53 protein-coding genes and 3 rRNA genes (2 of these 56 only partly in view) are annotated in these 57,671 nt (G+C 67.2%); 5 read left to right on the top strand and 51 right to left on the bottom strand.

Annotated features, from left to right (window positions below; genetic code table 11):
- Positions 1–99, top strand: the end of a protein-coding gene (locus BLW00_RS18760; protein WP_245741681.1) for an ROK family protein. It extends 855 nt beyond the left edge of the window; only the last 99 of its 954 coding nucleotides appear in the window; its start codon lies off the left edge, out of view; the stop codon is at positions 97–99.
- Positions 100–181: 82 nt separating this feature from the next.
- Here the strand turns inward: BLW00_RS18760 and der are convergent, their stop codons facing one another.
- From der to BLW00_RS18665, 20 genes are all read right to left on the bottom strand, one after another.
- Positions 182–1,720, bottom strand: coding sequence for a ribosome biogenesis GTPase Der (der, locus tag BLW00_RS18755; protein ID WP_092557029.1), 1,539 nt, complete (start codon positions 1,718–1,720; stop codon positions 182–184).
- A complete protein-coding gene (gene cmk / locus BLW00_RS18750) occupies positions 1,710–2,399 on the bottom strand; it encodes a (d)CMP kinase (protein WP_092557027.1) in 690 nt (229 codons plus the stop codon). The genes der and cmk overlap by 11 nt, the downstream gene beginning before the upstream one ends.
- Positions 2,396–3,520 (bottom strand): prephenate dehydrogenase, encoded by a 1,125-nt coding sequence (locus tag BLW00_RS18745; RefSeq protein WP_092557025.1) that lies wholly within the window; start codon positions 3,518–3,520, stop codon positions 2,396–2,398. The genes cmk and BLW00_RS18745 overlap by 4 nt, the downstream gene beginning before the upstream one ends.
- A complete protein-coding gene (locus tag BLW00_RS18740) occupies positions 3,517–4,344 on the bottom strand; it encodes a pseudouridine synthase (protein WP_092557023.1) in 828 nt (275 codons plus the stop codon). Before BLW00_RS18740 ends, BLW00_RS18745 begins: the two co-directional genes overlap by 4 nt.
- A complete protein-coding gene (scpB, locus tag BLW00_RS18735) occupies positions 4,341–5,012 on the bottom strand; it encodes an SMC-Scp complex subunit ScpB (RefSeq protein WP_245741680.1) in 672 nt (223 codons plus the stop codon). Before scpB ends, BLW00_RS18740 begins: the two co-directional genes overlap by 4 nt.
- The gene (locus BLW00_RS18730; RefSeq protein WP_245741679.1) at positions 5,002–5,832 is read right to left on the bottom strand and encodes a segregation and condensation protein A; all 831 of its coding nucleotides are present in this window, start codon (positions 5,830–5,832) and stop codon (positions 5,002–5,004) included. Before BLW00_RS18730 ends, scpB begins: the two co-directional genes overlap by 11 nt.
- Positions 5,816–6,673, bottom strand: coding sequence for a ParA family protein (locus BLW00_RS18725; RefSeq protein WP_245741686.1), 858 nt, complete (start codon positions 6,671–6,673; stop codon positions 5,816–5,818). Before BLW00_RS18725 ends, BLW00_RS18730 begins: the two co-directional genes overlap by 17 nt.
- Before the next feature lie 325 nt (positions 6,674–6,998).
- Complete coding sequence (xerD, locus tag BLW00_RS18720) at positions 6,999–7,931, bottom strand: site-specific tyrosine recombinase XerD (protein WP_092557015.1); 933 nt, start codon at positions 7,929–7,931, stop codon at positions 6,999–7,001.
- A gap of 13 nt (positions 7,932–7,944) precedes the next feature.
- Entirely contained in the window at positions 7,945–8,619 is a 675-nt protein-coding gene (locus tag BLW00_RS18715; protein WP_092557205.1) for an NUDIX domain-containing protein, read from the bottom strand.
- Complete coding sequence (locus BLW00_RS18710; protein WP_092557013.1) at positions 8,612–10,336, bottom strand: CTP synthase; 1,725 nt, start codon at positions 10,334–10,336, stop codon at positions 8,612–8,614. Before BLW00_RS18710 ends, BLW00_RS18715 begins: the two co-directional genes overlap by 8 nt.
- 49 nt (positions 10,337–10,385) lie before the next feature.
- Positions 10,386–11,822: a hypothetical protein gene (locus tag BLW00_RS18705; protein ID WP_092557011.1), complete on the bottom strand. Its 1,437-nt coding sequence runs from the start codon at positions 11,820–11,822 to the stop codon at positions 10,386–10,388.
- A 40-nt stretch (positions 11,823–11,862) separates the two neighbouring features.
- Complete coding sequence (gene recN, locus BLW00_RS18700) at positions 11,863–13,581, bottom strand: DNA repair protein RecN (RefSeq protein ID WP_092557009.1); 1,719 nt, start codon at positions 13,579–13,581, stop codon at positions 11,863–11,865.
- Positions 13,574–14,488, bottom strand: coding sequence for an NAD kinase (locus tag BLW00_RS18695; RefSeq protein WP_322788348.1), 915 nt, complete (start codon positions 14,486–14,488; stop codon positions 13,574–13,576). The genes recN and BLW00_RS18695 overlap by 8 nt, the downstream gene beginning before the upstream one ends.
- 3 nt (positions 14,489–14,491) lie before the next feature.
- Entirely contained in the window at positions 14,492–15,295 is an 804-nt protein-coding gene (locus BLW00_RS18690) for a TlyA family RNA methyltransferase (protein WP_092557005.1), read from the bottom strand.
- On the bottom strand, positions 15,288–15,446 hold the full coding sequence (locus BLW00_RS23600) for a hypothetical protein (RefSeq protein WP_175494375.1): 159 nt from the start codon (positions 15,444–15,446) through the stop codon (positions 15,288–15,290). Before BLW00_RS23600 ends, BLW00_RS18690 begins: the two co-directional genes overlap by 8 nt.
- A gap of 54 nt (positions 15,447–15,500) precedes the next feature.
- Positions 15,501–16,520, bottom strand: a complete 1,020-nt coding sequence (locus BLW00_RS18685) for an HAD-IIA family hydrolase (protein ID WP_092557003.1) — start codon at positions 16,518–16,520, stop codon at positions 15,501–15,503.
- On the bottom strand, positions 16,492–17,202 hold the full coding sequence (locus BLW00_RS18680) for a hypothetical protein (RefSeq protein ID WP_245741678.1): 711 nt from the start codon (positions 17,200–17,202) through the stop codon (positions 16,492–16,494). The genes BLW00_RS18685 and BLW00_RS18680 overlap by 29 nt, the downstream gene beginning before the upstream one ends.
- 808 nt (positions 17,203–18,010) lie before the next feature.
- A 5S ribosomal RNA gene (rrf, locus tag BLW00_RS18675) occupies positions 18,011–18,127 on the bottom strand.
- A gap of 136 nt (positions 18,128–18,263) precedes the next feature.
- Positions 18,264–21,381, bottom strand: a 23S ribosomal RNA gene (locus tag BLW00_RS18670).
- A gap of 410 nt (positions 21,382–21,791) precedes the next feature.
- A 16S ribosomal RNA gene (locus BLW00_RS18665) occupies positions 21,792–23,315 on the bottom strand.
- The 16S, 23S and 5S rRNA genes sit together here, the layout of an rRNA operon.
- 782 nt (positions 23,316–24,097) lie before the next feature.
- On the opposite strand from BLW00_RS18665, the gene BLW00_RS18660 reads away from it, so the two are divergent.
- Complete coding sequence (locus BLW00_RS18660) at positions 24,098–24,727, top strand: hypothetical protein (protein ID WP_139256792.1); 630 nt, start codon at positions 24,098–24,100, stop codon at positions 24,725–24,727.
- Positions 24,728–24,745: 18 nt separating this feature from the next.
- On the opposite strand, the gene tyrS is transcribed toward BLW00_RS18660, so the two are convergent.
- The 19 genes from tyrS to infC all read right to left on the bottom strand — a co-directional run bounded on the left by tyrS (position 24,746) and on the right by infC (position 42,825).
- Entirely contained in the window at positions 24,746–26,053 is a 1,308-nt protein-coding gene (tyrS, locus tag BLW00_RS18655; protein WP_245741677.1) for a tyrosine--tRNA ligase, read from the bottom strand.
- A gap of 44 nt (positions 26,054–26,097) precedes the next feature.
- Positions 26,098–26,691, bottom strand: coding sequence for a DNA-3-methyladenine glycosylase (locus tag BLW00_RS18650; protein WP_092556997.1), 594 nt, complete (start codon positions 26,689–26,691; stop codon positions 26,098–26,100).
- 19 nt (positions 26,692–26,710) lie between these two features.
- Positions 26,711–26,872 (bottom strand): hypothetical protein, encoded by a 162-nt coding sequence (locus tag BLW00_RS23595; protein ID WP_175494374.1) that lies wholly within the window; start codon positions 26,870–26,872, stop codon positions 26,711–26,713.
- Entirely contained in the window at positions 26,872–28,320 is a 1,449-nt protein-coding gene (gene argH, locus BLW00_RS18645) for an argininosuccinate lyase (protein WP_092556995.1), read from the bottom strand. Before argH ends, BLW00_RS23595 begins: the two co-directional genes overlap by 1 nt.
- Positions 28,320–29,276 (bottom strand): ornithine carbamoyltransferase, encoded by a 957-nt coding sequence (gene argF, locus BLW00_RS18640; RefSeq protein WP_092556993.1) that lies wholly within the window; start codon positions 29,274–29,276, stop codon positions 28,320–28,322. The genes argH and argF overlap by 1 nt, the downstream gene beginning before the upstream one ends.
- Before the next feature lie 73 nt (positions 29,277–29,349).
- Complete coding sequence (locus BLW00_RS18635; RefSeq protein WP_281242427.1) at positions 29,350–30,552, bottom strand: acetylornithine transaminase; 1,203 nt, start codon at positions 30,550–30,552, stop codon at positions 29,350–29,352.
- Positions 30,553–30,566: 14 nt separating this feature from the next.
- Positions 30,567–31,484, bottom strand: coding sequence for an acetylglutamate kinase (argB, locus tag BLW00_RS18630; RefSeq protein ID WP_092556991.1), 918 nt, complete (start codon positions 31,482–31,484; stop codon positions 30,567–30,569).
- A complete protein-coding gene (gene argJ, locus BLW00_RS18625; RefSeq protein WP_092556989.1) occupies positions 31,484–32,647 on the bottom strand; it encodes a bifunctional glutamate N-acetyltransferase/amino-acid acetyltransferase ArgJ in 1,164 nt (387 codons plus the stop codon). Before argJ ends, argB begins: the two co-directional genes overlap by 1 nt.
- Positions 32,644–33,690 carry an N-acetyl-gamma-glutamyl-phosphate reductase gene (gene argC, locus BLW00_RS18620; RefSeq protein WP_092556987.1) on the bottom strand — a complete coding sequence of 349 codons (1,047 nt, stop codon included), beginning with the start codon at positions 33,688–33,690 and terminating at the stop codon, positions 32,644–32,646. The genes argJ and argC overlap by 4 nt, the downstream gene beginning before the upstream one ends.
- Before the next feature lie 30 nt (positions 33,691–33,720).
- Positions 33,721–36,252: a phenylalanine--tRNA ligase subunit beta gene (pheT, locus tag BLW00_RS18615; RefSeq protein ID WP_092556985.1), complete on the bottom strand. Its 2,532-nt coding sequence runs from the start codon at positions 36,250–36,252 to the stop codon at positions 33,721–33,723.
- A 2-nt stretch (positions 36,253–36,254) separates the two neighbouring features.
- Positions 36,255–37,295 carry a phenylalanine--tRNA ligase subunit alpha gene (pheS, locus tag BLW00_RS18610; RefSeq protein WP_092556983.1) on the bottom strand — a complete coding sequence of 347 codons (1,041 nt, stop codon included), beginning with the start codon at positions 37,293–37,295 and terminating at the stop codon, positions 36,255–36,257.
- Positions 37,296–37,317: 22 nt separating this feature from the next.
- Positions 37,318–38,235, bottom strand: a complete 918-nt coding sequence (locus tag BLW00_RS18605) for an amino acid ABC transporter permease (protein ID WP_092556981.1) — start codon at positions 38,233–38,235, stop codon at positions 37,318–37,320.
- A complete protein-coding gene (locus tag BLW00_RS18600; protein ID WP_092556979.1) occupies positions 38,232–38,879 on the bottom strand; it encodes an amino acid ABC transporter permease in 648 nt (215 codons plus the stop codon). The genes BLW00_RS18605 and BLW00_RS18600 overlap by 4 nt, the downstream gene beginning before the upstream one ends.
- Positions 38,880–38,945: 66 nt before the next feature.
- Positions 38,946–39,818: a glutamate ABC transporter substrate-binding protein gene (locus BLW00_RS18595; protein ID WP_092556977.1), complete on the bottom strand. Its 873-nt coding sequence runs from the start codon at positions 39,816–39,818 to the stop codon at positions 38,946–38,948.
- Between the two features lie 80 nt (positions 39,819–39,898).
- On the bottom strand, positions 39,899–40,678 hold the full coding sequence (locus BLW00_RS18590; protein WP_092556975.1) for an amino acid ABC transporter ATP-binding protein: 780 nt from the start codon (positions 40,676–40,678) through the stop codon (positions 39,899–39,901).
- Positions 40,679–40,772: 94 nt separating this feature from the next.
- The gene (locus BLW00_RS18585) at positions 40,773–41,573 is read right to left on the bottom strand and encodes a TrmH family RNA methyltransferase (protein WP_092556973.1); all 801 of its coding nucleotides are present in this window, start codon (positions 41,571–41,573) and stop codon (positions 40,773–40,775) included.
- A 36-nt stretch (positions 41,574–41,609) separates the two neighbouring features.
- Entirely contained in the window at positions 41,610–41,996 is a 387-nt protein-coding gene (rplT, locus tag BLW00_RS18580; protein WP_092556971.1) for a 50S ribosomal protein L20, read from the bottom strand.
- A 43-nt stretch (positions 41,997–42,039) separates the two neighbouring features.
- The gene (gene rpmI / locus BLW00_RS18575; protein WP_092556969.1) at positions 42,040–42,234 is read right to left on the bottom strand and encodes a 50S ribosomal protein L35; all 195 of its coding nucleotides are present in this window, start codon (positions 42,232–42,234) and stop codon (positions 42,040–42,042) included.
- Between the two features lie 27 nt (positions 42,235–42,261).
- Complete coding sequence (infC, locus tag BLW00_RS18570) at positions 42,262–42,825, bottom strand: translation initiation factor IF-3 (RefSeq protein WP_382307051.1); 564 nt, start codon at positions 42,823–42,825, stop codon at positions 42,262–42,264.
- A 331-nt stretch (positions 42,826–43,156) separates the two neighbouring features.
- Between infC and BLW00_RS18565 the strand changes: the two genes are divergently transcribed.
- Positions 43,157–43,495, top strand: a complete 339-nt coding sequence (locus tag BLW00_RS18565) for a DUF1844 domain-containing protein (protein WP_245741676.1) — start codon at positions 43,157–43,159, stop codon at positions 43,493–43,495.
- On the opposite strand, the gene BLW00_RS18560 is transcribed toward BLW00_RS18565, so the two are convergent.
- The 6 genes from BLW00_RS18560 to BLW00_RS18535 are packed head-to-tail and all read right to left on the bottom strand — an operon-like array spanning position 43,488 to position 47,869.
- The gene (locus BLW00_RS18560; RefSeq protein WP_092557201.1) at positions 43,488–44,282 is read right to left on the bottom strand and encodes an SseB family protein; all 795 of its coding nucleotides are present in this window, start codon (positions 44,280–44,282) and stop codon (positions 43,488–43,490) included. The two genes, BLW00_RS18565 and BLW00_RS18560, sit on opposite strands and share 8 nt — an antisense overlap.
- Positions 44,275–45,021, bottom strand: a complete 747-nt coding sequence (priA, locus tag BLW00_RS18555) for a bifunctional 1-(5-phosphoribosyl)-5-((5-phosphoribosylamino)methylideneamino)imidazole-4-carboxamide isomerase/phosphoribosylanthranilate isomerase PriA (RefSeq protein ID WP_092556965.1) — start codon at positions 45,019–45,021, stop codon at positions 44,275–44,277. Before priA ends, BLW00_RS18560 begins: the two co-directional genes overlap by 8 nt.
- A gap of 51 nt (positions 45,022–45,072) precedes the next feature.
- Positions 45,073–45,720, bottom strand: a complete 648-nt coding sequence (gene hisH / locus BLW00_RS18550; protein ID WP_092556963.1) for an imidazole glycerol phosphate synthase subunit HisH — start codon at positions 45,718–45,720, stop codon at positions 45,073–45,075.
- Positions 45,721–45,733: 13 nt separating this feature from the next.
- Positions 45,734–46,339, bottom strand: a complete 606-nt coding sequence (gene hisB / locus BLW00_RS18545) for an imidazoleglycerol-phosphate dehydratase HisB (protein WP_092556961.1) — start codon at positions 46,337–46,339, stop codon at positions 45,734–45,736.
- A complete protein-coding gene (locus tag BLW00_RS18540; protein WP_092556959.1) occupies positions 46,336–47,448 on the bottom strand; it encodes a histidinol-phosphate transaminase in 1,113 nt (370 codons plus the stop codon). The genes hisB and BLW00_RS18540 overlap by 4 nt, the downstream gene beginning before the upstream one ends.
- A gap of 52 nt (positions 47,449–47,500) precedes the next feature.
- A complete protein-coding gene (locus tag BLW00_RS18535; RefSeq protein ID WP_092556957.1) occupies positions 47,501–47,869 on the bottom strand; it encodes a LysM peptidoglycan-binding domain-containing protein in 369 nt (122 codons plus the stop codon).
- A gap of 245 nt (positions 47,870–48,114) precedes the next feature.
- Here BLW00_RS18535 and lexA point away from each other — a divergent pair, with 245 nt between their 5' ends.
- Entirely contained in the window at positions 48,115–48,789 is a 675-nt protein-coding gene (gene lexA, locus BLW00_RS18530) for a transcriptional repressor LexA (RefSeq protein WP_245741675.1), read from the top strand.
- Positions 48,790–48,876: 87 nt separating this feature from the next.
- Here the strand turns inward: lexA and metE are convergent, their stop codons facing one another.
- From metE to hflX, 3 genes are all read right to left on the bottom strand, one after another.
- Positions 48,877–51,213, bottom strand: coding sequence for a 5-methyltetrahydropteroyltriglutamate--homocysteine S-methyltransferase (gene metE, locus BLW00_RS18525; RefSeq protein WP_092556953.1), 2,337 nt, complete (start codon positions 51,211–51,213; stop codon positions 48,877–48,879).
- The gene (locus tag BLW00_RS18520; protein WP_092557199.1) at positions 51,210–52,202 is read right to left on the bottom strand and encodes a methylenetetrahydrofolate reductase; all 993 of its coding nucleotides are present in this window, start codon (positions 52,200–52,202) and stop codon (positions 51,210–51,212) included. The genes metE and BLW00_RS18520 overlap by 4 nt, the downstream gene beginning before the upstream one ends.
- A 287-nt stretch (positions 52,203–52,489) precedes the next feature.
- Positions 52,490–54,022, bottom strand: a complete 1,533-nt coding sequence (gene hflX, locus BLW00_RS18515; protein ID WP_092556951.1) for a GTPase HflX — start codon at positions 54,020–54,022, stop codon at positions 52,490–52,492.
- A 40-nt stretch (positions 54,023–54,062) separates the two neighbouring features.
- Between hflX and BLW00_RS18510 the strand changes: the two genes are divergently transcribed.
- Complete coding sequence (locus BLW00_RS18510; RefSeq protein ID WP_092556949.1) at positions 54,063–54,686, top strand: class I SAM-dependent methyltransferase; 624 nt, start codon at positions 54,063–54,065, stop codon at positions 54,684–54,686.
- Here the strand turns inward: BLW00_RS18510 and dapF are convergent.
- The 3 genes from dapF to miaB all read right to left on the bottom strand — a co-directional run.
- Positions 54,683–55,561, bottom strand: coding sequence for a diaminopimelate epimerase (dapF, locus tag BLW00_RS18505; protein ID WP_092556947.1), 879 nt, complete (start codon positions 55,559–55,561; stop codon positions 54,683–54,685). The two genes, BLW00_RS18510 and dapF, sit on opposite strands and share 4 nt — an antisense overlap.
- Positions 55,562–55,733: 172 nt before the next feature.
- A complete protein-coding gene (gene miaA / locus BLW00_RS18500) occupies positions 55,734–56,657 on the bottom strand; it encodes a tRNA (adenosine(37)-N6)-dimethylallyltransferase MiaA (RefSeq protein WP_407650979.1) in 924 nt (307 codons plus the stop codon).
- Between the two features lie 313 nt (positions 56,658–56,970).
- A protein-coding gene (gene miaB / locus BLW00_RS18495) for a tRNA (N6-isopentenyl adenosine(37)-C2)-methylthiotransferase MiaB (protein ID WP_092556943.1) crosses the window boundary here: on the bottom strand, positions 56,971–57,671 show its 3' portion. Its footprint extends 922 nt past the window's final position; 701 of the gene's 1,623 nt are visible here — the last part of the coding sequence; its start codon lies off the right edge, out of view; the stop codon is at positions 56,971–56,973.

Here is a 57,671-nt window from a genome sequence, read left to right as displayed (position 1 = left end):
ACGATCGCGGGCGTGCAGATCCTGCCCTCAGCCCTCTCCGACGAAGGTCCGCTGATCGGCGCGGCAGGTCTCATCCACCGCGCCGACCTTCTCCCCTGACCCAAACCTCCTCGCGAGTCGCCAAAATCCGCCCTCTTCCGGCGTGGGAAGGGCGGATTTTGGCGGGTCGCGAGGAGGAGGACTAGCGCTTGCGCTTCTCGCGCACCCGCATGTTGACCACGATCGGCGACCCCTCGAAGCCGTAGATCTCGCGCAGGCGGCGCTGAACGTAGCGACGGTAACCCGGATCGAGGAACCCGGTCGCGAACAACACGAAGGTCGGCGGGCGCGACGCGGCCTGCGTTCCGAACAGGATGCGCGGCTGCTTGCCCCCGCGCACCGGGTGCGGATGGGCCGCGGTGAGCTCCGCGAGGAACGCGTTGAACTTGCCGGTGGGGATGCGGGTGTCCCACGAGTCGAGCGCGAGCTCGAGCGCGGGCACCAGCTTCTCCAGGTGCCGCCCGGTGCGCGCCGAGATGTTCACGCGCGGTGCCCAGGTGACGTGCGCAAGATCCTGTTCGATCTCGCGTTCGAGGTAACGGCGCCGCTCGTCGTCGAGCAGGTCCCACTTGTTGAAGGCCAGCACGAGGGCGCGGCCCGATTCGAGCACGAGGTCGATGATGCGCAGATCCTGAACGGAGATGGGCTCGGTGACATCCAGCACCACCACGGCGACTTCGGCCTTCTCGAGCGCCGCGGATGTGCGCAGCGAGGCGTAGAAATCGGCCCCCTGCTGCAGATGCACGCGCTTGCGGATGCCCGCGGTGTCGACGAACGTCCACACCTTGCCACCCAGCTCGACCTGCTCGTCGACCGGGTCGCGCGTGGTTCCGGCAAGTTCGTTCACCACCACGCGTTCTTCGCCCGCCGCCTTGTTGAGCAGGGAGCTCTTGCCCACGTTCGGCCGGCCGAGGATGGCGACACGTCGAGGTCCGCCCACCTCCTGCTTGGCCACGTTGGAGACCTCGGGCATCTTCTCCATGATGATGTCGAGGAGGTCGGCCACGCCGCGACCGTGCAACGCCGAGACCGGATACGGCTCACCGAGACCCAGCGACCACAGCGCCGAGGCGCCCGGCTCCTGACGCACGTCATCGACCTTGTTGGCGGCGAGGAACACCGGCCGGTTGGCCCGGCGCAGCAACTTCACCACGTGCTCGTCGGTCGCGGTGGCGCCCACGTTCGAGTCGACCACGAACAGCACCACGTCGGCGAGGTCGATCGCGACCTCGGCCTGAGCGGCCACGGCCGCGTTGATGCCCGAGGCATCCGGCTCCCAGCCGCCGGTGTCGACGAGGGTGAACCGCCGCCCGTTCCACTCCGCCTTGTAGGCGACGCGGTCGCGGGTGACACCCGGCACGTCTTCGACCACCGCTTCACGGCGGCCCAGGATGCGGTTGACCAGCGCCGACTTGCCCACGTTCGGCCGGCCCACGATCGCGAGCACGGGAAGCGCGGGCAGGTAGAACACGCCGTCGGGGTAGTCGTCGCTCAGCTCGAGCAAGTCGAGGTCGCCCTCGTCGAGCTCGTAGTCGTTGAGCCCTGCGCGCAGGGTCGCCGCTCGCTGCTCGGCCAGGTCTTCGTCGACCTCGGCGAGCCGCGTGACGAGATCGTCGTCGGGCGCGTCGAATTCCTCCGCGTCGATGCCGGAGTCGGGGGTGGGGTTCTGGCTATCCGCCATGCGAGGTCCTCGCTGTCTGAACGACATCGACCACCGCGGAAACGGTCTGGTCGAAGTCGAGGTCGGTGGAATCGACGGTGGTGACGCCGTCGGCGGCGTTCATGAAGTCGACGACGCGAGAATCCGCTTTGTCTCGAGACCGGAGGGCCTCACCGACGGCGGCGGCCGATTCGCTGGTCAATTCCTTGGAGCGCCTCGCCATTCTAGCGTCTTCCGAGGCGGTGAGCAGGATGCGCACCGGCGCATCCGGGGCCACGACCGTCGTGATGTCGCGCCCTTCGGCCACGATCCCGTCGAATGGGGTGGCCGCCATGATGGCCCGGAAGCGTTCGTTGAGCCAGCGCCGCACCTCCGGGATGCGGGCGACGAGGCTCACCACGCCGGTGACGCGCGGCTCGCGGATGGCGTCGGTCACATCCGCCGAGCCCACGCGCACGTAGTAGTCGTCGGGGTCGGTGCCGATACGGAAGTCGAAGTCGGGCAGCTCGGCGATGACGTCGGCGGCGACGGATGCGTCGATCCCCCGCACCATCAGATGCCACGACAGCGCGCGGTACGACGCCCCGGTGTCGAGATACGCGAACCCCAGAGCGCGGGCGACGGCGCGGCTCACGCTCGACTTGCCGCTGCCGGCCGGGCCGTCGATCGCCACGATCACGGGTACTGAACCGGTGGTCATCCGGCGATCCTCCATCCACGGTCCGCGAGCGCGGCCGTCAATCTCTCCACGGCCTCGGGCAGCACCGCGATCTCGGCGAGGCCGATCTGGGCGCCGGGAGAGTGCTCCAGGCGCAGGTCTTCGAGGTTCACGCCGATCTCGCCCATCTCGGTCAGCAGGCGTGCCAGCTCGCCCGGGGTGTCGTCGACCATGACGACGATCGAGGCGTAGCGCCGGTCTTGACCGTGTTTGCCCGGGATGCGCGCCACGCCCGTGTTGCCGCCGGCCAGCATCTCCACCATCGTGCGGCGCCAGGTCGAGCTCGGCAGCGCTTCAGCCGACGGGGAAGTCGAGCCGAACGAGCTCGCGTCGAGCGCCTGGATCACCTCGTCGAGGTCGTCGCGCACTCCGCGCAGCACCTCGGCCGTCGGCGTGGCGTTGGCGCCGAGGATCTGCACCCACAGGGCGGGGTCGCTCGCCGCGATGCGGGTCACGTCGCGCAGCCCCTGCCCGGCGAGGTTCACCGCGGCATCCGGAGCACCCGCGAGGCGGCGTGCCATCAGCGTCGAGATCACCTGCGGCGCATGCGACACGAGAGCGACGCTCGAGTCGTGCTCCTCCGCCGTCATCTCCACGAGGGTCGCGCCCAGGTCGAGGATGAGGTCGTCGACTGCGGCGGCCGTCTGGTAGGAGATGCCGGCGTGCCCGGCCACCACCCAGGGCCGGCCGAGGAAGAGGTCGGCGCGGCCCGACATCGGCCCGCCCTTCTCCCGTCCGGCGAGCGGATGCGATCCCACGTAGCGAGTCACGTCGCCCCCCGCTGCGATCACCGCGTCGAGGATCGGCTTCTTGACGCTCGCCACATCGGTGACCACGGCGCGGGGATAGGCCGAGAGCTCACGCACGATGACCGACGCGGTCACGTCGGGCGGAACGCACACCACCACGAGCTGCGGCTCGTCGCCATCCGTCGCGCCCCGCCCGGCGCCGTAGTCGACGGCGATGCTGACATTGGTCGGCGACGCATCGGAGAGGATGACGTCGACCCCGCGTGCGCGGAGGCCCAGCGCGATGCTCGTCCCGAGCAGGCCCACTCCGACGACCCGCACCGGTCCCGTCAGACGGCTCTCGACCACGTTCACTCCTCGATGTCTTCCGTCTCGTCCGTTGCCTCCGGCTCGGCGGCCGGAACATCGGTGGCGTCGCGCGACAGGGTCAGCAGCTGGCCGACTTCCACCTTAGTCAGGTCGCGCATCCCACCGGCCTTCAGGGTGCCGAGGTTCAGCGGTCCGAAGGAGCGTCGCACGAGTTCGGTGACCGGATGCCCCACGGCGTCGAGCATGCGCCGCACGATGCGGTTGCGCCCGGAGTGCAGGGTCAGCTCCACCAGCGAGGTCTCGCTCTCCACATCGAGCAGGCGCGCCTTGTCGGCGGCGATCGGCCCGTCCTCCAGCTCGATCCCGTGGGTCAGCTTGGAGATGGTCTGCGGACTCACGCGCCCCTCCACCTTCGCGATGTAGGTCTTCAGCACACCGAACGACGGATGCGCGAGCACGTGCGCGAGGTCGCCGTCGTTGGTGAGGATGAGCAGTCCGGTGGTCTCGGCGTCGAGTCGCCCCACGTTGAACAGCCGCTCCTCGTACTGCTCCGTGTAGCGCCGCAGGTCGGGGCGGCCGTATTGGTCGGCCAGGGAGCTCACGATGCCAAGGGGCTTGTTGAGCATCACGTAGCGCTTCGCCGGGTCGAGCTGCACGGCCACGCCGTCGACGGAGACGAGGTCGTTCTCGGGGTCGATACGCCGGCCGAGCTCGGTCACGATCTGGCCGTTGACCTCCACCCGCCCGGCCTGGATCAGCTGCTCGGAGACGCGCCGCGACGCCACTCCGGCGGCGGCCATCACCTTCTGCAGCCGCACCCCCTGGGGCTCGGCGTTGTCATCCCACGCGGGGATCTCGAAGGGGGTCATCGTGCCATTCCGATCTCGTCGAATCCGTTACTGCCGTCCTCGAGCAGCGGCGAGATCTTCGGCAGCTCCTCGAGCGAGTTGATACCGAGCTGCGTGAGCAGCAGGTCGGTGGTGCCGTAGAGGATCGCGCCGGTCTCGGCCTGCGTCGAGACCTCGGTGATGAGACCGCGACTGAGCAGCGTGCGCACCACCGAGTCGACGTTGACGGCACGGATGCTCGCCACGGCCCCTCTCGAGATCGGCTGCTTGTAGGCGATCACCGAGAGCGTCTCGAGGGCGGCCTGCGAGAGCCGCGAGGGGTTCTGGGTGAGCACGAAGTCGGCCACCAGCCCGTCCCATTCGCCGCGCACGTAGATCCGCCACCCGCCGGCCACTTCGCGGAGCTCGAAGCCGCGGCGCACCGATCCGGGCGTCACGCCGTCGTAGTCGTCGACCAGCCGCTCGATGCCCTGGCGCACCACGGGAACCGGACGCGAGAGCGCGGTGGCGAGCGCCACCAGGCTCTGCGGCTCGTCGGCCACCATGAAGATGGCTTCGAGCGCCCGGTCGACGTCGGCCGGCGAGTCGAGCTGGTTCGAATCCGCAAACGTCGCCGCATCCGGGTCTGTCTGCGCCTCGGATGCCACGTCGTTTGCGTTTTCGAACGGCATGGTCGTCTCAGTTGTCATAGTCGGCTCCCAAGTTGGCCAGGTTGTCTTCGTTCCAGTTCTCCGCGGTCCAGCGCAGCGTCAATTCGCCGAGCGGTTCGAGCTGTTCGAACGAGATGGAGGCGTGCCGGTAGAGCTCGAGCACCGCCAGGAATCGCGCGATCACTACGCCCTTCTCGGAGATCCCCACGATCAGCTGCCGGAACGAGACCGGAGCGGCCGACGACCGCAGCACGGCCACGACGTGGGCCGCCTGCTCCCGGATGCTCACGAGCGGCGCATGCAGGTGCTCCAATCCCACGACGGGGATCTCCCGCGGCGCCAGCGCGAAGGCGGCGAGCGCCGCGAAGTCCTCGACCGACAGCGTCCACACCAGTTCGGGCGTCTGCTGCCGGTACTTCTCCTCGAGCCGCACCTGACGCGGCCGCCGGGTCGACTCCTCCTCGAAACGCAGGGCCAGCCACGCCGAGACCTCCTTGAAGGCGCGGTACTGCAGCAGTCGGGCGAACAGTAGATCGCGCGCTTCGAGCAACGCCACGTCTTCGGCGTCCACGAGCTCGCCTTGCGGCAGCAGTCCCACGATCTTCAGATCGAGCAGCGTCGCCGCCACCACCAGGAACTCGGATGCGCGGTCGAGCTCCTCCGCCGAGTCGAGGTTCTTGAGGTAGCCGATGAACTCATCCGTCACCCGGCTGAGCGAGATCTCGGTGATGTCGAGCTCGTGCTTCGAGATGAGCGACAGCAGCAGGTCGAACGGCCCCTCGAAGTTGTCGAGGCTCAGCGAGAAGCCGGGAGCGGTCGACCCTTCCGGCGCGAGGTCGGTGTCAGGCGATCGCGCCACGGGCGACCAGTTCTCTGGCCAGCTGCTTGTAGGCCTTGGCCGAGGAGTGCTCCGGCGCGAACTGCGTGATCGGCTTGCCCGACACCGTCGCATCCGGGAACTTCACGGTGCGGCCGATCACCGTCTCGAACACCTTGTCGCCGAAGGTCTCCACCACGCGCTCCAGCACCTCGCGCGAGTGCAGCGTGCGCGGGTCGTACATGGTGGCGAGGATGCCGTCGAGCACGATGGCGGGATTCAGCCGGTCACGGATCTTGTCGATGGTCTCCACCAGAAGCGCGACTCCGCGCAGGGCGAAGTACTCGCACTCGAGCGGGATGAGCACGCCGTGGCTCGCCGTCAAGGCGTTCACCGTGAGGAGGCCGAGCGAGGGCTGGCAGTCGATCAGGATCACGTCGTACTGGTCGCTCACCTTGCGCAGCACGCGGGCGAGGATCGACTCGCGCGCGACCTCGCTCACGAGGTGCACCTCGGCGGCAGAGAGGTCGATGTTCGCCGGGATAATGTCGAGGCCCTCGACGCTGGTGTGCTGGATGGCCTCATTCGGGTCTTTCAGCGTGCCGAGCAGCAGGTCGTAGATCGTGGGCGCATCGTGCGTGAGCACACCGAGACCGGCCGAGAGCGCGCCCTGCGGGTCGAAGTCGATGGCGAGCACCTTACGGCCGTATTCGGCGAGCGCCGCTCCCACGTTCACGCTGGTCGTCGTCTTGCCGACGCCGCCCTTCTGGTTGCAGAGCGAGATGATGCGCGCGGGCCCGTGTGATTTCAGCGGGGCGGGAACAGGGAATTCGCGGAGAGGTCTGCCCGTCGGACCGATCTTGGGGAGGTCGAGCCCCGCCAGCTCATCGGCCTGGGTCTTCTTCGCCGTTCGCGTATTCCTGGTCGGCACCGAGTTTCTCCTCGTTCTGCCCGCCATCCCGGCGGGCTTGTTCGATTCTATGCCGGAGTGCCCGCAGCCACGCGCCCAACACTCGGGGTAACCAGACCGCAGCCCGCGGGCCGCGCCCGACGACCCAGCGTGAGGCCGAGGCCGCGCCAGCGACCTCAGCCGAACATGTCGCCTCGCGCCGCAGAAGCGGCGGCGCGAGCAACGAGCGCCGAGCTACCCGCAGGGCAGCTCAGCGCGGGAAGTAGCGAGGCGGCACCCCACCCACCCACCCACCCACCTACCGCGCCCGCGGATGCGCCGTCTGATACATGTCGATCAGCGTGTCCGCCGTCACATGGGTGTAGAGCTGCGTGGTGGTCACCGAGGAGTGCCCGAGCAGGTCCTGCACCACGCGCACGTCGGCGCCGCCCTGCAGCAGGTGCGTGGCGAAGGAATGCCGGAAGGTGTGCGGCGAGATGTGCGTCTCGAGCTTCGCCCGCTCGGCGGCCGACTGGATCACGAGCCAGGCGCCCTGCCGGCTGAGCCGCTGGCCCCGGATGCCCAGGAAGAGCGCCGGTGTCGACGGCCCGCGCACCGAGAACACCGGCCGCACCCGCACGAGGTACGCATCGAGGGCGGCGCGCGCGAACCGCCCCACCGGCACGATCCGCTGCTTGCTGCCCTTGCCGGTCACCCGCACGATGTCGCCGTCCTGCACGTCGTCGACGTTGAGATCCACCACCTCCGAGATCCGCGCGCCGGTGGCGTACAGCAGTTCGAGCAGGGCCCGATCGCGAAGCGCGACGGGGTCGTCGCCGCCGGTAGCGGTGAGGAGCCGGTCCATCTGCTCGATCGAGATCGCCTTGGGCAGTCGCAGCGCGAGCTTCGGCGGCTTCACGTCGCGCGCGGCATCCGTGTCGACCAGGCCCTCCTCAGCGAGGTAACGGTGGAAGCTGCGCACCGACGACAGGATGCGCGCGATCGACGAAGCGCTCAGCTCACCTTCGCCGACCGTGCGCGCCGCCTGGGTGAAGGCGCTGATGTCGCTCTCCCCCACGGTCGCCATGTCGTGGATGCCGCGCGACCGCAGCCATTCCGAATAGCGCCCGAGGTCGCGACGATACGCGGCGATCGTGTTCGCCGAGAGGCCGCGTTCGATGGTGATGTGGCGCAGGAACCCGTCGATCGCCCGGTCGACTCCGGTCGGACCGGCCACCGCCTGCTGAGCCATCGTCGCGCCGCGACTATTCGGTGGCGAGCTCGGGCACGGCCCCGCGGAAGCGGGGGTGGGCGGGCCAGGCGTCGTCGGCGGGCCGCAGCGTCGACCAGCCCTTCGCCCGGGAAGCGTGGGCGGCGAGCGTCCCGATCGCGAGCGACGGGTTCTGCACCCGGCTGGCGAGCACAGCGTCGAACGCGTCGTCGAGGCTCACCCACCGCTTCTCCATGTCGGCTTCCTCGCCGGTGCGCTCGAAAGCGGGCACCTCGCGCAGGCCGCGGGCCACGAAGATCCGGATAGCCTCGTTGTTCCCACCGGGCGTCGTCACGTAGTCGATCAGCACATGCCAGTCGTCGGCCTCGAGATCGACCTCCTCCGCCAGCTCCCGTTTTGCGGCGTCGAGCGGCGACTCGGAGTCGACGTCGAGGAGCCCGGCCGGCGGTTCCCATTCACGACTGCGCACCGGATGCCGGTACTGCTTGATCAGCAGCACCCGGTCGGCGTCGTCGAGCGCGAAGATCGCGACCGCGCCCGGGTGGTCGACGAAGTCGCGCCGCAGCGTCGCTCCCCCGTAGCGGAAACCTTCGCGCCGCACGTCCCAGACATACCCGTCGAACACGACCTCGCTCGACGACACCGGCGCTTCCGCCGGCTCGTCGGCCAGCACGAAGCCCGCGGCGCCGACAGCGGCGTTCTCAGGCATCCGCATCCTGCGCCGGGAACAGCCGAGTGGCTTCTTGACGCTCGAGCGACGCCGCCACGAGCCCCTGGAACAGCGGATGCGGCCGGCTGGGCCGCGAACGAAGCTCCGGGTGCGCCTGGGTCGCCACGTAGTAGGGGTGCACGTCGCGCGGCAGCTCGACGTACTCCACCAGATGGCCGTCGGGCGAGACGCCCGAGAACCAGAGTCCGGCATCCGCGATCTGCTCGCGGTATCTGTTGTTGACCTCGTAGCGGTGGCGGTGACGCTCGGCAGCAGTCGGAGCCCCGTAGACCTCTTCGACGATGGAGCCGGATGCGAGCTCGGCTTCGTAGAGACCGAGTCGCATCGTGCCGCCCAGGTCGCCGCCTGCGATGATGTCGACCTGCTCGGCCATCGTCGCGATCACGGGGAACTCGGTGTCGGGGTCGAACTCGCTCGAGGAGGCGCCGGTCAGCCCGACGACGTTCCGCGCGTATTCGATCACCATGCACTGGAGGCCGAGACAGAGGCCGAGGGCCGGGATGCCGTTCTCGCGGGCGAAGCGCAGCGCACCGAGCTTGCCCTCGATGCCGCGCACGCCGAATCCGCCGGGCACGAGGATCCCGTCCACTCCGTCGACCCCGGAGAGCTCACGGGCGGCTCCCTCGGGCGTCTCGCAGTTGTCGGAGGGGATCCACTTGATCTTCACCTTCGTGCGGTGGGCGAAGCCTCCCGCACGCAGCGCCTCGGTCACCGAGAGGTAGGCATCGGGAAGGTCGATGTACTTGCCCACCAGGCCGATCGTCACCTCGTGCTTGGGCTCGTGCACGGCGTCGAGCAGCGGCTGCCAGCCCGACCAGTCCACGTCGCTCGCCTTGTCGCCCAGGTCGAGGTGGTCGACGATGTAGGCGTCCAGACCCTGCTCGTGCAGCATGGTGGGGATGTCGTAGATCGACGGCACGTCGATCGCGTTCACCACGGCCTGCTCGTCGACGTCGCACATCAGCGCGATCTTGCGCTTGTTGCTCTCGGAGACGGGCCGGTCGCTGCGCAGCACCAGCGCATCCGGCTGGATGCCGATCGAACGCAGGGCGGCCACCGAGTGCTGCGTAGGCTTCGTCTTCTGCTCACCGGAGGCGTTCATGAACGGCACCAGCGACACGTGCACGAAGAACACGTTCTTGCGGCCGAGCTCGTGGCGCACCTGGCGAGCCGACTCGATGAACGGCTGCGATTCGATGTCGCCCACCGTGCCGCCGATCTCGGTGATGATCACGTCGGGGCGTGAGGCGTCGTGGGCCTGCAGGCGCATCCGACGCTTGATCTCGTCGGTGATGTGCGGGATGACCTGCACCGTGTCGCCGAGGTACTCACCTCGGCGCTCTTTCGCGATCACGCTCGAGTAGATCTGCCCGGTCGTGACGTTCGCGGCCTGGTTCAGATTGATGTCGAGGAAGCGCTCGTAGTGCCCGATGTCGAGATCGGTCTCCGCGCCGTCGTCGGTCACGAAGACCTCGCCGTGCTGGAACGGGTTCATCGTTCCCGGGTCGACGTTGAGATAGGGATCGAGCTTCTGCATCACGACGCGCAAGCCGCGCGCGGTGAGCAAGTTGCCGAGGCTCGCGGCGGTGAGGCCTTTGCCCAGAGAAGAGACGACACCCCCGGTGACGAAGATGTGCTTCGTCAGTTTCGAGTCGTTCTGGTTCGTCGTACGGTCCGCGTCATGATCATCGTCCACGGAGTTCCATCCTAACAGTGGTCTGAGGGGGTCTCGTCGCTCGACGCGGTCAGGAGATCAGCACGTCGTCGTCAGCCTTCTCGGACGAGTCTTTCGATTCCCCCGGCTCGACCGGCTCTTCGTCGACGACCTCGACCACGACGACCTCCGGCTGCACCGGCCGCTGCAACAGCTCCACGAGCAGCAGGAGCACCACGGCGATCACTGCGGTCCAGATGATCTGCCCCGTCGAGAGCGGCCGCAGGAACAGGATGAAAGCGGCCGCTGCGACGCCGATCAGCACCTGGATGAGCACCCGCTGCCGGCCGAGCACCCGCCCGAACGCGCCGGTGGAGATGCCGCGGGCGTCGCCGATGGCGCGCAGCTTCGTCGCGGCATCGCCGAAGGCCCGGCGCAATGCGGGCGCGGGGCGGTACGGGCCGACGGCCCAGCTGATCACCATCACCGTGAACGCCAGCACCGCCACCGCCACCACCGTGCTGGCGACCCTCGACGTCACGGCGTCGTAGATCACCCCGGCCGCGTCGATCGGAACATACCGGGGCGCTATCGAGGCCACCGTGACGAGGTTGCCGATCCGGAGAGCGATCCCCAGCAGCACCATCACCACGCCGAGCGACAACCCGGTCCAGAACAGGGTCACCGTGCGGCGTTTGGCCACCACCACCCCGGCGGCCAGGAACGCGATCGCGATCCACGGAAGCCACATCCCGAGGCTGACGGCAAGTCCGTAAGCGAGGGTCAGCTGTCCGAAGCTGTCGGATTTCGCCACCACGATGTTGACGTCGACCGTGGGGATCGCATCGGCGAAACTCAACCCCTGGTCGATCATCGCCGCCTTCACGGCCTCGATGATCGGTCCGAGCTGCACGGAGAGCTCACCGGACGAGGAGATCGAGAGCGCCCCCGCCGGATCGTTCGTCATCGCGGCCACCAGCTGCTGGTGACTCACCCGGAGCGCCTGCTCCCAGATGTCGGCGAACGCCGGCGACTCCACGAAGTTCGTCACCACGGTGGTCGCGAGCGACTGCAGGCCGAGCGCCGCCGGCTTCTTCAGCGCGGTGAGGGCGGCGGATGCGGCGGGCGGCAGACCGAGTTGATCGACGGCATCGAACACATCGCTCGTGGTCTTCTCGAAGTCGACCTGCTGCTCCACCGCGGTCATCACCTCGTCGATCACGAACGCTTGCACGGCCTGGTCTTTCGCCAGCGGCGCGAACGTCGACACGAACGCCTCGGTGTCGGCCAGCTGACTCTGCGTCCAGTTGGCCGCGACGGCCACCGGCGCGAGGATCAGCCCGATCACCACGAGAACGACGGATGCGACGGTGCGGCCCCGGCGACGCCCCGATCGTCGGCGTCCGGCCGGCTCCGCGCCGTCCTCCATCGGGAGGGGAAGAGTGTCGGCCAGCCGCGCCTCTTCGCGCAGCCGCTCGTTCTCCGCCTGGAGCTGTTCGACGAGTGCCGCCAACTCGCTGTTCGTCATCCGTGCCATCGTCTCATCCCCTCAGAACCCCCGATGGCTATCAGTGTGGCACAGCGAGGCTCTGCGCCGTGGAGAGGAGTTCGGCCGCGTGCGCGAGACCCGATTCCGAGTCGGGCAGGCCCGACAGAAGCCGTGCCATCTCGGCCAGGCGCTCCTCCCCGGCGAGCTGCACGACGTTGCTCGCGGTCACCGGCCCGTCTTGGTCTTTCTCGACCCGGAGGTGATTGGTGGCGAACGCGGCGACCTGCGCCAAGTGGGTCACCACGATCACCTGGGAGCTGCGTGCCAGCACGGCGAGACGCCGGCCGATCTCGATCGCGGATGCACCACCCACCCCGGCGTCCACCTCGTCGAACACGAAGGTCGGCACCGGATCGGCGGCCGCCAACACCACTTCGATCGCGAGCATCACCCGGGAGAGCTCACCCCCGGAGGCGCCCTTGCTGAGCGGCCGCGGTTCGCTGCCCTCGTGCGGCCGCAGCAGGAACTGCACCAGGTCGCGACCGGTCGAACCCAGATCGTCCCGCTCCTGCACCTCCACCACGAAGCGTGCGTTCGGCATCGCGAGCGCACCCAGTTCCTCGGTGACCGCCGCCGAAAGGCTCTCGGCCGCGGCCCGGCGCAGCGCGCTGAGGTCGGCGGCGATGCGCGTCAGCTCAGCGAACTCGTCGTCGACGAGCGCCGAGAGCTGCTCGATGCGATCGGAGTCGGAGTCGAGTTCGAGCAGCCGCGGCTCCGCCTCCGCGGTGAAAGCGAGCACGTCGGAGAGCTCGGGCCCATACTTGCGGGTCAGCACGGTGAGTTGTGCGCGCCGCTCCTGCACGCGGTCGAGCTCGCCCACCTCGTCGGTCTCGAGACCGGACACGTAACTGGCCAGCTGAGTGGAGATGTCGGAGACGATGAAACTCGCATTGGCGAGCGCCTCGACGATGGGGGCGAGCGCCGCGTCGTGGTGCGCCACCCGTTCGAGGCTGCGGAGGGCGGTGTCGATGAGCCCGACGGTGTCGGGCCCGTCGCCGGATTCGCTCGAGATGCCCTCCCGGGCCTCGGCCGCCGCCAGCCTCAGGTCTTCGAGGTTCGTCAGACGCCCGGCGAGGTCGGCCAACTCGACGTCTTCGCCGTCGACCGGCGCGACCGCCGAGATCTCGTCGATGGCCGCTCGCAATTGCTCGGCTTCGCGCAGGCGCGACGAGCGCTCGGTCACCAGCGCCTCGATCTCGGAGCTGTGCGCCTGCCACGACTCGTAGAGACTGCGGTACTCGGTCAGGCGCTCGGCGAGCGCCGCTCCCGCGAAGCTGTCGAGTGCCCCACGCTGGGCGGATTGGCTCTTCAGCCGCAGCTGATCGGACTGACCGTGCACCACCACCAGTGCATTCCCGAGCTCGGAGAGCACGCTGATCGGCGCCGATCGGCCGCCGACCACCGCCCGGCTGCGCCCCTCGGCCGACACCGAGCGGGACAGGATGACCTCGACGTCGCCGTCGCCACCCGCGTCGTCGAGGTCTCCCCCGACCTCGCGTACGCGATCGGCCACCACGCCGTCGCGCCCCACCAGGATGCGCCCCTCGATCCACGCCTGCGCCGCACCCGAGCGGATGGACCCGGTGTCGGCCCGCTCGCCGAACAGCAGCCCGAGTGCAGACACCACCATGGTCTTGCCGGCACCGGTCTCACCGGTGACGGCTGTGAATCCCGGTCCGAGCGGTAGCACCGCTTCGCCGATCACCCCGAGGTCTCGGATCGACAGTTCCTCAATCACGATCCATCGGCCCCCGCCACCCGTTCACGGGCAGATTGAACTTGCGCACCAGCCGGTCGGTGAACGGCGCCATGTGCAGCCGCGCCAACCGCACCGGCGTGGGCGAACGACGAACCACCACGCGCGCGCCCTTCGGCAGATCCCACATCCGCCGCCCGTCGGCCCAGAGCACCGCCCCGCCCTGCGTGCGGTCGAGCACCTCGACCGCGAGGGCGGAATCCGGGCCCACCACGAGCGGGCGGGCGAACAGCGCGTGGGGGCTGAGCGGAACCATCAGCAGGGCATCGAGGCTCGGCCACACCACCGGTCCGCCGGCCGAGAAGGAGTAGGCGGTCGACCCGGTCGGCGTCGACATCACCACGCCGTCGCAGCCGAAGCTCGAGAGTGGCCGCCCGTCGACCTCCACCACGACCTCGAGCATCCGCTCCCGGCTCGCCTTCTCGACGGTGGCCTCGTTCAACGCCCAGGTCTCGTAGACGACTTCGGAGTCGACCTTCACCCGCACCGACAGCGTCATGCGCTCTTCGACCAGGTAGTCACGGCCGAGCGCACGGTTGACCGTCTCTGTGAGGTCTTCGCGGTCGCTCTCGGCGAGGAATCCGACGTGCCCGAGGTTCACCCCGAGCAAGGGCACCGTCGACCCGCGCACCAGTTCGGCCGCGCGCAGGATGGTGCCGTCGCCGCCGAGCACGATCACGAGTTCGAGGTCGAAGACCGTCACGCCCGAACCGAGCGTCTCGAACGCCCCCAGATGGGCGAGTGCATCGGCTCGATCGTTCTCGTCGAGCGGCGCGATCACCGGGATCACCCCGGCGGCGCGCAACTGCTGGCACACGCTCTGCGCGGCCACCACGGAATCGTGACGCCCGGTGTGCAGAACGACCAGCATGTATCGCTCAGCAGACACGCATCACGCTCCTGTCATCTCGGTGACTCGTTCCAACCATTCTGTCGGATGAGAACCCACCTCCCGATTGAACCAGACCAGGTACTCGAGATTCCCGGCACCGCCGGCAATTGGGGAAGGGATCAGGCCGGCTGTGGATAACCCGAGGTCGAAGGCGGCCCAGAGCACGTTCGACACCGCATCGGCGCGGAGCCCCGCGTTCCGCACGATGCCTTCCTTCACGCCGGTGCGCCCCACCTCGAACTGCGGCTTCACCAGCAGCACGAAATCGGCGTCGGGCCGGGCGACCGACTGCAACGGCTCCAGCACCAAGCCGAGCGAGATGAACGACAGGTCGGCCACCACGAGGTCGACCGGGCGATCGATCCCGGATGCCCCGGCGAGCGTGTCCGGAGCTGCGAAGCGCAGATTGAACCCCTCCACCGCGACGACCCGAGGATCCCGGGCGATGATCGGGTCGAGCTGGCCGTGCCCCACATCGGCGGCGATCACCGGTTCGGCACCGCGCTCCAGCAGCACCTGAGTGAAGCCGCCCGTGGAAGCGCCGGCATCCAGCGCCAGCGTTCCCTCGACGCGCACGCCGGAGAACGCGTCGAGTGCCGCGATCAGCTTGTTGGCACCTCGGCTCACGTAGCGGTCGACCGCGTCCACTGTCACGAGCTGCCCGTCCGCCACGGGGAACGATGCCTTCACTTGCGGCGTACCGTCGACGCGTACATAGCCGTTGGCGATCAGGCGCGCGGCATGGGTGCGCGACCGGGCGAGGCCGCGAGCGGCGACCACGGCATCCAGACGAGCACTACCCATCCGACGGCGACACGTCTCCGCCCTCGAGGCGGGCCTTCAATTCGTCGTGCACCTGGGCATAGGCGGTCGCGCGCTGGTCCAGGGGCTGTTCCTCGATCACGCGGAGCCGCGGAACCAGAGCGGCATCGTTGTCGACGTCGTCCGTGTTCACCTGCCCAGCGTACCCCGCGCATCCGACGGCGACACCGTGGCGGACGGCCGTTCCTCAGCTGTAGAGAGCGGGATCGACGTCGAGCGCGTGAATCGAGAGCCCGGAGTTCCAGATCGCCGCCGACCCGGCCCGCACGAGGTCGGTCGCCGAATCGCCGGGCTTCACCACCCGCACCACGTGCCCCTTCATTCGCACGACGGACGCGCCCACCGTGGTCTCCGAGCCGTCTTTCGACGTCGAGGTGGCGGGGTACGGATCGAACAGCTGCCGCAGATCCGCGAGGATGAAGTCGGGCCGCGACCCCTGGGGCGCAGCGAGCAACTGCTTGGCCCGGTCGATGCCGGTCAGCACGTGGATGGCCCGCAGGCCGGCGCGTTTCGCGCCCATGGTGTCGGTGTCGAGGCGATCGCCGATGAATGCCGCGTTCTCGGCGCCGAAGCGCGCGAGCGCCAGCTCGAAGATCGTCGCCTCGGGCTTCCCCGCCACCACGGGCAACCGGCCGACGGCCGTGTGCACCGCCGATACCAAGGTGCCGTTGCCGGGCGCGATGCCCCCGGCCACGGGAATGGTCCAGTCGGTGTTGGTGGCGACCCAGTGCACCGCAGGGTCGTGCAGTGCGAAGCTCGCCTCGGCGAGCTGCGTCCACCCCACCTCGGGCGCGAACCCCTGCACCACGGCGGCCGGGTGGTCGGATGCCGACCGGGTCACGACGAATCCGGCCTTCTCGACTTCGGAGACGAGACCGATGCCGCCCACCACGAGCACGGTCGACCCGGGATCGATCAGGGTGACGAGAACGCGCATGGCCGCCTGCGGCGAGGTCACTACGTCCGCCGGAGCAACGGTCAGCCCGAAGCTGCTGAGATGCTCGGCGACCTGGGCGTCGGTGCGCGAGGCGTTGTTGGTGATGTACCCGGTGCGGAGCCCCTCGGAGACGACGCGCGAAAGCGACTCGACCGCGTGCGGGATCGCTGTCGGACCTTGATAGACGACGCCGTCGAGATCGGCCAGAACGGCGTCGACGCCGTCGAGCGGCAGCACCGGCTCAGTCCTCTTCGCTCTGAACAGACCCATCGTCCTCTTCCTCGAATACCTCGATCGTGTCGTCGGGTTCGCCGTTCAACGCGAGGTCCGCGCGCTCGGCGCGGGCCCGCCACAGGGCCGACTCCTCGTCTTGCCCGAGTTCGGCCAGCACCTCCGCGTAGGCGTCGAACAACTCAGGGCTGTAGGAATACGCCACATCGGGGTTCAGCTGCGGGATCTCGAGCTCCGTCAGCGCCGCATCCGCCTGCCCGAGGTCGAGCCGTGCGCCCGACATCGCGATGGCCACGGCGACCTGCGACGGCACCGACAGTGTCGACCGCTCGACGGATCTCCCGACCTCGAGCGCGCGCTCGGGCCGCCCCATCCCCCGCTCGCTGTCGATCATCAAGGCCAGTTGCTCGTTGGAACCGGAGATGCGGCGGAAGGTGCGGAGCTCGCGCAAGGCGAGGGCATAATCGCCGGTCGCGTAGGCGGTGATCGCGAGGGTCTCGCGAACCACACCGATCCGGCCGGCGCGACGGGAGGCCGACGTCGCGTGCAGGTGCGCCAATTCGGGGTTCTCCTCGATCAGGCGGCCGGCCATCACCAGGTGCCGGGCGACCTCTTCGGCGTTCTCCTTGTTCAGCGTCTTCAGTTCGTTGCGCGCGACCTTGTCGAGATCACGCCCGACGACGTCGTCGGGGATCTCGGGGTCGTCATGACGTGGACGCACGGCGCGCAGCTCGCGAGCGAGCAGCTCCTCCTCGGTGAGCGGCGGGCGCTCGAACCGGGATGCGTTCTGGTCGTTGCGCGCCGGTTTGCCGTCCTTGGTCCACAGCCGCCGCTCGCCCGGGCCGCCGTTCGACGGCCGCCCGCCGCGATCGGGTCGCCCGCCACGGTCCCCACCGCTACGCTCAGGTCGACCGCCACGATCGGAACCGCCCCGTTCCGGACGACCACCACGATCGGAACCGCCCCGCTCCGGACGACCACTTCGGTCGAAACCACCGCGCTCCGCACCTCCGCGGTCGGAACCATCTCGCGCGGGACGGCCACTGCGCTCAGAACCGCCGCGCTCCGGACGACCGCCGCGATCCGCGCTGCCCGTCCGGGCAGGTCGACCGGCGCCGTCAGGGCGTCCGCCCCGATCGGGGCGATCTCCGCGATCAGGCCGACCCCCCTGCGCCGGACCCCCGGCGCGCTCGGGACGGGCACTCCGATCGCTCCGGCCCCCGGCATCCGGGCGCCCACCGCGATCGGGCCGCGAACTGCTGTCACGGCGCGGGGTGAACGGGCGCTTGTCGGAGTCGTTACGGGCCGGCCGGCTGCCGTGTGGCCGCGCCGGGCCCGAGTCGCTGCGAGGAGGGCGACGACCACTGTCATCGCGCTTCGGACGTGCGTCATCGCCGCGCTCGTCGCGACGCTTCTCGTCATCGTTGTCGGTCACGATGGGCCCTCCTCAGGTACTCATTCGGCGGCTGAAAAACCACGGACTTAACGCAAAATGGCCACCCATTGCTGGGTGGCCATTTCACAAAGAAGTCCGGCGGTGTCCTACTCTCCCACAAGGTCCCCCTTGCAGTACCATCGGCGCAGAGAGTCTTAGCTTCCGGGTTCGGAATGTGACCGGGCGTTTCCCTCTCGCTATGGCCGCCGAAACACTATTGATGTATCAAAGTGAATCGAACAATCATTGCTGATTTGTTCGGCTCTCGACCGTACATCGAGAACCACATAGTGGACGCAAGCAATCTTGGCTCTAAATACCAGCCTTACAACGGTATGAAGATAGTGATTATCAAGTTATCGGCTTATTAGTACAGGTCAGCTCCACGAGTCTTTAGTCCTCGCTTCCACATCCTGCCTATCAACCCAGTAGTCTAGCTGGGAGCCTCTCACCCGAAGGTATGGAAATCTCATCTCAAGGCCGGCTTCCCGCTTAGATGCTTTCAGCGGTTATCCATCCCGAACGTAGCTAATCAGCGGTGCTCCTGGCGGAACAACTGACACACCAGAGGTTCGTCCAACCCGGTCCTCTCGTACTAGGGTCAGATCCTTTCAAATTTCCTACGCGCGCAGCGGATAGGGACCGAACTGTCTCACGACGTTCTAAACCCAGCTCGCGTACCGCTTTAATGGGCGAACAGCCCAACCCTTGGGACCTACTCCAGCCCCAGGATGCGACGAGCCGACATCGAGGTGCCAAACCATGCCGTCGATATGGACTCTTGGGCAAGATCAGCCTGTTATCCCCGAGGTACCTTTTATCCGTTGAGCGACAGCGCTTCCACAAGCCACTGCCGGATCACTAGTCCCGACTTTCGTCCCTGCTCGACTTGTCAGTCTCACAGTCAAGCTCCCTTGTGCACTTACACTCGCCATCTGATTGCCAACCAGATTGAGGGAACCTTTGGGCGCCTCCGTTACTTTTTAGGAGGCAACCGCCCCAGTTAAACTACCCACCAGGCACTGTCCCTGAACCGGATTACGGTTCGAAGTTAGATATCCAGAGTGACCAGAGTGGTATTTCAACAATGACTCCACCTGAACTAGCGTCCAAGCTTCAAAGTCTCCCACCTATCCTACACAAGCCACACCGAACACCAATACCAAGCTGTAGTAAAGGTCACGGGGTCTTTCCGTCCTGCTGCGCGTAACGAGCATCTTTACTCGTAGTGCAATTTCGCCGAGTTCGCGGTTGAGACAGCTGGGAAGTCGTTACGCCATTCGTGCAGGTCGGAACTTACCCGACAAGGAATTTCGCTACCTTAGGATGGTTATAGTTACCACCGCCGTTTACTGGGGCTTAAATTCTCAGCTTCGCCTTGCGGCTAACCGTTCCTCTTAACCTTCCAGCACCGGGCAGGCGTCAGTCCGTATACATCGTCTTGCGACTTGGCACGGACCTGTGTTTTTAGTAAACAGTCGCTTCCCACTGGTCTCTGCGGCCTTCAAACGCTCCAGGAGTAAATCCCTTCACGCCTCAGGCCCCCCTTCTCCCGAAGTTACGGGGGCATTTTGCCGAGTTCCTTAACCACGATTCTCTCGATCTCCTTGGTATTCTCTACCTGACCACCTGAGTCGGTTTGGGGTACGGGTGACTGGAACCTCGCGTCGATGCTTTTCTTGGCAGCATAGGATCACTGATTTCGTCCGTGAGGACTACCCATCGGGTCTCAGGCTATATGAACGACGGATTTGCCTATCGTTCGCCCTACATCCTTAGACCGGGACAACCATCGCCCGGCTCAGCTACCTTCCTGCGTCACACCTGTTAATACGCTAACCGCACCAGAACGGGTTCGAGCGTTAGACCGGTCCCGTCACCCCCGAAGGGGATCAGTGGTCCGGGTTAGGACTCTTAGCACTACTGGATTAGCTTGGGCGGTTCTTCGTCAGTACGGGAATATCAACCCGTTGTCCATCGACTACGCCTGTCGGCCTCGCCTTAGGTCCCGACTTACCCAGGGCGGATTAACCTGGCCCTGGAACCCTTGGTCTTTCGGAGGACGGGTTTCTCACCCGTCTTTCGCTACTCATGCCTGCATTCTCACTCGTGTAGCCTCCACGGCTGGTTTACACCGCCGCTTCGCTGGCCACACGACGCTCTCCTACCCATCTATGCGACTGGACCACGAAGGCCTGTCACTAACATAAATGCCACAAATTCGGTGGCGTGCTTGAGCCCCGTTACATTGTCGGCGCGGAATCACTTGACCAGTGAGCTATTACGCACTCTTTCAAGGGTGGCTGCTTCTAAGCCAACCTCCTGGTTGTCTGTGCAACTCCACATCCTTTCCCACTTAGCACGCGCTTTGGGACCTTATTTGGTGGTCTGGGTTGTTTCCCTCTCGACGATGAAGCTTATCCCCCACCGTCTCACTGCTGCGCTCTCACTTACCGGCATTCGGAGTTTGGCTAACGTCAGTAACCTTTTGGGGCCCATCGGCTATCCAGTAGCTCTACCTCCGGCAAGAAACACGCAACGCTGCACCTAAATGCATTTCGGAGAGAACCAGCTATCACGAAGTTTGATTGGCCTTTCACCCCTATCCACAGCTCATCCCCTCCATTTTCAACTGAAGTGGGTTCGGTCCTCCACGACGTCTTACCGTCGCTTCAACCTGGCCATGGATAGATCACTTCGCTTCGGGTCTAGAACATGCGACTGATTCGCCCTATTAAGACTCGCTTTCGCTACGGCTGCCCCTCACGGGTTAACCTCGCCACATATCACTAACTCGCAGGCTCATTCTTCAAAAGGCACGCTGTCACACCTACAAGGGTGCTCCAACGGTTTGTAAGCAAACGGTTTCAGGTACTATTTCACTCCCCTCCCGGGGTACTTTTCACCTTTCCCTCACGGTACTTGTCCGCTATCGGTCATCTGGGAGTATTTAGGCTTATCAGGTGGTCCTGACAGATTCACACGGGATTTCTCGGGCCCCGTGCTACTTGGGATACTCTTCGCGCCATTGCAACATTTCGACTACGGGGTTGGCACCCTCTATGACTGGCCTTTCAATGCCATTCGTCTATATTGCGTTGTAACGCTTGCTGTTCGGCAGAATCAGCAGAAAAGTCCCGCAACCCCGACCATGCAACGCCTGCCGGCTATCACACATGATCGGTTTAGCCTCTTCCGGTTTCGCTCGCCACTACTAACGGAATCGCTTTTGCTTTCTCTTCCTGTGGGTACTGAGATGTTTCACTTCCCCACGTTCCCTCTACCCGCCCTATATATTCAGGCGGGAGTCACCGGGTCACCTTGCGGGCCCAGCGGGGTTTCCCCATTCGGAAATCCTCGGATCAAAGCTCTATTATCAGCTCCCCGAGGCTTATCGCAGATTTATACGTCCTTCTTCGGCTCCAGATGCCAAGGCATCCACCGTTTGCTCTTAGAAACTTGAAATCACATGAGTTTGAATCGATCTTTCGTTAGAAAAATTGACCAATGATCTACAGAACCCCGAAGGGTTCTTGTTGATCTTTGTGATCCAGGACAAAGTCCTGAATCTAAGATGCTCGCGTCCACTGTGTAGTTCTCAAAGTACGGGCGGTACCCTTCCGCGCCTCGCTACTGCGAGACAAGAAAAGGTCCTGAGGTTCAGTCCAACTGCCGAAGCAGAAGATCCGGTCCCTCAGGACCCAACAGCGTGCGTATGCAATCTCCCCCGGTCAGACATTTTCCAAACCCGAAGGTCGTACTGGCGTCTAGCCGGCTCTTACTGCATCAATGTCAATGTTCCACCCATGAGCTACCAGCGAGAACGTATGTCTCGATCTGGCCTCTGGACAACCGAAGTTGCCAGTGCTCCTTAGAAAGGAGGTGATCCAGCCGCACCTTCCGGTACGGCTACCTTGTTACGACTTAGTCCTAATCACCGATCCCACCTTCGACGGCTCCCTCCACAAGGGTTGGGCCACCGGCTTCGGGTGTTACCGACTTTCATGACTTGACGGGCGGTGTGTACAAGGCCCGGGAACGTATTCACCGTGGCGTTGCTGATCCACGATTACTAGCGACTCCGACTTCATGAGGTCGAGTTGCAGACCTCAATCCGAACTGAGACCGGCTTTTTGGGATTCGCTCCACCTTACGGTATTGCAGCCCTTTGTACCGGCCATTGTAGCATGCGTGAAGCCCAAGACATAAGGGGCATGATGATTTGACGTCATCCCCACCTTCCTCCGAGTTGACCCCGGCAGTCTCCTATGAGTTCCCACCATTACGTGCTGGCAACATAGAACGAGGGTTGCGCTCGTTGCGGGACTTAACCCAACATCTCACGACACGAGCTGACGACAACCATGCACCACCTGTTTACGAGTGTCCAAAGAGTTGACCATTTCTGGCCCGTTCTCGTATATGTCAAGCCTTGGTAAGGTTCTTCGCGTTGCATCGAATTAATCCGCATGCTCCGCCGCTTGTGCGGGCCCCCGTCAATTCCTTTGAGTTTTAGCCTTGCGGCCGTACTCCCCAGGCGGGGAACTTAATGCGTTAGCTGCGACACGGAGACCGTGGAATGGTCCCCACATCTAGTTCCCAACGTTTACGGCGTGGACTACCAGGGTATCTAATCCTGTTCGCTCCCCACGCTTTCGCTCCTCAGCGTCAGTTACGGCCCAGAGATCTGCCTTCGCCATCGGTGTTCCTCCTGATATCTGCGCATTCCACCGCTACACCAGGAATTCCAATCTCCCCTACCGCACTCTAGTCTGCCCGTACCCACTGCAGGCTGGAGGTTGAGCCTCCAGTTTTCACAGCAGACGCGACAAACCGCCTACGAGCTCTTTACGCCCAATAATTCCGGACAACGCTTGCACCCTACGTATTACCGCGGCTGCTGGCACGTAGTTAGCCGGTGCTTTTTCTGCAGGTACCGTCACTTTCGCTTCTTCCCTACTAAAAGAGGTTTACAACCCGAAGGCCGTCATCCCTCACGCGGCGTTGCTGCATCAGGCTTGCGCCCATTGTGCAATATTCCCCACTGCTGCCTCCCGTAGGAGTCTGGGCCGTGTCTCAGTCCCAGTGTGGCCGGTCACCCTCTCAGGCCGGCTACCCGTCGTCGCCTTGGTGGGCCATTACCTCACCAACTAGCTGATAGGCCGCGAGTCCATCCTTGACCGAAATTCTTTCCACGACCAGATGATGCCATCGGTCGTCGTATCCGGTATTAGACGTCGTTTCCAACGCTTATCCCAGAGTCAAGGGCAGGTTACTCACGTGTTACTCACCCGTTCGCCACTGATCCAGAGGAGCAAGCTCCTCTTTCACCGTTCGACTTGCATGTGTTAAGCACGCCGCCAGCGTTCGTCCTGAGCCAGGATCAAACTCTCCGTAAATGTTTATTTGCACGACCACCGAAGTGGCCGGCACATTTTTTGTGCGACCGAACCGGAATGGGTTCTGCATCGCACGAGTTTGAAACTGACAAGACAAATCATTACTGACTTGCTTTGTTGTTCTAAATGTATTCCAAAGGAATCCCTTCTGACCTAAGTCAGACGGGGTTTTTGGCATTTGACATTGTGCACGCTGTTGAGTTCTCAAGGATCGGATGCTCTGAATACCAGGCCTTTCGGCTTTCGTTTCAGGCAACTTCTCTATATTACTTGTTTCGATCTCCGTGTCAAATCGGCCGTTTTTCGGTGTCGAGATCAGATCTCGGCGCGCCAAACGAAGCCATGACTTCGAAGGTCAGGATTCAGATGTTGTTCGTAGCCGCGTCACCCTGTAGCTCAATGCTTTTCAGTGTTTCGCGTTGCTCCGAGGCAACTTCTCAACCCTACCACTCCCGCGCTCTGTGTCAAATCGGCGTTTTCGCTGTGTTTGAGATAATCTCAGGCGCGAATCCGACGCTTCGACAGCTGCGGGAGCGGTGTCTGTACATCCTAAGCTTTCAGACACAGAACTACTAGGTAGTTTGTGCCTTTTCGGCTTATGGGATGGTCCCTCTTGAGGCCGGGAAGCTCTTCCGCTTTCCGCACCTTTGGGGTGACGAGTTAGAAGATTACGCGGATGTTTCGAGGGGTGGCAAATTGCGATGCATCCCGGGCGTGTCGCCCTGAGATTTCGCGGATGTAGTCTCAAGGAGACAGATTGTCGCAAGAGAGGAACACCCCTGATGGTGTACACGGTAATGGCGACACGAGGTCCGGGTGATGCGCGCGATGCGCTCTACCCCTCCGTGGACGCGAAGTTCACGATCGTCGGCGAAGAGCGAGACGGTGTCGATCCGGTCTGGCACGCGGCATCCGCTGTTCGGGTTCACGAGAAGGCCGGTGACGCCGAGGCGCCCACCGGCACAACGGGCTCGTCGTTCGCGATGACGGATGCGCGTGTGCTCATCCGCGCCTCCACGGGCACGAAGAAGAGTGATGTCGCGGTGGGTCACGTGCGGTACCCGTGGATCCAGGAAGTCGGCTACCACCGGTCGACCGGTGCCGAGGATCCCGGAGTGGTGCAGTTCACCGTGCACCTGCGCGGCGACGACGACGTGATCGTGCGCCGCTCGGTGACACTCGAAGTCGGAACGAAAGACGACCCGCGCACCATCGCCCTGCAGGCCGCCGTGAAGATCGCCGACTACCGGCTGGCGACCACACCCAACCTCAGCGATGACAAGCGTTGGACGCTCGCGAAGCTGCGCACGCCGAAGCCACCGCTGCGCGAGGAGGCCGAGCTCACACTCATCCGTCTCCCCGGATCGGTGCACGTCAGCCCCGACACCGCGATCCCCGTCACCGTCGGGTGATCGGCCGGGCGGGTCCGGTCAGCTGATCGTGACGCCGGCGAGTGTCTTCTTGCCGCGACGCAGCACCGCGAACCCGCCCGCCAACGCGGCACCCCCGAGAGCGGCGCTCTCGTCGGACACCTTCGCGTTGTTCAGATAGACGCCGCCTTGCGCGATGGCGCGGCGGCCCTCCCCCAGGCTCGAGACGAGACCGGTGTCGAGCAGAGCCTCCACCACGGTCGTCTCCGCCGTTGCCGGGACGTTCGGCAGTTCCGCGATCGCCGCACCGAGCGTGGCCTCATCGAGGTCGGCGAGTTCGCCCTGGCCGAAGAGTGCGGCCGCGGCCGCGATCGCGGCATCCGTCGCCGCCACTCCGTGCACGAGCGCCGTCACCTCATAGGCCAGCGCCCGCTGCGCCTCGCGACGGAACGGTTCGTCGGCCACCGCCTGGGCCAAGCGCTCGATCTCGGTCCGCGGCCGGAACGAGAAGATCTTCAACCGGTCGATCACGTCGGCGTCGTCGGTGTTGAGCCAGAACTGGTAGAACGCGTAGGGGCTGGTGAGCGCGGGGTCGAGCCAGATGGCGTTGCCTTCGCTCTTGCCGAACTTCGTGCCGTCGGAATTCGTGATGAGCGGGGTGCCGATCGCGTGCACACTGACGTGCTCGGTTCGGTGGATGAGATCCGTTCCGCTCGTGAGGTTGCCCCACTGATCGCTGCCCCCGGTCTGCAGCACGCAGCCGTAACTCCGGTAGAGCTCGAGGTAGTCGAGCCCTTGCAGGATCTGGTAGCTGAACTCGGTGTAGCTGATGCCGGCGTCGGAGTTCAACCGCGCCGACACGGCGTCCTTCTTCAGCATCGTGCCCACCCGGAAGTGCTTGCCGATGTCGCGCAGGAAGTCGATGGCCGAGAGCGGCGCCGTCCAGTCGAGGTTGTTCACCAGCCGGGCCGCGTTGTTGCCGTCGAAGCTGAGGAACCGGGCCACTTGGCTCTGCAGGTAGCCCACCCACTCGGCCACCGTGTCCTTCGTGTTGAGCGTGCGCTCGGCGCTCGGCCGGGGATCGCCGATCAGGCCCGTCGATCCGCCCACCAGACCGAGCGGTTTGTGCCCTGCGAGCTGAAGGCGCCGCATCACCAGCAGCTGCACCAGATTGCCGAGGTGCAGACTCGGGGCCGTGGGGTCGAATCCGCAGTAGAACGTGATCGGATCGCCCGCCAGCAGGGACTTCAGTTCGGCCGGATCGGTGGAGACGTGCACCAGGCCGCGATAGACCAATTCGTCCCAGATATCGTCGAACGACGGATCGTTCTGCTGCACGATCCCGGGTGGGGCGACTGTCTCTGACACGGTGTCCAAGCCTACCAGCGAGGGAGGGTTCGAGCTGTCGGCGCTCACGCCTTCGGGTGGCGTTTGTAGGGCGAGACCGTGGGGTCGCCTTCGAGGAAGAAGCGCCATCGGAACGGGTCCCGGCCGCCCGGGCCGCTCACCCCGGTGCGCAGGCTGGTCGCGATGCCGGCGGAGCGGGCCTGCGGGAACTCCAGCGAGAACGGCTCGCGGTCGAGCGCCGCCCCGTTGTCGGTCATCGCGATGCCGAGCGCCCGCACGAGACGGGCGGGACCGCGGGCGAGCTCGGCGTCGTTCTTCGCCGTGGTGCGACGTTCTCGGGCGAGCTCGATGCCCTCGATCACCTCTCCACCGCGCAGCAGCACCGCGGTCGCCTCGCCAGGAGGTGAGCAGACAACGTTGGCGCAGACGTGCATCCCGTAGGTGAAATACGTGTACAGGTGGCCGGGATCGCCGTACATCACCGCGTTGCGGGCGGTCTTGCCACGGAAGGCGTGCGACCCCGGGTCGAGGCCTTCGCCGATGTACGCCTCGACCTCGGTGATGCGGATGGCCACGGCTCCCGCTGGAGAGTCGTGGCGGAACACGGCACCGAGGAGCAGCGGCGCGATCTCGAGCGAGGATTCGGCGAGGTCGATCATGATGGTGCGGGAGGCCGGATCAGAAGAGGCGGACGCCGAGCGCCAGGCTCACGACGATCCCGGCGACCACCACGACACCGGCGAGCGCGATGATCAGCCAGACCACGCGGTTCGGCAGCGGGCGGCGCCAGAACCCGGGGTCGCCGGGCGCGCGTTCGGGCTTGGGCTTCTTGTCGTTCATCAGACACCTCCGGGCAGGGCACCGGTCTGCGAGACGAGCGCCCGCACCCGTTCGGTCAGGGCGGCCAGTTGCTCCCGCACGCGGACGCCGGCCGTGCCGCCCGAGCCGTCGCGGCTCGCCACCGAACCCTCGATGGTGAGCACCGCCCGCACCTCGGGTGTCAGGTGCTCGGAGATGGCGGCGAACTGCTCGTCGCTCAGCTGGTCGAGGTCGAGATCGTGATCCTCGGCGAACTTCACCAGGGTGCCGGTGATCTCGTGCGCGTCACGGAAGGTGACGTGCTGCTTCACCAGCCACTCCGCGACATCCGTCGCCAGCGAGAAGCCCTGCGGTGCGAGCTCGGCCATCCGCTCGGTGTGGAAGGTCAGGGTGGCGACCATGCCGGTGAAAGCAGGCAGCAGGACCTCGAGGGTCTTGATCGAGTCGAAGACGGGCTCCTTGTCCTCCTGCAGGTCGCGGTTGTACGCGAGCGGAAGGCCCTTCAGCGTGGCCAGGAGCCCCGTGAGATTGCCGATCAGTCGGCCCGCCTTGCCACGGGCGAGCTCGGCGATGTCGGGGTTCTTCTTCTGCGGCATGATCGAGGAGCCCGTGGAGTACGAGTCCGAGAGCGTGACGAAGCCGAACTCCTTCGTGTTCCAGATGATGATCTCCTCCGCGAAGCGTGAGAGGTCGATGCCGATCTGGGCGGTGACGTAGGCGAACTCCGCCACGACATCGCGCGAGGCGGTGCCATCGATGGAGTTCTCGACCCCGTGAGCGAAGCCGAGGTCGTGCGCGACGAGCTCGGCGTCGAGGCCGAGGGTGTTGCCGGCCAGCGCTCCGGAGCCGTAGGGAGAGGCGTTCGCCCGCGCGTCCCAGTCGCGCAGGCGCTCGATGTCACGCACCAGGGGCCAGCAGTGCGCGAGCAGCTGATGCGCGAGGAGCACCGGTTGCGCGTGCTGCAGATGGGTGCGGCCGGGCAGGATGGCGCCGAAGTTCGCGTCGGCCTGCGAGGCGGTGGCGTCGATGAGGTCGACGAGGAGCCGGGCGAGCGTCGCCGCGTGATCGCGCAGGAGCATCCGCACCAGGGTGGCGATCTGATCGTTGCGGCTGCGGCCCGCACGGAGCTTGCCGCCGAGCTCGGGGCCGGAGAACTCGATCAGCCCGCGCTCGAGTGCCGAGTGCACGTCTTCATCCGTGGGCAGCGGAGTGAATTCGCCGCTGTCGACGGCGGCGGCGAGTTCGTCGAGGGCGTCGAGCATGCCCGTCAACTCGGCCTCGTCGAGGTAGCCTGCGCGCGCCAGCGCCCGGGCGTGAGCGCGCGAACCCGCGATGTCGTATTGCGCGAGCTGCCAATCGAAATGCGTCGAACGGCTCAGCTCGGCGAGCTCGGGAGCGGGGCCGCCGGAGAAGCGGCCTCCCCAGAGCGCGCCGGCCTCGGCTGCCCGTGAAGAGACGTCGTCGGACATCAGAAGCCCGCCTTCCGGACAGGAGTCGCCTGCTCGTTCTGCTCGAACAGCCAGACCAACAGCGCCTTCTGGGCGTGCAGGCGGTTCTCCGCCTCATCCCAGATCACGCTCTGCGGTCCGTCGATCACCTCGGCCGCGACTTCGTAGCCACGGTCGGCCGGGAGACAGTGCAGGAACAGCGCATCGCCCTTCGCCCGCGCCATCATGGCCGGATCGACCTGGTAGCCGCCGAAGGTCTTCACGCGCTCGGCCTTCTCGTCTTCTTTGCCCATCGACACCCAGGTGTCGGTGACCACGACGTCGGCTCCCGACGCAGCCTCCGCCGGATCGGTGAGCACCGTGACCGATCCCCCTGTTTCGGCGGCTCGCTTCTCGGCATCGGCGACGACGGATGCCGTGGGCGAGTATTCGGCCGGGCTCGCGATCCGCACGTGCATGCCCGCGGTCGCTCCGGCCAGCAGGTAGGACTGGGCCATGTTGCTCGCCCCGTCGCCGAGGAAGGCGACGGTGAGGCCTGCCAACTCGCCGCGGTGCTCGCGGATGGTGAGGAAGTCGGCGAGCAGCTGGCAGGGGTGGAAGTCGTCGGAGAGGGCGTTGACCACGGGCACCCGGGTGCCCGCCGCCATCTCCTCGAGCCCCGACTGCGCATAGGTGCGCCACACGATCGCGGCCACCTGGCGTTCGAGCACCCGCGCGGTGTCGGACGCCGTCTCCTTGCCGCCGAGCTGACTCGACGCGGTGGAGATGATGAGCGGGATGCCGCCGAGATCGGCGATGCCGACCGCGAACGACACCCGGGTGCGGGTCGAGGACTTGTCGAAGATGACCGCGACGGTCTGCGGACCGGCCAGGGGCTTGGCCTGGAATCGGTCCTTCTTCAGCTGCACGGCCAGATCGAGGATCTGCTGCTGCTCGGCCGGCGTGATGTCGTCGTCGCGGAGGAAGTGCCTGGTCATGGTTCGGTTCGCCTCAGTGTCGGGAAGAGTCGGAAGTGTTCAGGATAGCGAGGTCAGCCGACGCGGCGTGCCGTCAGTCGGCGGAGACCGCGTCGAAGGCTCGTCGGAGCCGTTCCGCGAACACGCGCACCTCGTCATCGCCGATGATCAGCGGAGGCGCGATACGCAGGCTCGAGTCGTTCGGGGCGTTGATGATCAGGCCGTTCGCGAGTGCCGCATCCGAGATCGGGCCGGCGACCGGTTCGCGGAGGCCGATGCCGATGAGCAGGCCCTGCCCCCGGATCTCCTCCACCAGCGGCGACTCGAGGCCCGCGATCACCGCGCGCAGTTCCGCGCCCCGCCGCGCGGCGTTCTCCACCAGGCCCGCGGACTCGATCTCGCCGAGCACGGCGTTGGCCGTGGCGGTGGCGAGCGGGTTGCCGCCGAAGGTGCTGCCGTGCTGACCCCGGGTGAAGAGGTCGGAGGCCCAGCCGAAGGTCACCAGCGAGCCGATCGGGAAACCGCCGGCCATCCCCTTCGCGATGGTGACCGCATCCGGCAGGATGCCGTCGTTCATGTAGGAGAACCAGGCGCCGGTGCGGCCGACGCCGGTCTGGATCTCGTCGAGGATGAGCAGCACCCCGTGCTGCTCGGTGAGCTCGCGCGCCCGACGCAGGTAGCCCGGCGGGAGCTCGAGCACGCCGGCCTCGCCCTTGATCGGCTCGACGAAGAGCGCCGCGACCGAGTCGTCGATCGTGGCCTCGAGCGCCTCGAGCGTGGTGTCGATGTGCACGACACCCGACGGCATCGGCTCGAAGGGCTCGCGCATGGCGGGCTTGCCGGTGAGTGACAACGCACCCATCGTGCGGCCGTGGAATCCGTTGTGCAGGGCGACGATCTTCCGGCGATGGTCGGAGGAATTCAGCCGCGCGAGTTTGAAGGCCGCCTCGTTCGCCTCGGCGCCGGAGTTGCAGAAGTAGGTGCGTCCGCCGTCACCGGCACCGGTGATGCGCTTCAGTCGTTCGGCGAGCTCGAGCTGCGGCGGGGTGGAGAAGTAGTTCGACACGTGAGCGAGCGTCGAGGCCTGCCGGGAGACGGCCTCCACGAACACCGGATGCGCGTGGCCGAGCGAGTTCACCGCGATGCCGGCGAGGAAGTCGAGGTACTCGGTGCCCTCGTCGTCCCAGACGTAGGCGCCCTGGCCGCGCACGAGCAGGCGCAACGGCGTGCCCATCGTCCGCATCAGCGACGAGTCGAAGCGACTCTGCCATTGGGTGTCCGTCTCAGCGCCTGGCACGACTGGCCTCCGGTTCAGTGGGCCGCCGCCGGCACGACTTCCGTGCCGACACCGCCCGGGGTGAAAACTTCGAGAAGGATGGAATGCGCCTCGCGGCCGTCGATGATCGCGGCCTTCGCGACGCCGCCGTCGACGGCCTCGAGGCAGGCCGCCATCTTCGGGATCATGCCCGATTCGAGACTCGGCAGCAGCGCCCGCAACTCCTCGGTCTCGATCACGGAGACCAGCGAGTCGCGGTTCGGCCAGTCGCTGTAGAGACCGGCCACGTCGGTGAGGATGACAAGCTTGGCGGCGTTCAGGGCGACCGCCAGGGCCGCCGCCGCGGCATCCGCGTTGACGTTGAGCACCTGGCCGGGCTCGTCGATGTCGGGCGCGATGGAGGAGACGACCGGGATGCGCCCCGCGTCGAGCTGGGCGAGCACGCCCTCGGGGTTCACCCCGACGACGTCGCCGACGAGTCCGAGATCGACCAGCTCGCCGTCGATCTCGACCTGCCGCCGCTGACCCTCGAACAGTCCGGCGTCTTCACCCGAGAGGGCTGCCGCCAGCGGTCCGTGCTCGTTGATGTGGCTCACGATGTCGCGGCTGATCTGACCGGTGAGCACCATCCGCACCACGTCCATCGCCTCGGGGCTCGTGACCCGGTAGCCGCCGCGGAACTCGCTCGCGATGCCGAGACGCTCGAGCATCTGCGAGATCTGCGGCCCTCCGCCGTGCACCACGACGGGGCGGATGCCCACCGACCGCAGGTAGACGATGTCTTCGGCGAAGGTGCGCTGCAGATCGGGATCGACCATGGCGTTGCCCCCGAACTTCACCACGATGACCTGCCCGTGGAAGCGCTTGAGCCACGGCAACGATTCGATGAGCGTCTGCGCCTTGACGTGCGCGAGCTCGGCAGCGGCGGCGGAGGGGACGGCGTATTCGGGCATCAGCTGGCGTATGCGCTGTTCTCGTGCACGTAGTCGTGGGTGAGGTCGTTGGTCCAGATGGTGGCGCTCGCGTCACCCTCCTTCAGGTCGATCAGGATCGTGCAGGCGCGCGGCGTGAGGTCGACCAGCTCGCGATCGTCTCCGGGCTCGCCGGCCCGGCACACCATCACCCCGTTCATCGAGACGTCGATGGCATAGGGGTCGAACGCGGCATCCGTCGTTCCGAGCGCTGCGAGCACCCGGCCCCAGTTCGGGTCGTTGCCGAAGATGGCCGCCTTCAGGAGGTTGCTGCGCGAGACGGCGCGGCCCACCACCACGGCGTCGTCTTCGCTCGCCGCGTTGACCACCTCGATCGCGATGTCATGGCTCGCGCCTTCGGCGTCGCGTTGGAGCTGCAGAGCGAGGTCGCGGCAGAGGGCGGTGAGCGCCTCGGTGAACTCCGTCTCGTCGGCCACGACTCCGGAGGCGCCGGACGCGAGCAGCGCGACCGTGTCGTTGGTCGACATGCAGCCGTCGGAGTCGACGCGATCGAAAGTGACCCGGGTCGCGGCGCGCAGCGCGCGGTCGAGCACATCCGGGTCGAGGTCGGCGTCGGTGGTGATGACGACCAGCATCGTCGCAAGGCCCGGGGCGAGCATCCCGGCCCCCTTCGCCATGCCGCCGATCGACCAGCCGGCGGGCGACTCCTCGACGGCCTCCTTCGGGTGCGTGTCGGTGGTCATGATGGCGGCAGCGGCATCCGCTCCCCCACTCTCCGCCGAGAGGGCGGCGACAGCGGCGGGCACGGTGTCGAGGATCTTGTCGCGGAACACCTGGTCGCCGACCCCGATGAGGCCGGTGGAACACACGAGGACGTCGGAGGCCGAGATGGCCAGCTCGCTCGCGACCGCCTCGGCCGTGGCGTGGGTGGTCTGGAAGCCGAACGCTCCCGTGAAGCAGTTCGCGCCGCCGGAGTTGAGGATCACGGCGCTCACCGTGCCGTCTTTCACCACCTGCTCCGACCAGATCACCGGATTCGCCTTCGCGCGGTTCGAGGTGAACACGGCGGCGGCACTCCTGCGCGGCCCGTCATTCACCACCAGAGCGAGATCGCGGGCGCCGGTCGATTTCAGGCGCGCGACGACGCCGGATGCGCGGAACCCGGCGGGCCGGGTGACGCTCACGGTGCCACTCCGTCGATGCTGAGACCGAGCTGCTCGGGTAGGCCCAGAGCGATGTTCGTCGACTGGATGGCCGCCCCGGCCGTGCCCTTCACGAGGTTGTCGAGCGCGGTCACGGTCACGACGCGCTCGGCCGCCTCGTCGACTGCGAGGCCGATCAGCGCGGTGTTCGCGCCGATCGTGTCGCTGACGGCGGGGAACGATCCCTCGGGCAACAGCTCGACGAAGGGCTCGTCGGCGTAGGCGAGTTCCCATGCCGAGCGCACGTCGGCGGCACTCACCCCGGGTTGCAGCCGGGCGGTCGAGGTGGCCAGGATGCCGCGCGCCATCGGCACGAGCACCGGTGTGAACGAGACGGTCACGGCTTCTCCGCCGGCGCCGGTGAGGTTCTGCACGATCTCGGGCACGTGCCGGTGGGTGCCGCCGACGCCATAGGCGTGCGCCGAACCGAGCAGCTCGCTCGCGAGCAGGTCGGTGCGCAGCGTCTTGCCCGCGCCCGACGGCCCGACGGCGAGCACCGCGACCAGGTCGGTGGGCTGGATGACACCGGCCCGGATGCCGGGTGCGAGGCCCAGGCTCACGGCGGTGACGTTGCATCCGGGCACCGCGATGCGGTTCACACCGACGAGGTTCTCCCGCTGCTTCGCCCCCGAGGCCAGCACGAGCTCGGGCAGGCCATAGGGCCAGGAGCCGTGGTGCTCGGATTTGTAGAAGGTCTCCCACGCGCTCGCGCTGACCAGCCGGTGGTCGGCGCCGCAGTCGACGACCAGGCTCGCGTCGCCGAGCTCATCGGCCAGGGCCCCCGACTTGCCGTGCGGCAGTGCGAGAAAGACGACGTCGTGGCCCTTCAACACCTCGGGCGTGGTCTCCTGCAACACCATGCCCCGGTAGGAGCGCAGGTGGCTGTGCACAGCGGTCAGCTGCTGGCCCGCGTTGGCGTGGGCGGTGACGGTTCGCACCTCGAACTCCGGATGCGCACTCAGCAGACGGAGCACTTCTCCGCCCGCGTACCCGCTTGCTCCCGCAACCGCGACTGAATAGACCATGAATCCAATCTAGCCGTATCGTGCGGGCCGCTATTCCCGCACCGTCGCCGAGTGGAGCTCGGCGGCACGGGCCGCACCCGCGAGTTTCGCCTCGCTGGCCTCGGCGGCCGTGAGAGTGCGATCGGGTGCGCGGAACCGGAGGGCGAAGGTCAACGACTTGGCATCATCCGGAAGCCCGACACCGCGATAGTCGTCGACCAGGCGGATGTTCTCCAGCAGCTCTCCGGCGCCTTCGACGACCGCTCGCTGCACGTCGCCCGCGGGCACGTCGGCGCCCACGACGAGCGAGAGATCTTGCGTTGCCGCAGGGAAGCCGCTGATCGGCGCCACCTCGATGGTCGACCCGGCGGCCTCGATCAGCACGTCGAGGTCGAGTTCGGCGAGAGCGACCACGCGTGGCAGGTCGAGTTCGTGCGCGAGCGCCGGGAGGAGCTCGCCGGCGAAGCCGACGCTCTTCTCGCCCGCGGCCGTCTCGACGAAGATCTCCGCGGTGCGGCCCGGGTGCAGCGACTTGTGCTGCCCCCGCTCGACCCGCAGGTTCACCGCGAGCGCCGACTCGAGCAGGTGCACCACGTCGAGCGCATCGGCGACGCCGACGGGAACGGCAGGCTGACCCGGCTGCTTGTCGACCGCGTTGCCGAGCAGCAGCACACCCACGTGGCGCGGCTGCGGCGGGATGCCCGCGTGCAGCTCACCCAGGTCGGCGTCGCTCGGCAGAGCGGCACCCACCGGCAGCACGTCTTGCCCGTACTGCCGATCGGCCTCGGGGCTGAAGACCAGCCCGAGCTCGAAGAGGGCGAGATCGGTGAGCCCGCGGGAGAGGTTGCGGCGCGCGATGTCGATGAGCCCCGGCAGGAGCGAGGTGCGCAGCAGTGCCGCCTCGGAGTCGAGCGGATTCGCCACGCGGATCGCGGGCACCTCGACGTCGTCGGCGCTGCCGAATGCCTGGCTCTGCGCCGAGCTCACGAACGGATAGGCGAGCACCTCGGTGAGACCGCCCGCGGCCAGCACATCGGCGGTGCGCCGGCGCGTGACCTGCGAGACCGTGAGGCCGCGCCCGGGCGGGGCGACCGGCAGCACGCTCGGGATGCGGTCGTAGCCCACGATACGGGCCACTTCCTCGGCGAGCGAAGCCTTGTCGATGAGGTCGGGGCGCCAGGACGGCGGCGTGACCTCGAACCCGGCCGCGTTCTCCTCGACCACCGATCCGATCTCGGCCAGCGAGCGCGCGATGTCGTCGGGCGTGAAGTCGACGCCCACCAGACGCTGCACGTAGCCGAAGGGCAGCATGATCGAGCCGAGCTCCGGGTGCTCGTGGTGCACCGAGCCGAGACCGTCGGCCGTGCCTCCGGCGAGCGTCTCGAGCAGCTCCACCACGCGAGCCGCCGCGGGCTGGGCCACCTTCGGGTCGACGCCGCGCTCGAAGCGACGCGAAGCCTCGCTCGGCAGTTTGTGCCGGCGGGCGGTGCGCGCGATCGAGACCGGGTCGAAGTTCGCGGCCTCGATCAGCACGTTCGTGGTGGCGTCGGAGATCTCGGTGGCTGCTCCGCCCATCACGCCGGCGAGACCGATGGCCCCGCGGTCGTCGGTGATCAGCAGGTCTTCGGGGTCGAGCGTGCGGGTCTGGCCGTCGAGGGTCTCGAGGGTCTCTCCTTCGTTGGCGCGACGCACGACGATGCCGCCCTGCAGCGCGTCCAGGTCGTAACCGTGGATGGGCTGGCCGAACTCGAGCATCACGTAGTTCGTGATGTCGACGATCAGTGAGATCGACCGGATGCCCGCGAGTTTCAGTCGCGACACCAGCCACGGCGGCGACGGCCGCGTGGGGTCGACGCCCCGCACGACGCGCGTGATGAAGACGGTGGCGCCGACGCGGCCGCGGATGGGAGCCTCGTCGTGGATGGCCACCGGGAAGCCGGTACCGGCGGCCGGCGCGACGCGCGCCACCGGGTCGCGGAAGGCCGCACCGGTCGAGTGCGAGTACTCGCGGGCGATGCCCCGGATGGAGAAGGCGTAGCCGCGGTCGGGCGTGACGTTGACCTCGACAGCCTCGTCATCGAGCCCGAGCAGGGCGATCGCATCCGTTCCCACCTCGGGGTCGAGGCCGATCGTGCTGAGGCGCAGGATGCCGTCGTGGTCGTCGCCGAGACCGAGCTCGCGCGCCGACGCGATCATCCCGTCGGAGACATGACCGTAGGTCTTGCGGGCCGCGATGGCGAAACCGCCGGGCAGCACGGCGCCCGGGAGCGTCACCACCACCTTGTCGCCGATCTCGAAGTTGCGGGCTCCGCAGACGATGCCCCGGACATCCGCTCCCCCGTCGGCCGCGTTCTGACCCTCGGGCGCCACGCGCACCTGGCACCAGCGGATGGTCTTGCCGTTGGACTGCGGCTCCTCGACGAACTCGAGCACCTGCCCCACGACGATCGGGCCCGTGAGGTCGAAGTCGTGCGACCCCTCTTCTTCGAGACCCACCTTCACGAGGGCGGCATGGATGTCGGCGACGTTCGCGTCGGCCGGAAGGTCGACGTACTCCGCGAGCCAGCTGATCGGTACCCGCACGACTAGACCACCATTCCGAACTGCTGAGAGAACCGCACGTCGCCCTCGACCATGTCACGCATGTCGTTGAGGTCGTTGCGGAATTGGAGCGTGCGCTCGATGCCCATGCCGAAGGCGAAGCCCGAGAACTCATCGGGATCGATGCCGGCGGAGCGGAGCACATTGGGATTCACCATGCCGCAGCCGCCCCACTCCACCCAGCGCGCGCCGCCCTTGGCATTCGGCTGCCAGACGTCCATCTCGGCACTCGGCTCGGTGAACGGGAAGTAGTTGGGGCGCAGACGGATCTTCGCCTCCTCGCCGAACATCTGGCGGGCGAAGTGCTCGAGCGTGCCGCGCAGGTGCGCCATGGTGAGTCCCTTGTCGATGGCGATGCCCTCGACCTGGCTGAACACCGGGGTGTGCGTGGCGTCGAGCTCGTCGGTGCGGTAGACACGGCCGGGCGCGATGACGTAGACCGGCAGGTCGCGCTCGAGCAGGCTGCGCACCTGCACGGGGCTCGTGTGCGTGCGCAGCACGAGGTGCGACTCCGGCGGATCGATGAAGAAGGTGTCCTGCATCGCGCGCGCCGGATGGTCGGCGTCGAAGTTGAGGGCGTCGAAGTTGAACCACTCGCTCTCGACCTCGGGGCCCTCGGCGACCTCCCACCCCATGCCCACGAAGATGTCGGCGATGCGGTCCTGCAGCAGGGAGAGCGGATGGCGGGCCCCGATGCGGCGCCGGGTGGCGACGGCGGTCACGTCGATCGCCTCGTCGGCGAGGCGCTTCGTCTCCTCGAGGGCCACGACCTCGGTCTCGCGGGTGGCGATCGCCTGGTTCACGCGGGCGCGCGCCTGGCCCACGAGCTTGCCGGCGGCGGCCTTCTGGTCGCCCGGAAGCGACTTGATGGCCGCATTGAACGCGGCCAGCGGCGAGTGCTCGCCAGCGTGCTCGGAGCGCACGGCACGGAGGGCCGCGGAATCGGTGGCGGCTTCGAGCGCCGCGAGCGCTGCGTCGACCGCGTCGCTCACCGCCGACTCGGTTATTGCGATGGGTTCAGACACGAGTCACAAGTTTACAGGCGCGTCACTCCGTGGTCGCATCCGCCGGGTCGGATGCACCGGCCATCACCGATGAGCCGCCGATTCCGGCATCGCCGGTGAGCGGCACGGCTCCGGGCGTAACCGCCCCGCCCCTCCGCTGCCGGGCCAGGCGTCGAGCCACCCAGGAGAGCGAGAGGTTCACCGCGAGATAGATGACGAGCGTCACGATGAAGAGCGAGAACAGATAGCGGTTGCCGTAGAAGCTCGCGAGGTTGTTCATCGTGGTGCGGATCAGTTCGTTGTAACCCACGATGTAGCCGAGGCTGGTGTCTTTCAGCAGCACCACGAGCTGGGCCACGATCACCGGGAGCATCTGCCGGAACGCTTGGGGGAACTCGACCGACACCTTCGTCTGCAGCCGGGTGAGGCCGAGACTCAGCCCGGCCTCTCGCTGCCCGCGCGGCAGCGAGGCGAGCCCCGATCGCAGGGCCTCCCCGATGATGGCGCCGTTGTAGATGCCGAGCGCGATCACCACGGCCCAGAACGCGCCGGTCGAGGCGACGAGCAGGATGAACAGCATCATCAGCAGCACGGGCATGCCGCGGAAGAACTCCAGCACGACGGTGGTGGGGATGCGCACCGCGGCGTACACCGAGGTGCGCAGCATCGCGAAGAGGACGCCGATCACGAGCGCCATGACGGCCGCTATGGCCGCGGCCTGCAGCGTGTTCAGGAGCCCCCGGCCGATGAACGCCCAGACCACCGGGTCGGCGAAGATGTCCCATCGGCTCGGAGCGAAGTAGCCGGGCAGCGTGAGGCCCGACGATTCGCGCGGCTGAGCGAGCGTGAAGGCGATCCACACCACGCCCGCGATCAGGAGCGCGAGCACGATCAGCGAGATGATCAGCGACCGCCGGCGGGTCTTGGGCCCAGGGGCGTCGAAGAGAACGGATGCGCTCATCGCTGCACCGCCAATCGTCGTTCGAGTCGCGCGGAGAGGATGCCGAGTGGAATCGTGATCACCAGGTAGAACGCGGCGATCGCCAGCAGGATGGCGATCACGGCGTTGCCGTTCGCGTTCGCGAGCTCTTTGGCCACCGTGAACAGCTCCACCACGAAGAAGCCGCCCGCCACCGAGGTGTTCTTCGTGAGGGCGATCAGCAGGTTGATGAGCGGCGGGATGACCATCCGGAACGCCTGGGGGAAGATGATCAGGGTCACCGACTGACGGAACCCGAGGCCCAGGCTCCGGGCCGCCTCGGCCTGCCCCACCGGCACCCCGTTGATGCCCGAGCGCAACGCCTCGGCCACGAAGGGCGAGGTGTAGAGCGTGAGCCCGATGATGGCGCAGGCGAGGTAGGGCAGGGTGGAGCCGAGGTAGGGCAGGATGATCGCGCAGAAGAACAGCACCAGCGTGAGCGGGGTGTTGCGCAAGGTCTCGGTGTAGAAGGCCGCGAAGCCGTTCAACGAGGGCACCGGTGCGATGCGCATGGCCGCCACCACGGTGCCGAGCACGAGCGCGCCCGCGCCCGACACCACGAGCAGCAGCAGAGTCATGCCGAATCCGTCGAGGAACCGTGGCAGGTTCTCGATGATGGCGTTCATCCGCATCCGTTCGGTTGGCAGCAGTCAGTCATGTGGTGGCAGCCGTTCCTCTGGCGACGATCGGCCTCAGTAGCGGTCGACCGCAGGCGGGTCGACGAACTCCAGCACCTGACCTGCCGTGGAATCCCAGGCCTTCTGGTAGCTCCCGTCTTCGAAGGACGCCTCGAGCACATCGTTGATGTAGTCGCGGAACTCGGTGTCGTCAAGCGCGAGGCCGATGCCGTAGGGCTCCTCGGTGAACGGCTTGCCGACCACCTTGAACTCGCCCTCGTTCTGAGCGGCGAGGCCGGCCAGGATGACGTTGTCGGTCGACACCGCCACCACCTGACCACTGCGCAGCGGCTCGAGGCAGTTCGTGTAGGTGTCGGTGAGCAGCGGTTCGGCGCCGATCTCTGCGAGCTTCGCGGCCGGGGTCGATCCGGTGACCGAACAGACGGGCTGCCCCACCAGGTCGTCTTCAGTCTTGATGTCGTCGTTGTCGGCCTTCACGAGGATCGACTGTCCGGCCATGTAATAGGGGCCGGCGAAGGAGACGACCTCTTTGCGCTTGTCGTTGATCGTGTAGGTGGCCACGACGATGTCGACCTCGCCGTTCTGGATGAACGGTTCGCGGTTGGCCGATACGGCCTCCTTCCAGACGATCTTGTCGTCGGGGATGCCGAGACTCGACGCGATGAGCTTGCCGATCTCGATGTCGAAACCGACCGGCACGTTGTCGGGCCCCATCAACCCAAAGAGCGGCTGGTCGAACTTGGTGCCGATGGTGATGGTTCCGGCCTCGGAGAGCGCCTCCATGGTCGACCCGGCGGCGAAGGTCGGCGCCGGGTCGGGGGTGGACGCGGACTCGTCGGCGGCGGGATCGGTCGACCCCGCGCATCCGGTCAGGACGACCGCGGTGGCCGCGGCGAGTGCGAAGAACGACAGCTTCGTGTGCCTCATGGTTCGTACCTCTCTTCGTGCTGTTCAGCTGGTGCTGTGTGCGTGCTCCCCGCAACGGCTGTGCGCGGGGATGTTCCCGCCTAGTGGGCGAGGATCTTCGAGAGGAAATCCTTCGCTCTCGGTGATCGTGGGGCGCCGAAGAACTGCTCCGGTGCCGCTTCTTCTTCGATGCGGCCGTCGGCCATGAAGATCACGCGGTCGGCCGCTTTGCGGGCGAAGCCCATCTCGTGCGTCACGACGATCATGGTCATGCCGTCTTTCGCGAGCCCGACCATGACGTCGAGAACCTCGTTGATCATCTCGGGGTCGAGAGCGCTGGTCGGTTCGTCGAGCAGGATGAGTTTCGGCTCCATCGCGAGCGATCGGGCGATGGCCACGCGCTGTTGCTGGCCGCCGGAGAGCTGCGCAGGGAGCTTCTTCGCCTGGTCGGCGACGCCCACCCGCTCGAGCAGCGCCATCCCGCGGGTCTCGGCGGCCTTCTTCGAGAGCTTGCGCACCTTCATCGGCGCGAGGGTCACGTTCTCGAGCACCGTCTTGTGGGCGAAGAGGTTGAAGGACTGGAACACCATCCCCACGTCGGCCCGCAGCGTCGCGAGCTCCCGGCCCTCGCTGGGCAGGACCTTCCCGTCGATGGAGATGGTGCCGGAATCGATCGTCTCGAGCCGGTTGATCGCCCGGCAGAGCGTGGACTTGCCCGAGCCCGACGGGCCGATGACGACCACCACCTCGCCGCGGGCGACCGTGGTGTCGATGTCTTTCAGAACGTGGAGATCGCCGAAGTGCTTGTCGACGTGATCGATGACGACGAGAGGATCGGCAGCACCCCCTGTCCCTCGAACGGGGGTGTTTTTCGCATCCATGATGCTTTACCCAACCACACCCCTTCGGGGGACAGCAATGAGTAATCGACTACTGTAACCGAAGCGAAACACGCCCCGGACTGCCGGAGCAGCCTCAGGAACGCAGGGCGAAGGCGCTCTCGTAGAGGCAGACGGATGCGGCGGTCGCGAGATTCAGCGACTCGGCCTGACCGTAGATCGGCAGCGAGACGGCACGATCGACCAGGGTGAGGTGCTCGTCGGCGAGACCGCGCGCTTCGTTGCCGAAGACCCAAGCAGTGGGCTTGCCGAGGAGGCCGGCGGTGCGAACGTCGAGCAGGTCGTCGCCCTTGATGTCGGCGGCGAGCGTCTGCAGGCCCGCCTCACGCGCACGTTCCACCACGTCGGAGAGGGTCGCCTCCATGGCGACCGGCAGGTGGAAGAGCGACCCGGTGGTGGAACGGACGACCTTCGGGTTGTAGAGGTCGACGGAGCGGCCGGTGAGGATGACGGCATCCGCACCCGCCGCATCCGCCGCTCGGATGATCGTGCCCGCGTTGCCGGGGTCGCGGACCTCTTCGAGAACCGCGATCAACCGGGGCCCGGCCGCGAAGATGTCTTTCACCGCGGTAGGGAACTGCCGGCAGACCGCCACGAAGCCCTGGGGCGTCACCGTGTCGGCCATGGTGTCGAGCACCTGCTCGGTGACGAACTCGACGTCGATGCCGGCATCCGCCACCGCCTGGGCGATCTCGGTGTAGCGCTCGAGCGCCGTGGGGGTGGCGAAGAGCTCGACGAGCAGGTGGGGGCTGTAGACCAGGGCCTCGGACACGGACTGGGGCCCCTCCAAGAGAAAGAGCCCGGTCTCGGACCGGGCTCCTTTCTTGGCGAGTTTCGCCACTGCCCGAACGCGAGGTGATCGCGGATTGTCAAGCATGTGGCGCTCTCTTTTGTTCTGTTGTGAGGGTTCTGACTACGCAGCGCTCTTCGGCGCCGAGGTGTCGGCCGGCAGGGCCGACTTCGCGCTCTCGACCAATGCGGCGAAGGTCGCCGGCTCGTTGACGGCCAGCTCCGCGAGGATGCGGCGGTCGACCTCGATGCCCGCCAGGGCGAGGCCCTGGATGAAGCGGTTGTAGGTCAGGCCGTTCTGACGCGACGCAGCGTTGATGCGCTGGATCCACAGACGGCGGAAGTCGCCCTTGCGCGCACGGCGGTCACGGTAGGAGTAGACGAGGGAGTGGGTGACCTGCTCCTTGGCCTTGCGGTAGAGACGCGACCGCTGACCGCGGTAGCCCTCTGCGCGCTCGAGGATGACGCGACGCTTCTTGTGGGCGTTGACGGCCCTCTTGACTCTTGCCATTGTTCTTTATTCCTTCTGGTCTCTGGTCGGCGGCAGTCGGTGACTACAGGCCGAGAAGCTTCTTGGCGACCTTGGTGTCGGCCTTGGACAGCACCTGGTCTTTGTTCAGGCGAGCCTTGCGCCCCGGGGCCTTGACCTCCAGGTTGTGGCGCATACCGGCCTGCTGCTTCATGATCTTGCCGCTTCCGGTGACCTTGAAACGCTTCTTGGACCCGGAGTGGGTCTTCATCTTGGGCATGGGTTCTCCTTGTGTGTTCTGGCTCGGTTACTCGGCCGGTTCGGCCGGAGTGGAGGTTTCAGCCGGAGCTGATTCGTGGTTGCGGGCCTTCGAGGCGTCGCGCTTCGCGTTCGCCTCGGCCTTGGCCTCGGACTTGTTCTTCAGCGGGCCGATGACCATCACCATGTTGCGGCCGTCGATGGTGGGGCTGGACTCGACGGTTCCGAATTCGGCCACGTCTTCGGCGAAGCGCTGCAGCAGGCGCACACCCTGGTCGGGGCGGGACTGCTCGCGGCCGCGGAACAGGATCATGGCCTTCACCTTGTCGCCGGCCTTGAGGAAGCCCTCGGCACGCTTGCGCTTGGTCTCGTAGTCGTGGACGTCGATCTTCAGACGGAAACGCACCTCTTTGAGGATGGTGTTCGCCTGGTTGCGACGGGCTTCCTTCGCCTTCTGCGCGGCTTCGTACTTGAACTTTCCGTAGTCCATGATCTTCGCGACCGGGGGCTTGGAGTTGGGTGCGACCTCGACGAGGTCGAGATCCGCTTCCTGGGCAAGCCGAAGGGCGACATCGATGCTGACGACGCCGACCTGCTCGCCGCCTGGCCCCACGAGGCGGACCTCGGGAACTCGAATACGGTCGTTTGTACGGGGATCGCTGATGCGTTACTCCTTAGTTTCGTTCGTTGTCACGAAAGCATCAGGAATCCCGCATGTGCGCTCCGGTCACCCGCACCACACACCATTACAAACCGCACCCTGACTCTGCGCATCTGTGTCGACCGAAGGCCGAACCATAAACACAGGGAGTGCAATCGACCCGGTAACCTAATGAAGCGGTATGCGCGGGTGGGAGATTCTCCACTTTCGTGCTGAGACCATACGGTCCCAGAGCCTCAGAGAGTTTAGCAGAGACTCGCCGAAACAGTAAGGATGTCTCGCGATGAGCGATTTCGATGATGCCAGCGCGATCCGGGACATCGCAGAAGTGCCCGCGATCGAGGTCATCACCACCACCGCGGTGCACCTGATGAGTGCCGCCGCGGTGAAATGCGGACTCTCCGACGACCCGGATGTCGAGACCGACCTCGACGAGGCGCGCAAGCTCATCACCGCCCTCGCCGGACTCGTCACGGCATCCGCCCCGTTCCTCGGCGACCAGCACGCGCGGAGCCTGCGCGACGGTCTTCGTTCGCTTCAGCTGGCGTTCCGCGAGGCGTCGCCGATTCAGGATCCGGTGGGCGAGGGGCCGGGCGAGAAGTACACGGGCCCGGTCAGCTGACCGCGGTCAGTTTCACGCCGAGCGAGTCGACCCGGTCGGCGATGATCGCATCCTGCGCCCAGGATGCCTGCAACCGACCGATCAGAGCGCTCAGCGCCGTCTGATCGAGCCCCGGCAGCAGCGCGAGCAGCACGACGAGTTCGCGACTGCTGAGCCGCGCATCCGGATCCCCCGCCACCAGCCGTAGCGCAGCGACGGCGGGCTCCGCGACGATCGAGCGCTCGAAGGCCTCGGTGACCGCGGGGTCGGTGACTGCAGGCCGCCACGGCAGATCCTGCGCGATCGCCCAGACCGCCGGGCGGCGGAGGGCGAACTCGGTGGGCGATCCCGGATCGAGCACGATGAGCTCGGTGTCCTCGGCCGCGGCCGCCAGCGCGGCCCGTCGTGCGGCGACGGGGATCGGCCGGGCCGACGGATTCCAGGTCGCCAGTGCCTCGACCGAGGTGAAGGCGGGCAGCACTCGGCGACCGTCGGGACCGCTGACCGTGACCAGCGAGAGCTCCTGCGTCTTGTCGACGCGGAGGCCCGCATCCGTCACGCCCTCGTCACCGGCGTGGGCGACCAGCGGCACCAGCAGACGCACGCCCCGCACCGCGTCGACGACCACGTCTTGCGTGGCGTCACCGGAGCGGAAGCGCGCGATCGCGGCGATCAGCTCCTCGGGCGCGCTGCCGTCGTCGCTCTCGCTGCCGTGCGACTCGAAGTGCCGACCCTTCCAGGGCTGGCCGGCCGAGTCAGCGGGCTCGGGCGACGGATGCCCGGGCTCGCGCTGCTCGCGCTCAGTCAGACGCCACGTCCAGCGCCTCGGCGAGGGTGAATGCGCCCGAGTAGAGCGCACGCCCGACGATCGCGCCCTCGAGGCCCAGCGGCACGAGCGCACGCAGCTCGGCGATGTCGTCGAGGCTCGAGATGCCGCCTGAAGCGATGACAGGGCGTGACGTGCGCTCCATCACCTGACGCAGCAGTTCGACGTTCGGGCCCTTCAGGGTGCCGTCTTTCGTGACGTCGGTCACCACGTAGCGCGCGCATCCGGCATCCTCGAGGCGGTCCATGACCTGCCAGAGGTCGCCACCGTCTTGCGTCCAGCCCCGGGCCGCGAGCGTGGTGCCCCGCACGTCGAGACCGACGGCGATCGCGTCGCCGTACTGCGCGATGACGTTGGCCGCCCACTCGGGGTTCTCCAGGGCGGCGGTGCCGAGGTTGATGCGCTTGGCGCCCGACTCGAGCGCCGTCTCGAGGCTCTCGTCGTCGCGGATGCCTCCCGAGACCTCGACGTTGACGCCGCGCGCCTGACGGATGACCTTCTTGATGATGCCGAGGTTGCTGCCCCGGCCGAACGCCGCGTCGAGGTCGACGAGGTGGATCCACTCGGCGCCCTGCGCGATCCAGTCCGCCGCCGCGTCGACCGGGTCGCCGTGATTGGTCTCGGTGCCGGCCTTGCCCTGGGTCAGCCGCACGGCCTTGCCGTCGGCGACGTCGACGGCCGGAAGCAGCACGAGACCGGGCGCTTTGTTGAACTCGCTCATCAAGAATGTCCTCGGAATTGTGGAACGGGCGCGAAAACGCCCCTGGGAAATCTACCGCAGGGTGTCGATCCAGTTCGCCATCAGGCGGATGCCGGCGTCTCCCGACTTCTCCGGGTGGAACTGCGTGGCCGACAGCGGTCCGTTCTCCACCGCCGCCACGAAACGCGAACCATGCTCCGCCCACGTGACCAGCGGCGGCCGGTGCGTCTTGTCAGGGGTGAGGTGCCACTCCTGCGCCGCGTAGGAGTGCACGAAGTAGAAGCGCTGATCGCGGATGCCGTCGAACAGCACCGAATCGGCCGGCGCCTCGACCGTGTTCCAGCCCATGTGCGGCACCACCTCGGCATCGAGACGCTCCACCGTGCCCGGCCACTCACCGAGGCCCTCGGTGTCGACACCGCGCTCGATGCCGTCGGCGAACATCACCTGCATGCCCACGCAGATGCCGAGCACGGGGCGCCCCCCGGCCAGGCGCTTGTCGATGATCTCGCCGCCGCGCACGGCGTTCAGCTGCTCCATCACGGCGCTGAAGGCGCCGACGCCGGGCACGACGAGGCCGTCGGCCTCCATCGCGGCGACTCGATCGGCGGTGACGCTGACATCGGCTCCGGCGCGCTCGAGCGCCTTGGCGGCGGAGTGGATGTTGCCGCTGCCGTAGTCGAGCACGACGACCGACGGGCGGCGAGCCGGCTCACTCATACGCGCACCCGGATCACAGAGCCCCCTTGGTGGAGGGCACACCGCTCACCAGCGGGTCGAGGGCTTTGGCCTGGCGGAATGCCCGGGCGAAGGCCTTGAACTCGGCCTCGGCGATGTGGTGCGGATCGCGACCGCCGAGAACGGTGACGTGCACCGTGAGTCCGGCGTTGAAGGTGATGGCCTCAAAGACGTGGCGAACCATGGCGCCCGTGAAGTGGCCGCCGATGAGGTGGAATTCGAAGCCTGCAGGCTCTCCGGTGTGCACGAGATAGGGCCGGCCCGAGATGTCGACCACAGCCTGGACCAAGGCCTCGTCGAGCGGCACGAGTGCGTCGCCGAAGCGCGAGATGCCGCTCTTGTCACCGAGTGCCTGACGGATGGCCTGGCCGAGCACGATCCCGACGTCTTCGACGGTGTGGTGCACGTCGATCTCGATGTCGCCCTTCGCACGCACTGTCAGGTCGGTGAGGGAGTGCTTCGCGAACGCCGTGAGCAAGTGGTCGTAGAACGGCACCGAGGTCTGGATGTCGGAGACGCCGGTTCCGTCGAGGTCGAGCGTGAGGTCGATCGACGACTCGCTCGTCTCCCGCTGGAGGTGCGCGGTGCGGGGTTCAGTCATGGAACGATCCTACCGAGAGGCCGTTCGACGCTCTGCGCCGTCAGTTCGCGCATCGCGTCGAGGAACGCGCTGGTCTCGGCCTCCGTGCCGGCGCTCACCCGCAGGTGACCCGGGATGCTGAGGTTGCGGATGATGATGCCCCGCTCGATCAGCCGGTCGAACAGCCATTCCGGGTCGTCGACCCCGCCGAAGAGCACGAAGTTCGACGCGCTCGGCCAGGGCGAGTAGCCGAGCTCGGCCAGCCCGTCGATGATGCGGTCGCGCTGGGCCTTGATGTCATCGACCATGGCGAGCATCTCGGGGGCGTGGGCGAGCGCCGCGACGGCCGCCGCCTGGGTGAGCGCGGAGAGGTGGTAGGGCAGCCGCACGAGCCGGAGAGCGTCCGTCACGGCCGGGTCGGCTGCGAGATAGCCGAGCCGAGCACCGGCGAACGCGAAGGCCTTGCTCATGGTGCGGGAGACGATCAGGCGCGGGCGCCCTTCGAGCAGGCTCAGGGCATCCGGTTCGTCGCTCGGCGTGAACTCGGCGTATGCCTCGTCGACCACCACGATGCCGTCGGTCGCGTCGTAGGCGGCGGCGATGGTGTCGAGCCCGAGCGCGGTGCCGGTGGGGTTGTTCGGCGAGCAGAAGAACACGATGTCAGGCTTGGTGCGCTCGATCCAGTCGACCGCCGTCTCGGGCGAGATCTCGAAGCCTTCGTCGCGCTCCCCCGCGATCCAGCGGGTGCCGGTGGCCGCAGCGATGATCGAGTGCATGGAGTACGTGGGCGGAAAGCCGAGCACCGAACGGCCCGGGCCGCCGAACGCCATCAGGATCTGCTGCAGCACCTCGTTGGAGCCGTTGGCAGCCCAGATGTTCTCGCGCGTGAGCCCTGTGCCGAGGTAGCCGGCGAGGGAGTCGCGCAGGGCGGTGAACTCGCGGTCGGGATAGCGATTGACGGTGAGCAGTTCGCGGGCGATGGACTCGATGATGTCGCGCGCCACGTCTTCGGGAATGGGATGCGTGTTCTCGTTGACGTTCAGTTCCACCGGCAGGTGCAGGTGCGGAGCACCGTAGGGGCTGAGACCGCGCAGGTCGTCTCGAATGGGGAGGTCATCGAGTGAAGTCACCCGAGAAATTCTACCGGGCGAGCCCGGCAGCCTCTGCCGGCCGACCCCGGGGTCAGTCGGCCAGGTCAGCGGGAACGGCGATGCGCTGGCCCGGCTGCACCGACGACTCGTGCAGCTGGTTGAGGCTCATGATCTCGGCGATCACGTCGCGCGGATCGGCATCCGGAGCGATCGTCTCGGCGATGCCCCAGAGGCTCTGCCCGGCCTGAACCGTCAGGTAGTCGAAATCAGCCGCGCCCGTGCTGCCCGTGGCGATGGCGGAGCCTCCGCTGAACATCGCGAGCAGACCAAGCACCGTGATCACGGGAAGCGCGATCACCACGGCGAGAACCTTGCGACCGCGCGCCGTGATGCGAAGACGCGACGTCTGAGGGCGCGATTCGGGAGCGTAGGCGGTGTGGAGAGGTGCTGCGATGCTCATGATTCCTCCTGAGGGTTTCGCACCGGCGCTCGGCCGGGAGCGCCGGTGCGAAGTTATGTTCCGAATGTATATTCGAATTTCGATGTCGTCAAGTCGAAAAATCTCCGATCATCGGCGACACACTCGAATTCATGTACGTTTTCGAGCAGTTCTCGGATACAGTTTCGATCAACAGGAGAACTCAATCACCAGCCACCGACATTGAAGCGGTGAGGGCGATCAGATCGACCAGAAAGCAGGTAGACGTGGCGAACGACGCGGGCCGCACCCGGCGGCGCAAGAGCCTCAGCGACAAGCAGCTCGCCATCCTCGACGTCATCCAGCGCTCGGTGATCGCGCGCGGCTATCCGCCGAGCATGCGCGAGATCGGCGACGCCGTCGGGCTGTCGTCGCTGTCGAGCGTCACCCATCAGCTCAACCAGCTCGAGCTGAGCGGCTACCTCCGGCGCGACCCGAACCGGCCGCGCGCGATGGAGGTGCTGATCGACGTGCCGGGCGTGGATGCGAATCCATCACCGGACATCGATTCCGCTCCCCCGGTGGGCGACGCCACGCTCGTTCCCCTGGTCGGCCGCATCGCCGCGGGCATCCCGATCACCGCGGAGCAGCAGGTCGACGAGGTCTTCCCCCTCCCCCGCCAGCTCGTCGGCAACGGCGACCTCTTCATGTTGAAGGTCGTCGGCGAGTCGATGATCGACGCCGCGATCTGCGACGGCGACTGGGTGGTCATCCGTCAGCAGAACACGGCCGAGAACGGCGACATCGTGGCGGCCATGCTCGACGAGGAGGCGACCGTGAAGGTCTTCCGTCAGCGCGACGGGCACACCTGGCTGCTGCCCCGCAACAGCAACTTCGAGCCCATCCTCGGCGACTTCGCGACGGTTTTGGGCAAGGTCGTGGCAGTCCTCCGAGCTGTCTGAGCCGCCACAAGCGTTCAGAAACGCAAACGTCGCTTCATCCAACCCTCTGGGGAGCTCGGATGAAGCGACGTTTGCGTTTTCGAACAGCTACACCGACGAACCGACCCGCTCGCGCACCGCACGGGTGGCTTCGAGTACGTTCCGCAGCGACTGCACCGTCTCGTCGTAGCCGCGGGTCTTCAGACCGCAGTCGGGGTTCACCCACACCTGGCGTTCCGGGATCGACGCGAGCGCCTTCTCGAGCAGCTCGGTGACCTCGTCGACCGACGGCACGCGCGGCGAGTGGATGTCATAGACGCCCGGGCCGACCCCGTGATCGAAGCCGCTCGCCTCGATGTCGTGCACGACCTCCATCCGGGACCGCGCCGCCTCGATCGAGGTGACGTCGGCATCCAGCTTGCGGATGGCGTCGATCACCACGCCGAACTCCGAATAGCAGAGGTGCGTGTGGATCTGCGTCGCGGTCTGCACCCCCGCGGTCGCGAGCTTGAACGAGCCCACCGACCACTCGAGGTAAGCGTCCTGGTCGCGCTTCTTCAGCGGCAGGAGCTCGCGGAGAGCCGGCTCGTCGACCTGCACGATGCCGATGCCCGCGGCCTCGAGGTCGTGGATCTCGTCGCGCAGCGCGAAGGCCACCTGCCGCGCGGTCTCGCCGAGCGGCTGGTCGTCGCGCACGAACGACCACGCGAGGATCGTGACCGGTCCGGTCAGCATGCCTTTGACCGGTTTCGAGGTGAGACTCTGCGTGAACACCGACCAGTCGACCGTGATCGGCGCGGGCCGGGACACGTCACCCCACAGGATCGACGGACGCGTGCACCGGCTGCCGTAGGACTGCACCCAGCCGTTCTCGGTCACCGCGAACCCGTCGAGGTTCTCGGCGAAGTACTGCACCATGTCGTTGCGCTCGGGCTCCCCGTGCACGAGCACGTCGAGTCCGATCTCCTCCTGCAACTCGACCACGCGCCGGATCTCGTCACGCATCAGCTCGGTGTACTCCTCGGCAGAGAGCTCACCCTTCACGAAGCGGGCACGGGCACGGCGGATGTCGCCGGTCTGCGGGAACGAGCCGATGGTGGTGGTGGGCAGGAACGGCAGCCCGAGCGCCGCCTCCTGGGCCTCGAGCCGCTCGGCGTAGGCGTCGCGCTCGAAGTCGCTGCCGACGAGCGCCGCTTCACGCGCCCGCACGTCGCCATCGCGCACACCAGGGGCGGCCAGCCGGTCGGCCAGAGCTGCGGTCGCCGCCTCGAGCTCCTCTTCGATCACCACACGTCCGCCGCTGAGTCCGTGCGCCAGGGTCGCGATCTGCCGCACCTTCTGGTCGGCGAACGCCAGCCACGACTTCAGGCGCGGGTCGAGCTTCGACTCGTCTTCGACGTCGTGCGGCAGGTGGAAGAGCGAGGTCGACGACGAGACCGAGACGTTGAAGGTGAACCGCCCGAGTGCTTCGAGCTTGTCGTAGGCGGCCGCGAGGTCGCCGCGCCAGATGTTGTGGCCATCGATCACGCCGCCGACGAGCACGGTCTCGCCGAGGTGGCCGAGCGCGGGGTCGAGCGCGTCGGGGAGCGAGCCGCGCACCAGGTCGAGCCCGATCGCTTCGACCCCGGAGGCGACGAGCACCGGCAGGGCGTCGTCGAGGCTGTTGTAGGCGGAGGCCACGAAGATCGACGGGCGCTCCCCCGTGGTCAAGGTCGCGTAGGCGGTCTCGACGGCGGCCAATGTCGCCGCGCGCGGCACGTCGATGCTCTCGCTCACCAGCCCCGACTCGTCGAGCTGCACCCATTCGGCACCCGCATCGGCCAGCTTCGCCAGCAGCTCCTGGTAGACCGGGAGCAGGTCGGCCAGGCGGTCGAGCGGCTGATAGCCCTCGGGCGCGTCGTCGCTCGCCTTGCTCAGCAGCAGGAACGTGACCGGGCCGACGATGGCCGGCCGGGTGAGGTAGCCCTCGGCTTTCGCCTCGAGGAACTCGTCGAGGATGCGCTCGCTCGCGAGCGTGAACGCCGTCTCCGGTCCGATCTCCGGCACGAGGTAGTGGTAGTTGGTGTCGAACCACTTGGTCATCTCGAGCGGCGCCCGAGATCCCTCTCCGCGCGCGATCGTGAAGTAGCCTGCGAGGTCGATCCGCCCATCGGAATCGGCCAGGTCGGCGAACCGCGACGGAACGGCGCCGACCGTCACCGCCGCATCCAGAACCTGGTCGTAGTAGGAGAAGCTCTCGGGGATCGACGAGTCGCTCTGACCGAGGCCGAGCTCGACGAGTCGCGCCCTGGTGGCCGAACGAAGACCCGCCGCGGTGCTCTCGAGCTCGTCGGCGCTGATCGTTCCGGCCCAGAAGGCTTCGACGGCCTTCTTGAGTTCGCGGCGACGGCCGATGCGCGGGTAGCCGAGGATGGTGCCGGCCGGGAAGGAGGTCTGGTTGCTCATGCGTATTCCTTGATCGGTGGGGAGGGGACGAGCCCGCATTCGCGGAGGACGGCGAGTGCGGCTTGGTGCTGGTTGAAGGTGTAGAGGTGCAGCGAGGGGGCGCCACCGACGATCACCGCGCGGGCGAGGGCGGAGGCGTGGGCGACGCCGATCCGGAACCGCGCATCGTCGTCGGGGGCGGATTCGAGGGCGGAGTGCAGGTCGCCGGGCACGTCTTGCCCGGAGAGCTCGGCGATTCGTCGCAGCCGGGAGGGCGTGGTGACCGGCATGATCCCGGGCACGATCGGCATCGTGACGTCGGCGGCCCGAGCGCGCTCGACGAAGCCCAGGTAGTCGTCGGCGTGGAAGAACAACTGGGTGATCGCGAAGTCGGCGCCCGCGACCTGCTTCGCGAGCAGCGCGTCGACGTCGTGGAAACCGGCGCTCGAGCGTGGATGGCCCTTCGGGAACGCTGCGACCGACACCTCGAGCCGGCGGCGACCGTCTTTCACCCGCGAGGCCCGGGGAAGGCCAGGCACGTCTTCTTCGATGTAGGGCATCCGCTCGGCCTGAACCCGGTGGATCAGCTGCACCAGTTCACTGGCGCTGCCGAGGTCGCCGAGCTCGATCTCGTCTTCGCTGGACCCCTGCGGCGGGTCGCCGCGCAGAGCCAGAAAGCTCGAGACTCCCGCTTCGAGGAACTCGCGGATGATCGTAGTCGCCTCGGCATGCGAGGAACCGACGCAGGTCAGGTGCGCCAGCGGCCGCACCGTGGTGGTCTCGAGGATGTAGCGCAGGAGATCGATCGACGAGTCACGGCTCGATCCGTTCGCGCCATAGGTGACGGAGATGTACTCCGGATGCGCGGCGGCGAGCACCGCGACCGTCTCACGGACGGCACGCGCCGCCTGTTGGGAGCGCGGCGGGAACAGCTCGAAGGAGAACGGGACGGTGGGACAGTCGGGCTCCGAGGCGCTGGAGGAGGACGACGCGGCGGATGATGCGGACATCGGTCGGGCTCCCTCTCGCTCGAGTGCGGTGAACGCCTCGGCTGAGAAGACCGTCGCTCCGAGGCCGCACGCGACCACGGCGCTCAGGACCGGCTGCGGTCGAAGGCGCTTCGTGGGCGGATGCCGGGCTCGGCTGTCGCTCCAACTGCCACGGGTGCGGCAGCGAATGCCCCGACTCTAACAAGGGCTGCCGGGAGGCGACAGACCTGTGACCGAATGTGACGGAAAGCCCCCAGACAGCGAGAAGCCCGGGGCGTGCACAGACACGCCCCGGGCTCCCTGAGTGATCAGCGCGTGACCGCGAACTCCCCCAGCCGCTCCTCGAACTCCGGATTCACGAGGGCGCGCACGTGCGTGCCCGCCTCCTCGTACTCGGTGCTGAGGACGGTGTTCTTCTCGTGCAGCATGGTGACCACGTCACCGCGCCCGTAAGGAACGAGCAGGTCGACCTCGACGGTCGGCCGCGGCAGGATCTCGTCGATCGCCGCCAGCAGCTCCGGGATGCCCTCGCCGGTGCGGGCCGACACGAAGATCGCGTTCGGCTCGAGCCCGCGCAGCACCAGGCGGTCGTCGGGCGACACCAGGTCGCTCTTGTTGAACACCACGATCTCCGGGATGCCGCGGGCGCCCGCGTCTCCGAGCACGTCGCGCACGGTCGTGATCTGGCTGGCGGGATCGGGGTGCGATCCGTCGACCACGTGCACGACGACATCCGAATCGGCCACCTCTTCGAGAGTCGACCGGAACGCCTCGACGAGCTGATGCGGCAGCTGCCGCACGAAGCCCACCGTGTCGGCGAGCGTGTACGGCCGGCCGTCGGCGGTCGACGACTTGCGCACGGTGGCATCCAGGGTCGCGAACAGCGCGTTCTCGACCAGCACGCCCGCGCTCGTCACCCGGTTGAGCAGCGACGACTTTCCGGCGTTGGTGTAGCCGGCGATCGCCACGCTCGGCACGGCGTTGCGCTTGCGGTTGGCCCGCTTCGCATCCCGCGCCGGCTTCATGGCCACGATCTGCTTGCGCAGCTTCGCCATACGGGTGTGGATGCGACGACGGTCGAGTTCGATCTTCGTCTCACCCGGTCCGCGCGAACCCATACCGGCACCCGCGCCACCCACCTGTCCACCGGCCTGGCGAGACATCGACTCACCCCATCCGCGCAGACGCGGGAGGAGGTATTCGAGTTGCGCGAGCTCGACCTGCGCCTTGCCCTCGCGGCTCTTGGCGTGCTGACTGAAGATATCGAGGATCACGGCCGTGCGGTCGATCACCTTCACCTTCACCACGTCTTCGAGCGCGCGCCGCTGGCTCGGGGCCAGCTCGGTGTCGGCGATCACGGTGTCGGCGCCGAGCGACTGCACGATGGCGCGTAGCTCCTCCGCCTTGCCCTTGCCGAAATAGGTGCTCGGATCGGGATGCGGCCGCCGCTGCAGCAGGCCGTCGAGAACGACGGCTCCCGCGGTCTCGGCGAGAGCGGCGAGCTCGTGCAACGAGTTCTCCGCATCGCTCAGCGTGCCCTGCGAGTAGACGCCGATGATGACGACGTTCTCCAAGCGGAGCTGGCGGTACTCGACCTCCGTGACGTCTTCGAGCTCGGTGGAGAGCCCGGCCACGCGCCGGAGGGATTGACGGTCTTCGCGGTCGAACTGGTCGCCGTCGTAGCCGGAACCCGGCGCATCCGCGGTCTCGGGGCGCTGAAGTGCCTGCGCCGAACCGGTGGCGAACAGCGAATAGCCGCTCGACCGGGTCTCGGCGCTCGACAGCACGCGGGCGACGACGTCGTCGGTGGTGTCCGTGTCAACGGTTTCATGGTCTGACATTGCAGCCAAGACTAGCCTCCTTGTTTGCTAGATTCCCTCTATGGATGGCGAGCACTACTTCTCTGCGCAACCGGCGGGAGAGTTGTCCCTCCGTGAGATCGACGTCACCCTGTCGGGCGACCGCTACCGCCTCGTGACGGCATCGGGCATCTTCAGCCCGGAGCGGATCGACACCGGCACCCAGGTGCTCCTCGCGAACGTGCCCACTCCTCCGCCCGGCGGGAATCTGCTGGATCTCGGATGCGGATGGGGCCCGATCGCACTCTCACTCGCCCTGGAATCACCGCATGCGACGGTGTGGGCGGTCGACGTGAACGAGCGCGCTCTGGATCTGGTTCGTAGGAATTCTCACATCATGGGTCTCGAGAATATCAACGCCTGCCGCCCCGAGGATGTTCCCGATGGTCTCGGATTCATGACGATCTGGTCGAATCCACCCATCCGGGTGGGCAAAGAGGTGCTGCACTCGATGATGCGCTCCTGGCTTCCGCGCCTCGAAGAGGGGGCGGACGCCTGGCTCGTGGTGCAGAAGAATCTGGGCTCGGATTCGCTGCAGCGCTGGCTCGACGCGGAGTTCCCCGGCCTCACGGTGACGCGCACGGCCACCAACAAGGCGTTCCGGGTGCTGCGGGTGCGCAACCGGGGCGCGGCCGGCTCGAGCTAGATCGCCAGGTCGCCCTCGTAGACGAGTTCGGCCGGGCCCGAGAGCGCGACGTGCTCGCCGTCTTCGGTGGGGAACATCCGCACGCCCACCACGCCGCCGGGAACGGCGACGCTCCAGTTGTTCGGCGCGCCCTCGCCCGCCCAGTAGCGCGTGGCCAAGGCAGCGGCCGCAGCACCGGTGCCACAGGACAACGTCTCGCCGCTCCCGCGCTCGTGCACGCGCATCCGGATGTGCCCGACGCCGTCGCGCACGAGCGGTTCGCCCGGCACCACGAATTCGACGTTCGCGCCGTCGATGGGCGCGGGTTCGAGGTGCGGGATGAAGGTGAGGTCGGCCTCGTCGAGCTCGTCGTCGTCGGCCAGGGCCACCACGACGTGTGGGTTGCCGATGTTGATGCCGAGGCCGGGGCGGGCAACCTGCAGGTTCTTCGCCCGCACCAGCGGCTCGCCGCCGTCGAGGCGCCAGCGGCCGAGGTCGACCTGGAAGCCGAGCTTGTTCAGCTGCACGTCGCGCACGCCGCCGCGGGTGCCGATGACGAGGGTCTCGCCCGGGGCCAGCGTGGCCAGCCCGTTGTCGAGCAGGTAGCGGGTGTAGACGCGGATGCCGTTGCCGCACATCTCGGAGAGCGATCCGTCGGCATTGTAGTAGTCCATGAACCACTCGGCCGAGTCGTCTTCGGCGAGGGCCGCGGCGCCGGCCTCGAGGCTGCGTGAGCGCACGACGCGGAGGATGCCGTCGGCCCCGACGCCGAAATGCCGGTCGCAGATCGCGGCGATCTGGGTGGGGCTGAGGTCGATCTCACCGTCGGGGTCGGTGAAGAGCACGAAGTCGTTTCCGGTGCCCTGGCCCTTGGTGAAGTGGAGGTCGGCTGGCATGCCTCAAGTCTAGGGGCGCTCCGCGCGCCTCCGTCGCGAGGCCCTCTGCGCCACCCGCGGTGAACGCCGTGTGTTGTGGTGCTCGCCTCGATGCGCCGATCCGTCACTTCGTGCCGCTCTGGACGACGGATAACGGCATCAACTGACGGGTCGGTGGGCTTGCGGCAGAGGGTCAGGCGGGGGCGACGGCGGCTGCCGCGTGTGTGACCGCGCGGTCGAGGTCGGGTGGGGCGAGGGCGTCGACGTCGAGGGCATCGGGGTAGCGCTTGAACCAGCTCACCTGGCGGCGGGCGTAGCGCCGGGTGAGGGCCTGCGCCTCCGCGATCGCCTCGGCCTCCGACATCGTGCCGTCGAACTGCGCCAGAGCCTGCGCGTACCCGATCGCGCGCGCGGCCGTGGTGCCGTCGCGGAGCCCGTGAGCCGCCAGGGACGCGACCTCCTCGACCAGGCCCGCCGCCCACATCCGCTCGACCCGGGCGTCCAGTCGCGGCACCAGGCGGCTGCGTTCGACGCCAAGACGGATGATCGTGGCCGGCCGCCAGAGCACCGGCTCGTCGGGCAGAGTGCCGGCGACCGGACTGCCGGTGAGCTCGACCACCTCGAGCGCGCGCACCAGGCGCCGCCCGTTGAACTGGCCGATCGACCGTGCGGCGACCGGGTCGATCGCCTTCAGCCGCTCGTACATCACGCGCACCCCGTTCTCGCTCAGCTCGGATTCGAGCCGGGCGCGCACCTCCTCGTCGCGCGCCGGGAAGCGGAAGTCGAAGAGTACGGAAGAGACGTAGAGGCCCGACCCGCCGACCAGGATGGGGGTGCGTCCGCGGGCGAGGATGTCGTCGACAGCCGCGCGCGCATCTCGTTGGTAAGCGGCGACGGAGGCCTCATCGGTCACCTCGAGCACGTCGAGGAGGTGGTGCGGGATGCCGCGGCGGTCGGCCTCGCTCAGCTTGGCCGTGCCGATGTCCATACCCCGGTAGAGCTGCATGGCGTCGGCGTTGACGACCTCGGCCGCGCCCCCGGCCGCGGCCAGTCGCTCGGCGATCGCCAGCGACAGCTCGGATTTGCCGGTACCCGTGGCCCCGACCACCGCGACCACCTCGGCCCGCCCCGATGCAGCGTCGACACCGGCCGCAACCGACGGATCAGCGCCGACGGACCCGAAAGGTAGGGCGCCAGCGGAGGGACCAGCGACCGCGCCGGCCATGGATGCCGGAAGTGCCGGCCGGTCGCCCGCCGGAGAGTCAGTACTACGGGACGGATCGGTAGCGTTGCGGGCCGCAGACGCAGGATCGACATCCTCGTCGCCCTCGGAGGAGCCGGCGGGTGCAAACGCGATAGACGGATCGTCAGCGGGGCGGCCGACGGGCGCCCGGCGCGCGGGCGGCTCGGCAGCGGCGGGCATGCTTGCGCTACCTGCGCAGGTCGTCGGTCGAGCTGTAGATCGGGATGGTGGTGACCCGATCGGCGTCGACCGCGGGAGCCCCGACGCGAAGGCCGGGCAGACCCAGCGACACGCGACCGGGAGCGGAGCCACCCACCGCCTGGTCGCCGCCCGGGGCGGGCACGGCGCAGGAGGCCGCCTCGGCCCGGTCCCAGGCGTCGCCGGAGCGGGTGGCGCGAACGGAGAGAGGGGTGCCGTCGCTGTCGGCGATGAGGTGGAAGGGCGCCGCCTGCGTGACCGCAACGGTGACGACATCGCCGGGGCGGGGGCGTACCGACCCCTCGGGCAGTTCGAAGTGCACGAGCCGGCTGTCGCGGGCGCGGCCACTCAGCCGATGGGTCTCCGAATCTTTGCGGCCCTCGCCGTTCGCGACGACGAGCTCGACCTCGGTGCCGATGAGCTTCTGGTTCTCTTCGAAGGAGATGCGCTCCTGCAGCGCCACGAGGCGCTCATAACGCTCCTGCACCACCTCGTGCGGAACCTGGTCGGGCAGGGTGGCGGCGGGTGTGCCGGGCCGGATGGAGTACTGGAAGGTGAACGCCGACGCGAACCGCGCCTGCTCGATCACGCGCATCGTCTCGAGGAAGTCCTCCTCGGTCTCTCCCGGGAAGCCGACGATGATGTCGGTGGTGATCGCCGCGTTCGGGATCTTCTCGCGCACCCGGTCGA

It is taken from the genome of Herbiconiux ginsengi, from assembly GCF_900107435.1.
Lineage (GTDB): Bacteria > Actinomycetota > Actinomycetes > Actinomycetales > Microbacteriaceae > Herbiconiux > Herbiconiux ginsengi.
This window is presented reverse-complemented; position numbering and strand designations above follow the sequence as displayed.

What these genes read in the sequence shown, in the direction of transcription:
- der (WP_092557029.1), bottom strand. Translation starts at nt 1,720, where the DNA reads ATGGCGGATAGCCAGAACCCCACCCCCGACTCCGGCATCGACGCGGAG.
- cmk (WP_092557027.1), bottom strand. Translation starts at nt 2,399, where the DNA reads ATGACCACCGGTTCAGTACCCGTGATCGTGGCGATCGACGGCCCGGCC.
- BLW00_RS18740 (WP_092557023.1), bottom strand. Translation starts at nt 4,344, where the DNA reads ATGACCCCCTTCGAGATCCCCGCGTGGGATGACAACGCCGAGCCCCAG.
- scpB (WP_245741680.1), bottom strand. Translation starts at nt 5,012, where the DNA reads ATGACAACTGAGACGACCATGCCGTTCGAAAACGCAAACGACGTGGCA.
- xerD (WP_092557015.1), bottom strand. Translation starts at nt 7,931, where the DNA reads ATGGCTCAGCAGGCGGTGGCCGGTCCGACCGGAGTCGACCGGGCGATC.
- BLW00_RS18715 (WP_092557205.1), bottom strand. Translation starts at nt 8,619, where the DNA reads ATGCCTGAGAACGCCGCTGTCGGCGCCGCGGGCTTCGTGCTGGCCGAC.
- BLW00_RS18705 (WP_092557011.1), bottom strand. Translation starts at nt 11,822, where the DNA reads ATGACGAACAGCGAGTTGGCGGCACTCGTCGAACAGCTCCAGGCGGAG.
- BLW00_RS18690 (WP_092557005.1), bottom strand. Translation starts at nt 15,295, where the DNA reads ATGGGTAGTGCTCGTCTGGATGCCGTGGTCGCCGCTCGCGGCCTCGCC.
- BLW00_RS18685 (WP_092557003.1), bottom strand. Translation starts at nt 16,520, where the DNA reads ATGGGTCTGTTCAGAGCGAAGAGGACTGAGCCGGTGCTGCCGCTCGAC.
- BLW00_RS18660 (WP_139256792.1), top strand. Translation starts at nt 24,098, where the DNA reads ATGGTGTACACGGTAATGGCGACACGAGGTCCGGGTGATGCGCGCGAT.
- BLW00_RS18650 (WP_092556997.1), bottom strand. Translation starts at nt 26,691, where the DNA reads ATGATCGACCTCGCCGAATCCTCGCTCGAGATCGCGCCGCTGCTCCTC.
- BLW00_RS23595 (WP_175494374.1), bottom strand. Translation starts at nt 26,872, where the DNA reads ATGAACGACAAGAAGCCCAAGCCCGAACGCGCGCCCGGCGACCCCGGG.
- argH (WP_092556995.1), bottom strand. Translation starts at nt 28,320, where the DNA reads ATGTCCGACGACGTCTCTTCACGGGCAGCCGAGGCCGGCGCGCTCTGG.
- argF (WP_092556993.1), bottom strand. Translation starts at nt 29,276, where the DNA reads ATGACCAGGCACTTCCTCCGCGACGACGACATCACGCCGGCCGAGCAG.
- argB (WP_092556991.1), bottom strand. Translation starts at nt 31,484, where the DNA reads ATGCCCGAATACGCCGTCCCCTCCGCCGCCGCTGCCGAGCTCGCGCAC.
- argC (WP_092556987.1), bottom strand. Translation starts at nt 33,690, where the DNA reads ATGGTCTATTCAGTCGCGGTTGCGGGAGCAAGCGGGTACGCGGGCGGA.
- BLW00_RS18605 (WP_092556981.1), bottom strand. Translation starts at nt 38,235, where the DNA reads ATGAGCGCATCCGTTCTCTTCGACGCCCCTGGGCCCAAGACCCGCCGG.
- BLW00_RS18600 (WP_092556979.1), bottom strand. Translation starts at nt 38,879, where the DNA reads ATGAACGCCATCATCGAGAACCTGCCACGGTTCCTCGACGGATTCGGC.
- BLW00_RS18595 (WP_092556977.1), bottom strand. Translation starts at nt 39,818, where the DNA reads ATGAGGCACACGAAGCTGTCGTTCTTCGCACTCGCCGCGGCCACCGCG.
- BLW00_RS18590 (WP_092556975.1), bottom strand. Translation starts at nt 40,678, where the DNA reads ATGGATGCGAAAAACACCCCCGTTCGAGGGACAGGGGGTGCTGCCGAT.
- BLW00_RS18585 (WP_092556973.1), bottom strand. Translation starts at nt 41,573, where the DNA reads ATGCTTGACAATCCGCGATCACCTCGCGTTCGGGCAGTGGCGAAACTC.
- rplT (WP_092556971.1), bottom strand. Translation starts at nt 41,996, where the DNA reads ATGGCAAGAGTCAAGAGGGCCGTCAACGCCCACAAGAAGCGTCGCGTC.
- rpmI (WP_092556969.1), bottom strand. Translation starts at nt 42,234, where the DNA reads ATGCCCAAGATGAAGACCCACTCCGGGTCCAAGAAGCGTTTCAAGGTC.
- BLW00_RS18565 (WP_245741676.1), top strand. Translation starts at nt 43,157, where the DNA reads ATGAGCGATTTCGATGATGCCAGCGCGATCCGGGACATCGCAGAAGTG.
- priA (WP_092556965.1), bottom strand. Translation starts at nt 45,021, where the DNA reads ATGAGCGAGTTCAACAAAGCGCCCGGTCTCGTGCTGCTTCCGGCCGTC.
- hisH (WP_092556963.1), bottom strand. Translation starts at nt 45,720, where the DNA reads ATGAGTGAGCCGGCTCGCCGCCCGTCGGTCGTCGTGCTCGACTACGGC.
- hisB (WP_092556961.1), bottom strand. Translation starts at nt 46,339, where the DNA reads ATGACTGAACCCCGCACCGCGCACCTCCAGCGGGAGACGAGCGAGTCG.
- BLW00_RS18535 (WP_092556957.1), bottom strand. Translation starts at nt 47,869, where the DNA reads ATGAGCATCGCAGCACCTCTCCACACCGCCTACGCTCCCGAATCGCGC.
- metE (WP_092556953.1), bottom strand. Translation starts at nt 51,213, where the DNA reads ATGAGCAACCAGACCTCCTTCCCGGCCGGCACCATCCTCGGCTACCCG.
- BLW00_RS18520 (WP_092557199.1), bottom strand. Translation starts at nt 52,202, where the DNA reads ATGTCCGCATCATCCGCCGCGTCGTCCTCCTCCAGCGCCTCGGAGCCC.
- hflX (WP_092556951.1), bottom strand. Translation starts at nt 54,022, where the DNA reads ATGTCAGACCATGAAACCGTTGACACGGACACCACCGACGACGTCGTC.
- BLW00_RS18510 (WP_092556949.1), top strand. Translation starts at nt 54,063, where the DNA reads ATGGATGGCGAGCACTACTTCTCTGCGCAACCGGCGGGAGAGTTGTCC.
- dapF (WP_092556947.1), bottom strand. Translation starts at nt 55,561, where the DNA reads ATGCCAGCCGACCTCCACTTCACCAAGGGCCAGGGCACCGGAAACGAC.